The organism is Sulfitobacter sp. 1A12779 (assembly GCF_043557315.1).
Taxonomy (GTDB): domain Bacteria; phylum Pseudomonadota; class Alphaproteobacteria; order Rhodobacterales; family Rhodobacteraceae; genus Sulfitobacter; species Sulfitobacter faviae.
Map to the genome: position 1 here is coordinate 1 of NZ_JBIFFU010000011.1, position 54,199 is coordinate 54,199.

50 protein-coding genes and 1 tRNA gene (1 of these 51 cut by a window edge) are annotated in these 54,199 nt (G+C 64.1%); 26 read left to right on the forward strand and 25 right to left on the reverse strand.

Annotation, left to right across the window (positions count from 1 at the left end):
• Nucleotides 1-263: 263 nt before the first annotated feature.
• The 4 genes from ACGYLQ_RS13500 (at nt 264) to ACGYLQ_RS13515 (ending at nt 4,094) form a co-directional block, all read left to right on the forward strand.
• Nucleotides 264-1,082, forward strand: a complete 819-nt coding sequence (locus tag ACGYLQ_RS13500) for an SDR family oxidoreductase (RefSeq protein WP_394443384.1) — start codon at nt 264-266, stop codon at nt 1,080-1,082.
• A gap of 27 nt (nt 1,083-1,109) precedes the next feature.
• Nucleotides 1,110-2,102 carry an NAD(P)H-dependent flavin oxidoreductase gene (locus tag ACGYLQ_RS13505; RefSeq protein ID WP_394443385.1) on the forward strand — a complete coding sequence of 331 codons (993 nt, stop codon included), beginning with the start codon at nt 1,110-1,112 and terminating at the stop codon, nt 2,100-2,102.
• Complete coding sequence (locus ACGYLQ_RS13510; RefSeq protein WP_394443386.1) at nt 2,099-3,133, forward strand: phosphotransferase family protein; 1,035 nt, start codon at nt 2,099-2,101, stop codon at nt 3,131-3,133. Before ACGYLQ_RS13505 ends, ACGYLQ_RS13510 begins: the two co-directional genes overlap by 4 nt.
• Nucleotides 3,134-3,218: 85 nt before the next feature.
• Nucleotides 3,219-4,094 carry an acyl-CoA thioesterase II gene (locus ACGYLQ_RS13515; RefSeq protein ID WP_067265201.1) on the forward strand — a complete coding sequence of 292 codons (876 nt, stop codon included), beginning with the start codon at nt 3,219-3,221 and terminating at the stop codon, nt 4,092-4,094.
• A gap of 6 nt (nt 4,095-4,100) precedes the next feature.
• Here the strand turns inward: ACGYLQ_RS13515 and ACGYLQ_RS13520 are convergent, their stop codons facing one another.
• Both ACGYLQ_RS13520 and ACGYLQ_RS13525 read right to left on the reverse strand, forming a co-directional pair.
• A complete protein-coding gene (locus ACGYLQ_RS13520; protein ID WP_394443388.1) occupies nt 4,101-4,877 on the reverse strand; it encodes an SDR family oxidoreductase in 777 nt (258 codons plus the stop codon).
• A gap of 1 nt (nt 4,878) precedes the next feature.
• Nucleotides 4,879-6,153, reverse strand: a complete 1,275-nt coding sequence (locus ACGYLQ_RS13525) for an acyl-CoA dehydrogenase family protein (protein WP_394400453.1) — start codon at nt 6,151-6,153, stop codon at nt 4,879-4,881.
• A gap of 173 nt (nt 6,154-6,326) precedes the next feature.
• Here ACGYLQ_RS13525 and ACGYLQ_RS13530 point away from each other — a divergent pair, with 173 nt between their 5' ends.
• Entirely contained in the window at nt 6,327-6,740 is a 414-nt protein-coding gene (locus tag ACGYLQ_RS13530; RefSeq protein ID WP_394443390.1) for a CoA-binding protein, read from the forward strand.
• Here the strand turns inward: ACGYLQ_RS13530 and ACGYLQ_RS13535 are convergent, their stop codons facing one another.
• The 3 genes from ACGYLQ_RS13535 to hisA are packed head-to-tail and all read right to left on the reverse strand — an operon-like array spanning nt 6,741 to nt 8,530.
• Nucleotides 6,741-7,049, reverse strand: a complete 309-nt coding sequence (locus ACGYLQ_RS13535) for a phosphoribosyl-ATP diphosphatase (RefSeq protein ID WP_394443392.1) — start codon at nt 7,047-7,049, stop codon at nt 6,741-6,743.
• Nucleotides 7,046-7,807 (reverse strand): imidazole glycerol phosphate synthase subunit HisF, encoded by a 762-nt coding sequence (hisF, locus tag ACGYLQ_RS13540; protein ID WP_067265192.1) that lies wholly within the window; start codon nt 7,805-7,807, stop codon nt 7,046-7,048. The genes ACGYLQ_RS13535 and hisF overlap by 4 nt, the downstream gene beginning before the upstream one ends.
• Before the next feature lie 3 nt (nt 7,808-7,810).
• Nucleotides 7,811-8,530: a 1-(5-phosphoribosyl)-5-[(5-phosphoribosylamino)methylideneamino]imidazole-4-carboxamide isomerase gene (hisA, locus tag ACGYLQ_RS13545; protein ID WP_394443394.1), complete on the reverse strand. Its 720-nt coding sequence runs from the start codon at nt 8,528-8,530 to the stop codon at nt 7,811-7,813.
• A 129-nt stretch (nt 8,531-8,659) separates the two neighbouring features.
• Here hisA and ACGYLQ_RS13550 point away from each other — a divergent pair, with 129 nt between their 5' ends.
• The gene (locus ACGYLQ_RS13550) at nt 8,660-9,049 is read left to right on the forward strand and encodes a DUF2147 domain-containing protein (protein ID WP_394443396.1); all 390 of its coding nucleotides are present in this window, start codon (nt 8,660-8,662) and stop codon (nt 9,047-9,049) included.
• Between the two features lie 180 nt (nt 9,050-9,229).
• Here ACGYLQ_RS13550 and hisH read toward each other — a convergent pair whose 3' ends face one another.
• Together hisH and hisB are read right to left on the reverse strand one after the other, a co-directional pair.
• Entirely contained in the window at nt 9,230-9,868 is a 639-nt protein-coding gene (hisH, locus tag ACGYLQ_RS13555) for an imidazole glycerol phosphate synthase subunit HisH (RefSeq protein ID WP_394443398.1), read from the reverse strand.
• A 4-nt stretch (nt 9,869-9,872) separates the two neighbouring features.
• Nucleotides 9,873-10,460: an imidazoleglycerol-phosphate dehydratase HisB gene (gene hisB, locus ACGYLQ_RS13560; protein ID WP_209219366.1), complete on the reverse strand. Its 588-nt coding sequence runs from the start codon at nt 10,458-10,460 to the stop codon at nt 9,873-9,875.
• Nucleotides 10,461-10,619: 159 nt separating this feature from the next.
• On the opposite strand from hisB, the gene ACGYLQ_RS13565 reads away from it, so the two are divergent.
• Nucleotides 10,620-10,859: an Lrp/AsnC family transcriptional regulator gene (locus ACGYLQ_RS13565; RefSeq protein WP_007120503.1), complete on the forward strand. Its 240-nt coding sequence runs from the start codon at nt 10,620-10,622 to the stop codon at nt 10,857-10,859.
• Between the two features lies 1 nt (nt 10,860).
• Nucleotides 10,861-11,229 carry a hypothetical protein gene (locus ACGYLQ_RS13570; protein ID WP_394419192.1) on the forward strand — a complete coding sequence of 123 codons (369 nt, stop codon included), beginning with the start codon at nt 10,861-10,863 and terminating at the stop codon, nt 11,227-11,229.
• A gap of 52 nt (nt 11,230-11,281) precedes the next feature.
• On the opposite strand, the gene ACGYLQ_RS13575 is transcribed toward ACGYLQ_RS13570, so the two are convergent.
• On the reverse strand, nt 11,282-12,259 hold the full coding sequence (locus ACGYLQ_RS13575) for a PleD family two-component system response regulator (RefSeq protein ID WP_394443401.1): 978 nt from the start codon (nt 12,257-12,259) through the stop codon (nt 11,282-11,284).
• A gap of 440 nt (nt 12,260-12,699) precedes the next feature.
• Here ACGYLQ_RS13575 and ACGYLQ_RS13580 point away from each other — a divergent pair, with 440 nt between their 5' ends.
• Nucleotides 12,700-13,797, forward strand: a complete 1,098-nt coding sequence (locus tag ACGYLQ_RS13580) for a cupin domain-containing protein (protein WP_394443403.1) — start codon at nt 12,700-12,702, stop codon at nt 13,795-13,797.
• Here the strand turns inward: ACGYLQ_RS13580 and ACGYLQ_RS13585 are convergent.
• Nucleotides 13,789-17,190, reverse strand: coding sequence for an indolepyruvate ferredoxin oxidoreductase family protein (locus ACGYLQ_RS13585; protein WP_394443404.1), 3,402 nt, complete (start codon nt 17,188-17,190; stop codon nt 13,789-13,791). The genes ACGYLQ_RS13580 and ACGYLQ_RS13585 overlap by 9 nt on opposite strands.
• A gap of 124 nt (nt 17,191-17,314) precedes the next feature.
• Between ACGYLQ_RS13585 and ACGYLQ_RS13590 the strand changes: the two genes are divergently transcribed.
• Together ACGYLQ_RS13590 and ACGYLQ_RS13595 are read left to right on the forward strand one after the other, a co-directional pair.
• A complete protein-coding gene (locus ACGYLQ_RS13590; protein WP_394419196.1) occupies nt 17,315-17,776 on the forward strand; it encodes an Lrp/AsnC family transcriptional regulator in 462 nt (153 codons plus the stop codon).
• Nucleotides 17,777-17,866: 90 nt separating this feature from the next.
• On the forward strand, nt 17,867-18,979 hold the full coding sequence (locus ACGYLQ_RS13595; RefSeq protein WP_394443514.1) for an S-(hydroxymethyl)glutathione dehydrogenase/class III alcohol dehydrogenase: 1,113 nt from the start codon (nt 17,867-17,869) through the stop codon (nt 18,977-18,979).
• 32 nt (nt 18,980-19,011) lie between these two features.
• On the opposite strand, the gene ACGYLQ_RS13600 is transcribed toward ACGYLQ_RS13595, so the two are convergent.
• Entirely contained in the window at nt 19,012-20,469 is a 1,458-nt protein-coding gene (locus tag ACGYLQ_RS13600) for a cobyric acid synthase (protein WP_394443405.1), read from the reverse strand.
• 128 nt (nt 20,470-20,597) lie between these two features.
• Nucleotides 20,598-20,918 (reverse strand): DUF6280 family protein, encoded by a 321-nt coding sequence (locus tag ACGYLQ_RS13605; RefSeq protein ID WP_007120494.1) that lies wholly within the window; start codon nt 20,916-20,918, stop codon nt 20,598-20,600.
• Between the two features lie 221 nt (nt 20,919-21,139).
• Between ACGYLQ_RS13605 and efp the strand changes: the two genes are divergently transcribed.
• Nucleotides 21,140-21,703, forward strand: coding sequence for an elongation factor P (gene efp, locus ACGYLQ_RS13610; protein WP_067265157.1), 564 nt, complete (start codon nt 21,140-21,142; stop codon nt 21,701-21,703).
• An 86-nt stretch (nt 21,704-21,789) separates the two neighbouring features.
• On the opposite strand, the gene ACGYLQ_RS13615 is transcribed toward efp, so the two are convergent.
• A complete protein-coding gene (locus ACGYLQ_RS13615) occupies nt 21,790-22,536 on the reverse strand; it encodes a YgfZ/GcvT domain-containing protein (RefSeq protein ID WP_394443406.1) in 747 nt (248 codons plus the stop codon).
• A gap of 64 nt (nt 22,537-22,600) precedes the next feature.
• Here ACGYLQ_RS13615 and ACGYLQ_RS13620 point away from each other — a divergent pair, with 64 nt between their 5' ends.
• A complete protein-coding gene (locus ACGYLQ_RS13620) occupies nt 22,601-23,284 on the forward strand; it encodes a TIGR04283 family arsenosugar biosynthesis glycosyltransferase (RefSeq protein ID WP_394443407.1) in 684 nt (227 codons plus the stop codon).
• Nucleotides 23,285-23,316: 32 nt separating this feature from the next.
• On the opposite strand, the gene ACGYLQ_RS13625 is transcribed toward ACGYLQ_RS13620, so the two are convergent.
• The gene (locus tag ACGYLQ_RS13625; protein WP_394443408.1) at nt 23,317-25,173 is read right to left on the reverse strand and encodes an ABC transporter ATP-binding protein; all 1,857 of its coding nucleotides are present in this window, start codon (nt 25,171-25,173) and stop codon (nt 23,317-23,319) included.
• Between the two features lie 233 nt (nt 25,174-25,406).
• Here ACGYLQ_RS13625 and ACGYLQ_RS13630 point away from each other — a divergent pair, with 233 nt between their 5' ends.
• Nucleotides 25,407-26,615, forward strand: coding sequence for a pyridoxal-phosphate-dependent aminotransferase family protein (locus tag ACGYLQ_RS13630; RefSeq protein WP_394413002.1), 1,209 nt, complete (start codon nt 25,407-25,409; stop codon nt 26,613-26,615).
• Here ACGYLQ_RS13630 and ACGYLQ_RS13635 read toward each other — a convergent pair.
• Complete coding sequence (locus tag ACGYLQ_RS13635) at nt 26,612-27,715, reverse strand: pyridoxal phosphate-dependent aminotransferase (protein WP_394443409.1); 1,104 nt, start codon at nt 27,713-27,715, stop codon at nt 26,612-26,614. The genes ACGYLQ_RS13630 and ACGYLQ_RS13635 overlap by 4 nt on opposite strands.
• Nucleotides 27,716-27,834: 119 nt before the next feature.
• On the opposite strand from ACGYLQ_RS13635, the gene ACGYLQ_RS13640 reads away from it, so the two are divergent.
• Nucleotides 27,835-28,626 carry a crotonase/enoyl-CoA hydratase family protein gene (locus ACGYLQ_RS13640; RefSeq protein WP_394443411.1) on the forward strand — a complete coding sequence of 264 codons (792 nt, stop codon included), beginning with the start codon at nt 27,835-27,837 and terminating at the stop codon, nt 28,624-28,626.
• A gap of 403 nt (nt 28,627-29,029) precedes the next feature.
• Here the strand turns inward: ACGYLQ_RS13640 and ACGYLQ_RS13645 are convergent, their stop codons facing one another.
• The gene (locus ACGYLQ_RS13645; RefSeq protein WP_394443413.1) at nt 29,030-31,963 is read right to left on the reverse strand and encodes a valine--tRNA ligase; all 2,934 of its coding nucleotides are present in this window, start codon (nt 31,961-31,963) and stop codon (nt 29,030-29,032) included.
• A gap of 90 nt (nt 31,964-32,053) precedes the next feature.
• Entirely contained in the window at nt 32,054-32,494 is a 441-nt protein-coding gene (locus ACGYLQ_RS13650) for an Lrp/AsnC family transcriptional regulator (RefSeq protein ID WP_394443415.1), read from the reverse strand.
• 100 nt (nt 32,495-32,594) lie between these two features.
• Here ACGYLQ_RS13650 and ACGYLQ_RS13655 point away from each other — a divergent pair, with 100 nt between their 5' ends.
• From ACGYLQ_RS13655 to ACGYLQ_RS13665, 3 genes are all read left to right on the forward strand, one after another.
• Nucleotides 32,595-33,755 (forward strand): type III PLP-dependent enzyme, encoded by a 1,161-nt coding sequence (locus ACGYLQ_RS13655; RefSeq protein WP_394443416.1) that lies wholly within the window; start codon nt 32,595-32,597, stop codon nt 33,753-33,755.
• A 70-nt stretch (nt 33,756-33,825) separates the two neighbouring features.
• Nucleotides 33,826-36,123 (forward strand): xanthine dehydrogenase family protein molybdopterin-binding subunit, encoded by a 2,298-nt coding sequence (locus tag ACGYLQ_RS13660; RefSeq protein WP_394443418.1) that lies wholly within the window; start codon nt 33,826-33,828, stop codon nt 36,121-36,123.
• Nucleotides 36,101-37,192 carry a DUF2235 domain-containing protein gene (locus tag ACGYLQ_RS13665; protein ID WP_394443420.1) on the forward strand — a complete coding sequence of 364 codons (1,092 nt, stop codon included), beginning with the start codon at nt 36,101-36,103 and terminating at the stop codon, nt 37,190-37,192. Before ACGYLQ_RS13660 ends, ACGYLQ_RS13665 begins: the two co-directional genes overlap by 23 nt.
• On the opposite strand, the gene ACGYLQ_RS13670 is transcribed toward ACGYLQ_RS13665, so the two are convergent.
• From ACGYLQ_RS13670 to putA, 4 genes are all read right to left on the reverse strand, one after another.
• The gene (locus tag ACGYLQ_RS13670) at nt 37,189-37,575 is read right to left on the reverse strand and encodes a GFA family protein (RefSeq protein WP_394443422.1); all 387 of its coding nucleotides are present in this window, start codon (nt 37,573-37,575) and stop codon (nt 37,189-37,191) included. The two genes, ACGYLQ_RS13665 and ACGYLQ_RS13670, sit on opposite strands and share 4 nt — an antisense overlap.
• A complete protein-coding gene (locus ACGYLQ_RS13675) occupies nt 37,572-38,315 on the reverse strand; it encodes a rhomboid family intramembrane serine protease (protein WP_394443424.1) in 744 nt (247 codons plus the stop codon). Before ACGYLQ_RS13675 ends, ACGYLQ_RS13670 begins: the two co-directional genes overlap by 4 nt.
• Nucleotides 38,316-38,400: 85 nt before the next feature.
• Nucleotides 38,401-39,552, reverse strand: a complete 1,152-nt coding sequence (locus ACGYLQ_RS13680; protein WP_394443426.1) for an amidohydrolase — start codon at nt 39,550-39,552, stop codon at nt 38,401-38,403.
• 27 nt (nt 39,553-39,579) lie between these two features.
• Nucleotides 39,580-42,996: a bifunctional proline dehydrogenase/L-glutamate gamma-semialdehyde dehydrogenase PutA gene (gene putA / locus ACGYLQ_RS13685; RefSeq protein WP_394443428.1), complete on the reverse strand. Its 3,417-nt coding sequence runs from the start codon at nt 42,994-42,996 to the stop codon at nt 39,580-39,582.
• 107 nt (nt 42,997-43,103) lie between these two features.
• Here putA and ACGYLQ_RS13690 point away from each other — a divergent pair, with 107 nt between their 5' ends.
• Nucleotides 43,104-43,580 carry an Lrp/AsnC family transcriptional regulator gene (locus ACGYLQ_RS13690; protein WP_067267484.1) on the forward strand — a complete coding sequence of 159 codons (477 nt, stop codon included), beginning with the start codon at nt 43,104-43,106 and terminating at the stop codon, nt 43,578-43,580.
• A gap of 77 nt (nt 43,581-43,657) precedes the next feature.
• A tRNA-Leu gene (locus tag ACGYLQ_RS13695) sits at nt 43,658-43,744 on the forward strand.
• A gap of 14 nt (nt 43,745-43,758) precedes the next feature.
• Here the strand turns inward: ACGYLQ_RS13695 and ACGYLQ_RS13700 are convergent.
• Nucleotides 43,759-45,300, reverse strand: a complete 1,542-nt coding sequence (locus ACGYLQ_RS13700) for an MHYT domain-containing protein (RefSeq protein ID WP_394443430.1) — start codon at nt 45,298-45,300, stop codon at nt 43,759-43,761.
• 311 nt (nt 45,301-45,611) lie between these two features.
• Between ACGYLQ_RS13700 and ACGYLQ_RS13705 the strand changes: the two genes are divergently transcribed.
• On the forward strand, nt 45,612-46,202 hold the full coding sequence (locus ACGYLQ_RS13705) for a PAS domain-containing protein (RefSeq protein WP_394443432.1): 591 nt from the start codon (nt 45,612-45,614) through the stop codon (nt 46,200-46,202).
• 66 nt (nt 46,203-46,268) lie between these two features.
• Here the strand turns inward: ACGYLQ_RS13705 and metG are convergent, their stop codons facing one another.
• On the reverse strand, nt 46,269-47,981 hold the full coding sequence (gene metG / locus ACGYLQ_RS13710) for a methionine--tRNA ligase (protein ID WP_394443434.1): 1,713 nt from the start codon (nt 47,979-47,981) through the stop codon (nt 46,269-46,271).
• A 70-nt stretch (nt 47,982-48,051) separates the two neighbouring features.
• Nucleotides 48,052-49,275 (reverse strand): MFS transporter, encoded by a 1,224-nt coding sequence (locus ACGYLQ_RS13715; protein WP_394443435.1) that lies wholly within the window; start codon nt 49,273-49,275, stop codon nt 48,052-48,054.
• 155 nt (nt 49,276-49,430) lie between these two features.
• Here ACGYLQ_RS13715 and ACGYLQ_RS13720 point away from each other — a divergent pair, with 155 nt between their 5' ends.
• The 3 genes from ACGYLQ_RS13720 to ACGYLQ_RS13730 are packed head-to-tail and all read left to right on the forward strand — an operon-like array spanning nt 49,431 to nt 51,980.
• Nucleotides 49,431-50,474 carry an aldo/keto reductase gene (locus ACGYLQ_RS13720; RefSeq protein ID WP_394443437.1) on the forward strand — a complete coding sequence of 348 codons (1,044 nt, stop codon included), beginning with the start codon at nt 49,431-49,433 and terminating at the stop codon, nt 50,472-50,474.
• On the forward strand, nt 50,474-51,019 hold the full coding sequence (locus tag ACGYLQ_RS13725) for a lipocalin family protein (protein ID WP_394443439.1): 546 nt from the start codon (nt 50,474-50,476) through the stop codon (nt 51,017-51,019). Before ACGYLQ_RS13720 ends, ACGYLQ_RS13725 begins: the two co-directional genes overlap by 1 nt.
• A gap of 40 nt (nt 51,020-51,059) precedes the next feature.
• Nucleotides 51,060-51,980 (forward strand): EamA family transporter, encoded by a 921-nt coding sequence (locus tag ACGYLQ_RS13730; RefSeq protein WP_394443441.1) that lies wholly within the window; start codon nt 51,060-51,062, stop codon nt 51,978-51,980.
• Here the strand turns inward: ACGYLQ_RS13730 and ACGYLQ_RS13735 are convergent.
• Together ACGYLQ_RS13735 and ACGYLQ_RS13740 are read right to left on the reverse strand one after the other, a co-directional pair.
• The gene (locus ACGYLQ_RS13735; RefSeq protein WP_209219340.1) at nt 51,977-52,672 is read right to left on the reverse strand and encodes an NUDIX hydrolase; all 696 of its coding nucleotides are present in this window, start codon (nt 52,670-52,672) and stop codon (nt 51,977-51,979) included. The two genes, ACGYLQ_RS13730 and ACGYLQ_RS13735, sit on opposite strands and share 4 nt — an antisense overlap.
• Before the next feature lie 42 nt (nt 52,673-52,714).
• Complete coding sequence (locus ACGYLQ_RS13740; RefSeq protein WP_067264746.1) at nt 52,715-53,131, reverse strand: DUF983 domain-containing protein; 417 nt, start codon at nt 53,129-53,131, stop codon at nt 52,715-52,717.
• A gap of 216 nt (nt 53,132-53,347) precedes the next feature.
• Here ACGYLQ_RS13740 and ACGYLQ_RS13745 point away from each other — a divergent pair, with 216 nt between their 5' ends.
• Nucleotides 53,348-53,959 carry a calcium sensor EFh gene (locus tag ACGYLQ_RS13745; RefSeq protein ID WP_394443442.1) on the forward strand — a complete coding sequence of 204 codons (612 nt, stop codon included), beginning with the start codon at nt 53,348-53,350 and terminating at the stop codon, nt 53,957-53,959.
• 46 nt (nt 53,960-54,005) lie between these two features.
• On the forward strand, nt 54,006-54,199 hold the start of the coding sequence (locus ACGYLQ_RS13750; protein WP_394443444.1) for an RNA polymerase sigma factor. 403 nt of this gene lie beyond the right edge of the window; only the first 194 of its 597 coding nucleotides appear in the window; the start codon lies at nt 54,006-54,008; its stop codon lies off the right edge, out of view.

The window sequence follows — 54,199 nt, forward strand, 5'->3', positions numbered from 1 at the left end:
CGATGGTACTGCGTCTTAAGACGTGGGAGAGTAGGTCATCGCCAAACCTAATAAGTTCCTAGACTACAGTATCTCTCGACGATGATCAGTATAACAAAACCGCCGCAGCTCAAAGCTGCGGCGGTTTTGCGTTTTGGGGGGTAATCTCCCGGCCTGCAAGAACCATATGACGCCCGGTTACCGGGGCCTGTGTTGGGCATCCGCTTGACGCTGCCCAAAGCCCTGTCACAGTAGCGGCGACAGTCGACGTTGGGAGGCGGGGCATGGATATCGATACGCTCTTTGGCTTGGAAGGAAAGACCGCTTTGATCACCGGCGGGGCCACGGGCATCGGGCGGATGGCGGCGGAGGCTTTGGTGCGGGCCGGGGCGCGGGTCTTCTTGGCCAGCCGGAACGGAGAGGCCTGCGCGGCGGTGGCCGATGAGCTGAATGCGCTTGGTGCACGGGGCAGCGCCGAAGGGTTCGCGGGCGATGTGGGGACTGAGGCTGGTGTGGATGCGCTCGTGGCTGAGGTTCAGGCGCGCAGCGATCAGCTGCATATCTTGATGAACAACGCGGGCGTGACTTGGGGTGCGCCCTTGGGGCAGTTCCCTTACCGGGCTTGGGACAAGGTCATGGGCGTCAACGTCGCCGGGCTCTTCGATCTTACGCAAAAGCTGTTGCCGCTTCTCAGCGCCGGGGCCACGGCGGATGATCCCGCGCGGGTCGTCAATGTCGGGTCGGTCATGGGGGAGCGCGAGATGGGCGACGGCGCCTATAGCTATGCCGCGTCCAAGGCTGCGGTCATTCATTTGAGTAAAATCCTCGCCAAGGAATTGGCCGAGGAGGGCATCACCGTGAACGCACTGGCGCCGGGGCCCTTCGTTTCGGGCATGACGGCATTTGCCACGGGCGATGAGAAGACGCGGGCCGCGGTGGGGCAGGATGTCCCGCTTGGCCGTGTTGGACGGGATGAAGATATCGCGGGCTGCATGCTGTTTCTCTGCGGACGCGGCGGCGCCTATGTCACCGGGGCCGTGATCCCGGTCAGCGGCGGCATCAATGTGATGTCGGGACCGAATATTTTTGAAAAGGCACTGTGATGCCGAACGATAGACCGGAGACCCCATATGCGTGACGACAGCCATCTACCCCAAGCCCTGCGCGGCCTGCGCCTGCCGCTGGTCGCCTCGCCGATGTTCATTCTATCGGGGCCGGAGCTGGTCATCGCGCAGTGCAAGGCGGGGATCGTCGGGTCTTTCCCGGCGCTGAACGCGCGGGAGGCTGAGGGCGAGCCGCCCTTGCTGGATGCTTGGCTGACCCAGATTACCGAAGCCTTGGACAAGCACAATCAGGAGAACCCCGACCGGCCCGCGGCCCCTTTCGCGGTGAACCAGATCGTGCATCGGTCGAATGCCCGGTTGGAGCGTGATCTTGAGATTTGCGTCAAACACAAAGTGCCGATTTGGATCACCTCGCTTGGCGCGCGGGTCGAGGTGAACGAGGCCGCACATTCCTGTGGCGGCGTGACGCTGCATGACGTCATCAACAATCGTTTCGCGCGCAAGGCGATCGAGAAGGGCGCGGATGGGTTGATCGCCGTGGCGGCGGGGGCCGGGGGGCATGCGGGGCCGCAGTCGCCCTTCGCGCTGATCCGCGAAATCCGCGAATGGTTCGACGGGCCGCTTCTGCTCTCCGGCGCCTTGGCCACGGGCGAGGGGCTGTTGGCAGCCCGCGCCATGGGGGCCGATCTGGGCTATATGGGCTCGGCCTTCATCGCCACGCGAGAGGCGAACGCCGTGCCGGGCTACAAGGATATGATCGTCTCGGGCGGGGCGGATGACATCGTGACATCGTCGCTCTTCACCGGGGTGTCGGGCAACTATCTGCGCCCATCGATTGAGGCGGCGGGGCTGGACCCGGACAACCTGCCAACGGCGGATGCTTCTTCGATGAACTTCGGCTCGGGCTCGTCCAAACCCAAGGCTTGGAAGGAAATTTGGGGCGCGGGGCAGGGGATCGGCGCTGTCAAAGAGGTCGGCGGCGCGGCCGACTTGGTGGACCGTATTGAGGCGGAGTATCGCGCCGCTGGCACAAGGTTGGCAGCGGAGTTCGCACAGTGAGCACGGATACCCAAACCCTGAATGAAGACGCCGTTTGCCGCTGGTTGGAGGCGAACCTGCCGGGCTTTGCCGGGCCGCTGGAGGTCACGAAGTTTCAGGCCGGGCAGTCCAACCCGACATTCCTGCTTTCGACCCCGGCGCATGACTATGTGCTGCGCCGCAAACCGCCGGGTGTGCTGTTGAAATCGGCCCATGCGGTGGATCGGGAGTTTCGGGTGCAGAAGGCTTTGGCGGGCAGTCAGGTGCCCGTCGCGCGGATGCATTTGCTTTGCGAAGATGAGGGCGTCATCGGCTCGGTGTTCTATGTCATGGACCATGTGCCGGGGCGCAACTTCAACGACCCCACGCTGCCAGAACTTACCCCGGCAGAGCGTGACGCGGTTATGGATGAGATGAATGGCGTGCTGGCCGCGCTGCATGAGGTTGATATCGACGCGGCGGGGCTCTCCGACTACGGCCCGCCGGGCAATTATTTCGAGCGGCAGGTGGCGCGCTGGTCGAAACAATACCGCGCGTCGGAGACCGAGCCGCAGCCGGATATGGATACGCTCATGCAGCGCCTCAGTGCCGAGCTGCCCGAGGACGACGGGCAGCGGACGTTGGTCCATGGCGATTACCGGATCGACAATATGATCTTCGACACCCATGGCACCGCCTGCCGTGCGGTTTTGGATTGGGAGCTGTCGACCATTGGCCATCCCTTTGCCGATCTGGCCGCCGTCATCATGCAGTGGCAGATGCCTGTGGGGGCCGAGGGGCGCGGCTTGGCCGGGGTGGACCGCAAGGCGCTTGGCCTGCCCACCGATGCCGAATTCATCGCCGCCTATTGCCGCAGGCGCGGGCTTAGGGGCATCGACAACTTCGGCTATTACCTCGCCTTTTGCTTTTTCCGCATGGCGGCGATCATCCAAGGCGTGTTGAAACGCGCCTTGGAGGGTAATGCCTCAAACCCCGAATACGGGTTGAAATTAGGGCAATACGTCCCGGTTTTTGCGCGCCACGGGCTGGAGGCGCTGGATCGCGACCGCTGAGCGGGCGGCGGGGCGTTTGGTGCTTGAGCTTTGCGGTGAAAACCTGTTGCTAGGGCCGAAACACCCCGGCCCGAAAGGATGACTCATGACCAATGCTGCGCGGCAATTGCTTGATCTGTTGGATATCGAACAGCTTGAGGTCGATCTGTTTCGGGGCACGGGGGCTGGCGGTGAGACGTCAATGCGGATTTTCGGCGGTCACGTCATCGCGCAGGCGCTGATGGCGGCTTACCGCACCGTGCCAGACCGGGCGTGTCATTCGCTCCATGCCTATTTTATCCGGCCCGGGGATCCGAAAATTCCGGTAATCTATCAGGTCGACCGCGCCCGCGACGGGGGCAGTTTCACGACCCGGCGTGTGGTGGCGATCCAGCATGGCAAGCAGATCCTGAACCTCTCCGCCTCTTTTCAGGTCGAGGAAGAGGGGTTCGATTGGCAGCATGAGATGCCGCAGGTTTCTGCCCCGGAAAATTGGCCCGACCGGCCCGAATTGCGCGAGGCTTTTGCCGAGAAGCTGCCCGAGAAATACCGTGGGGACTTCCTGCGCGAGCGCCCCATTGAGATCAGAGAGGTCGAGCCGCGTGATTTCATGACGCCGGAAAAAGTGAGCGACCGCAACTATCTGTGGTTTCGCATGGGGGCCGCCGAAGGGCAGAATCCGGTGATGCAGCACGCGCTGCTGGCCTATGCCTCGGACATGAACCTGCTCGGCTCCTCTCTGCGGCCTCATGGGCTGACGTGGTTTCAGGGCAAGGTGATGACGGCCAGCCTCGACCACGCCATGTGGTTTCACGCGCCGATCCGCTTTGACGAATGGCACCTCTATGCGCTGGACGCGCCATTTACCGGCGGGGCGCGGGGGTTCAATCGTGGGATGATCTATAATCAGAACGGGCAGCTGGTGGCGAGCGTGGCGCAGGAGGGGCTGCTGCGCCCGATCCGGCCCAAGGGGGAGAGCTAAGGGCCGCTAGCTGTCTTTCGCCGCCCCAAAGCGCCGGTTCAGCTTGCGCATTCCGCCGATCCAACGGTCATAATCCTGCGCCTTGCCTCGCATATAGTCGCGCACCTGCGGATGCGGCAGCACCAGAAAGACCTCATCGCGGATCGCCTGCACGCAGGCTTCGGCCACCGGCTCAGGCTCCAACATGCCGTCAATCGCGGCGACATGGTCCTCCAACCCGCGCATCATCTCGGTCCGGACCGCTTGCGGGCAGAGCACAGAGACCTTGATCCCGTCGTCGCCATAGCTCATCGCCAACCATTCGGCGAGGCCGACGGCGGCGTGTTTCGTGACCCCATAGGGCGCCGCGCCGACCTGATTAAGCAGCCCCGCCGCCGAGGCGGTGTTGAGCAGATAGCCACCCCCGCGCGCCCGCATCAGCGGCACCAGATGCCGCGCTGCGCGCACATGGCTCATCACGTTGATCTCCCAAATGCGCTGCCAATCGGCATCCGGCACTTCGACGCCGCCCTCGACCGAGATACCGGCGTTAGAGCAGAAAAGATCAATCGGCCCGATGTCACGCTCGACGCTGTCGATCAGCGCGGCGATCTCCGCCTCGCGCGCGACATCGACGCGGAAGGCCGTGCCACCGACCTCAGCCGCCGTCGCCTCGGCCCCCGCGCTGTCGATGTCCACGCAGACGATATGCGCAGGCGCTTCCTTGGCAAAGCGCAGCGCCAAGGCCCGCCCGATGCCGCTGGCGGCCCCGGTGATGACGATGACGCGGCCCGCGAGCTCCATATCAGCTGTCGCTGCCAGAGCCGCGCGCGTTCGACGCCTGAAACGCCTTCACCTCGGCCCGGGCGATCACCTGATGGTGCACCTCATCCGGCCCATCGGCAAAGCGCAGCGCGCGCTGCCACGTGTACATGCCCGAAAGCGGGCTCCACTGGCTCATCCCCGTCGCCCCATGCACCTGCATGGAGGCATCGATGATCTCGCAGGCCTTTTCCGGCACCAGCGCCTTGATCATGCTGACCCAGATGCGCGCCTCTTTATTGCCCAAGACATCCATCGCCTTGGCCGCTTTCAACACCATCAGCCGCATGGCTTCGATGTCGATCCGCGCGCGGCTGATCGTTTCCATGTTTTTGCCGAGGTCGATGATCTTCTTGCCAAAAGCCTCGCGCCCGAGCCCGCGTTCGATCATCAGGTCCAGCGCCTTTTCCGCCGCACCAATAGAGCGCATACAGTGATGAATCCGCCCCGGCCCAAGCCGCACCTGACTGATCTCGAACCCGCGCCCTTCACCCCAGAGCACGTTTTCACGCGGCACGCGCACATCGGTGAAGCGGATATGCATATGCCCATGCGGCGCGTCATCATGGCCAAAGACATGCATCGGGCCGAGGATTTCCACCCCCGGCGTGTCCATCGGCACGAGAATTTGGCTCTGCTGGCGGAAAGTCTCGGCCTCGGGCGAGGTTTTCACCATAACGATCATGATCTTGCAGCGCGGATCGCCCGCGCCCGAGATGTAGAACTTCTCGCCGTTAATCACCCAATCGTCGCCATCCAGCACCGCGCTCGTCGAGATGTTGCGCGCATCCGAAGAGGCGACATCAGGCTCCGTCATGGCAAAGGCCGAGCGGATTTCACCCGCGAGCAGCGGCTTCAGCCAGCGCTCTTTCTGCTCGGGCGTGCCGACGCGTTCCAACACCTCCATATTGCCGGTATCCGGAGCGGAGCAGTTCAGGCTTTCCGGCGCCAGCGGGCTTTTGCCCAATTCGGCGGCGATATAGGCGTAATCGAGGTTCGCCAGCCCTTCACCGGTTTCGGCATTGGGCAGGAAGAAGTTCCACAATCCCGCCTCCCGCGCTTTTTGCTTGGCCCCGTCGAGCAATTCCAACTGACCGGGCGCATAGGACCAGCGGTCGGCGCGGCCTTCGCCAAGGCGAAAGAACTCCTCAGTGATCGGATCGACATTCTCGCGGATGTGCTTGATGACCGCCGCCAGCAGCGGCTTGGCCTTCTCCGACATTTCGAGATTGTTCATATCCAAGGTCTGATCGATCATCCTATGCTCCCGGTGATGATGGTTCGCGGTTCTGCCCGGTTCCTCCACAGGCGGCCCTTTGGGGCGAGCCTATGCAATCGCCGCGGCCTTGCCAATCGCGGGCAGGGGGTGGCGGGCTTTACGCCGCGTCATTAAGCCGTTGAAACCCGCGCGCAGGCGCTTAAGTTCAGCCCATGACAGATGCATTGATCAAAGACGTCCTCACCCGCACCCGCCGCATTGCGGTGGTCGGTGTTTCCCCCAATCCGGCGCGGCCCAGCCACTATGTCGCTGAATACCTTGCACAAAAAGGGTATGACGTGGTGCCGGTCAACCCGATGCACGCGGGCAAGGAAGTCTTTGGCAAGACCATCGTCGCCACTCTGGCCGAGATCGACCCGCCGGTGCAAATGGTCGATATTTTCCGCCGGTCCGAGGATGTGCCCCCCGTCGTGGACGAAGCGCTGGAGGTTTTCCCCGAGCTTGAGACCATCTGGATGCAAATGGGCATCACCAATGCCGAAGCGGCGGCCAAGGCCGAGGCACGCGGCGTGGATGTGATCCAAGACCGCTGCCCCAAGGTGGAAATCCCGCGCCTGCTAGGCTGATTATTTCCGTGCGGCCTTTTCGGCGATGCCGGAGGTCGATTGCCGCCGCGCCAACTCATCCAGCACATCGCTCAGCGGCACATCCCGCGCCGCCAGCATCACCAACAGGTGGTAGAGCACATCGGCGGCTTCCGAGGTCAGACCTCTGCGGTCATCTTTTACCGCCTCGATGATTGCCTCGACCGCTTCTTCGCCGAACTTTTCGGCGCATTTCTCTGGCCCTTTGGCCAGCAGTTGCGCGGTCCAACTGCTTGAAGGATCAGCGCTTTTGCGGCTCAGAATGGTGGCGTATAGGTCATCAAGCGTCATGAAAGCCTCATTGGGATGCCAGCGGCGGCCATATGTTGTTTGGCCTCCTGCACGGTATATTCTCCAAAGTGAAAGATGGAGGCGGCCAGCACCGCCGAGGCGCCACCTTCGATCACCCCATCGACAAGGTGATCCAAATTGCCGACCCCGCCGGAGGCGATCACCGGCACCGACACGGCATCGGAAATGGCGCGGGTCAGCGGCAGGTTGAACCCCTGTTTGGTGCCATCACGGTCCATCGAGGTCAGCAGGATTTCACCTGCGCCCTTGGCGGCCACGGTGCGGGCGAATTCGACCGCATCGATGCCAGTGGGCTTGCGCCCGCCATGGGTGAAAATCTCCCATTTGCCGGGGCTTACGGTCTTGGCGTCAATCGCGCAGACGATGCACTGGCTACCAAAGTGATCCGCCGCTTCGGCGATCACATCCGGGTTCGCCACAGCGGCGGAGTTAAAGCTGACCTTATCGGCCCCCGCCAACAGCAAGGCCCGCACATCCGCCACGGTCCGCACGCCGCCACCCACGGTAAGCGGGATATAGCAATGCTCGGCGGTGCGGGTGACCAGATCGAACATCGTGCCGCGATTTTCATGGGTGGCGTGGATGTCGAGAAAGCAAAGCTCATCCGCCCCCGCCGCATCATAGGCAATCGCGGCATCCACCGGGTCGCCCGCATCACGCAGGCCGACGAAGTTCACACCCTTCACCACACGGCCATCGGCCACGTCGAGACAGGGGATGATGCGGGTCTTTAGCATGGCTCAGCCCTTCAACATCTTCATGGCGTCGGTCAGATTGATCGCGCCATCATAAAGCGCGCGCCCCGAGATCGCGCCCTCGATAACGCCCGTATCACGCAGCGCGGCGAGGTCCTCAAGCGAGGAGACCCCACCCGAAGCAATCACCGGGATCGAGACGGCCCGCGCCAGATCGGCTGTCGCTTCCACATTCGGCCCGCCCATCGCGCCATCGCGCATGATGTCAGTGTAGATGATCGCAGCCACACCCGCGTCCTCAAATGATTTCGCGAGGTCGGTGGCCATCACATCGGTCTCGGTCGCCCAACCTTTGGTCGCGACCTTTCCATTCCGCGCGTCGATCCCCACGGCAACTTGCCCGGGAAAGGCGCGCGCCGCCTCGCGGACCAGTTCGGGGTTCTCAACCGCAACGGTGCCCAGAATGACCCGCGCGAGGCCCTTATCCAACCAGCCCTCGATCGTCGCCATATCGCGAATGCCACCGCCCAATTGCGCAGGCACCTTGCAGGCTTTCAAAATCGCCTCCACCGGGGCGGCGTTCACCGGGGTCCCGGCAAAAGCGCCATTAAGGTCAACAAGATGCAGCCAATCACAGCCCGCTTCAACAAAGCTGAGCGCCTGTGCGGCAGGATCGTCGTTGAAAACGGTGGCGCGGTCCATGTCGCCATGCACAAGGCGCACGGCCTGACCGTCTTTGAGATCAATAGCGGGGTAGAGGATCATGGCCGGGCCCTTGTTAGAGAAGTCGCTTTCCTTTTGCACGTCGCCAGGGATTTTGCAACGCGACCCGAGGTCAGTCTTGCCCGATTGAAAGTTGTGGCTAACACTAAAGGCAGATCGGGAGGAGAGATCATGAAACAGCTTTTTGCAGCGGCCCTTCTGGGCCTTGGCCTGACCGGCGCCGCCTATGCCGCGGATCCGGCGGTCGGTACATGGAAAACCCAAGTGGATGACGGCGCCTATGCCCATGTCAAAATGGCCCCCTGCGGCGGGGCAATCTGCGGCACCATCGCGCGCACCTTCAACGGCAGCGGCGAATATAAATCCCCCAATATCGGCAAAACGCTCGTCATCGACATGAAGCCTCAGGGCGGCGGCAAATACGCCGGTAAGGTTTGGCGCCCGTCAAACGGCAAAATCTACATTGGGAAGATGAATGTCTCAGGCAACTCGCTGAAACTCTCGGGCTGCGTCGCGGGCGGGCTGATCTGCTCGAAACAGACCTGGGCGCGCATCAAGTAAGGGCCGTGCATCTCTGCGAAGGTTTGAAGGCGCGGGGCTAGTCCTTCGCGCCTTCTTTGCGTTTTGTGCGAGGAAAGCGCGGCGCAGAGGTATTTGTAAAAGGATGAAGTTGAAGAGGGTCTTTCTTCATCTTCATCCTTTCTTAAATACCTTCCGACCTTTCAACAGGCGCGGCGCGGGTTAAGGCGCCCAAGTCAGGAAGTTCGAGATCAGCCGCAGGCCGGTGGTTTGGCTTTTCTCCGGGTGAAACTGCATGCCCAGCATCGTGTCGCGGCCGATGATCGCCGTGACTTCGCCGCCGTAGTCGACATGGGCCAGACGTTCGGCGGGGTCGGCGACGGCCATGTGATAGCTGTGCACGAAATAGGTGTGATCGCCGGTTTGCAGCCCGTCGAAGACCGGGTGGTCGTGGTCGATCACTAGGTCGTTCCAGCCCATATGGGGGACTTTGAGCTTCGGGTCTTTCGGGGTGATCTGGGTCACCTCGCCACCGATCCAGCCCAGACCGGGGGTGTCTTCATATTCGCGGCCCATGCTGGCCATCAGTTGCATGCCGACGCAGATGCCGAGGAAGGGGCGGCCCTTTTCCTCGACCGCCTCGACCATCGCGTCATAGAGGCCGCCGGCCCCTTTCAGGGCGGCCATACAGGCCGGGAAAGCGCCATCGCCGGGCAGGACCAGACGGTCGGCGCGGGCGACGACCTCGGCCTCCGAGGTCACCGTGACTTCGCCTGCGTCATGCTCGCGGGCCATACGCTCGAAGGCTTTATGCGCGGAGTGTAGGTTGCCGGATTCGTAGTCGATGATTGCTGTCAGCATTGGTTTACAAGGCACCCTTGGTGGAGGGGATGGCGTCTGCTTTGCGCGGGTCGGTCTCGACCGCTTCGCGCAGGGCGCGGGCGACGGATTTGAAAGTGGCTTCGGCGATGTGGTGGCTGTTGAACCCGTGGAGCGCGTCGACATGTAGGGTGATGCCGCCGTGGGTGCTCAGCGCCTGGAAGAACTCACGGACCAGTTCGGTGTCGAACTTGCCGATGCTGCTGGTGGGGAAATCCACGTTCCAGATCAGAAAGGGCCGCGCGGAGAGGTCGAGCGCGCAGCGGATTTGTGCGTCGTCCATCGCCAGCAGGCAAGATCCGTAGCGGCGGATGCCGCGTTTGTCGCCGAGCGCTTGGGTCAGTGCTTGGCCCAGCGTGATGCCCACATCTTCGACGGTGTGGTGATCGTCGATGTGCAGATCGCCCTTGGCGCGCACCTTGATGTCGATCAGCGAGTGGCGCGAGAGTTGGTCGAGCATATGATCAAAAAAGCCGACGCCGGTTTCATTGTCATAGCTGCCGGTGCCGTCGAGGTTGATCTCGACCGTGATGTCGGTTTCGGCAGTGGTGCGGGTCAGGGTGCTGCGACGCATGGGGCATCTCCGAAGGCAATTGCTGCGCCCTTATAACAGGGCCTGCCGCCGCGCCAAGCCCAAGCGGTGAAACGCCTTTGGGCAGGGGCAGCGCGATCGGGGATTGCGGGGGCAGGGCCCATATGTCAGCTTGAACCAAATCCCAGAAAGAGGCGCGACATGACCACCTGCGTATTCATCCAGATCCGCTGCCGACCGGGCACGACCTATCGTGTGGCCGAAGAGATCGCCCTGCGCGAAATCCATTCCGAACTTTATTCCACCTCAGGCGAATATGACCTGTTGATGAAGCTTTATATTCCCAAGGGCGAAGATGTGGGCGTCTACATCAATGACAATCTGTTGGACATCGAAGGCATCGAGCGGTCTTTGACCACGATGACCTTCAAGGTCTTTTGAGGTGGCGCGCCAGCTCATCCTGACAGCAGCCGTCTGTTCTGCTTTGTCGATCGCCGCGCTCGTGGCCTTTCCCGGCACGGCCACGGCGGGTACGCGGGTCTATGAGGGGCGCGAAGCCGCGGCCCTGCGCTGTGCCAATACGCTGGCGCTGACGGCGGTGGCACTTTCCGCGGCGGAGTTGATTGGCGAGGGGGAGAAGAATGTGATGCTGGGCGTGACCGTGCGCATTCTCGACCGCCATGTTGAGGGGACCTGGGCGCAGAAACGCGCCGCGATGGAGGTGATGCGCGACCGGCGCAGCGTGCCTGACACGCTTGAGGATTACCGCCGCATCGCCGAACGCTGTTTGGTGCAATTCCCCATCAACTGAATGCGAAAACCCGCCCATGAGGCGGGTTTTTCTTGAGGCGATTGCCTTGCCGTCAATGGGCGGCGGAGACGGAGGGTTTCTCGGTCGGGGGGGTGTCGAGCTTGACCTTCTGCCGCATCGCCACACGGCGGATGGCGCGGTCGAATGTCTTTCTGACCCGCTGAGTGCGGCTGGCATTGGGCTGGATCGGGCCACCGACGGAGAGCATCACCGCCATCGGGCTGTTGTCGTCATGGCGCAGGTCCATGCCGTCCAGCTCCCCTTGGATGAGCACCTCGATCTCGGGCCAAGCGGGCAGGCTGTCACCTGTTACGATGCACAGGAGCGTGCCGGATCCGTTATGGGTCATCAGCAGTTGGGGGCAATCGACCACGCGCGAAATGGCCTCGGCCGCAGCTGCGATGGCGCGGGCGAATTCGGCAGTGTTGCAGGTCGCGTAAAGCTCATCGATATGTTCGATCTTGGCCGCGAAAACCTGGCAGATATCAAGGTGTTGGCGTGAAAGCTGCGACAGGTAATTGCCCAAGGAGAAGGGCAGCACCAATTGATCGACCCCATGGATATGCACAGGATCGGCCAGCGCGAAGTCGTGGACACCGGGCTTGCCCGCGTCTTTCAAATGCTGCGGATCAAGGCGCGGGGCGCGTTGGGTGTTCTCCAACATGCGCTCGGCGATATGCACGCGGGTTGCGATGTCCTTCACGTCGAAAGGTTTGGTCACATAGTCGTTGGCCCCGGCGGCAAAGGCGCTTTCGATCGCGGTCGCGTCGGCGCGTGAGGTCACCATCAGGATCGGCGTGTCCTGATAGGCTTCCAGCGTGCGAATGCGGCGGCATAGGGTGATGCCGTCCATCTCGGGCATTTCGATGTCCAAGAGCAGGCAGTCGAAATGTTCTTTGGTGGTTTCGAGCAGTTCCAGAGCAGCAGCGCCGGAGGCGGCCAATGTCAAATGGGGGTACTCGGCTTCGCGGAAAACAACGGGCAGCAATTCGCGGATAAATGGGTCATCGTCGACAGCAAGAATTTTCATTTTTGGCACCTCTTTCGTGGGGCAGACGGGCAGTCCGGGTGTCTTTATAATCTGTTCATATCTAGTCGTATAAACCCGGCGAAATTGTGACGCTTCTGCACCAATACCTTGTGCCGTTGCATAAATTATTAACCATATTTTGAAGCCTCGCGAAACCATTGAATTGGCGAAGAGAGATGGCCGTGGCCCCTTGCTTTCCCGCATTGCGGGAGGCGATTGGGCAAGAATTGTGCAGGCTTTCAGGCGCTATTGGGCGCGTGAGGGTGCGAAATCGGGGCGAGAGTTTGCGGTTCTTGTGATCGCGCGAATTTCGCGCTGCGACTCGCTGGCCAAAAATGAGCGGTCTGGGGAACTTTAAAGGCTGCGGTGCGTAACGCCCAGTTGACGCTTTGCCCGTCGCGCGCTCAACTGCGGCGCGATACGTGAAGAGGATGAGTTAAATGCGTTTGCCCGATGATGTTTTGGCGGAATTCTTGTTGCCCACGCGGGAGCTTAGGGACGATCTGCCTTTCTTCACCAAAGTGCTTGGCATGCGGCTTGAGACGATCTTTCCCGCGGATGATCCTTCGGTGGCCAGTTTTTCGGGCCATGGGGTGCGCGTGAGGCTTGAGCGGGGGGCGGATGTGCCGCCGGGGCATCTGCGCCTGCTGACCGATGCGCCCGACAGTATCGCAGAGGGCCAGCGAGAACTTACGGCGCCAAACGGCACCAAGATCGAGATCCTGCCGCGTAGCCCCCGCGTGGACCAGCCCAAGACCCAGCATGAGTTTGCCGTGCGGCGGCTGGCGGATGAGGCCCCATGGGTGATTGGCCGCGCGGGGATGCATTACCGCGATCTCATCCCGTCACGCCTCGGCGGCTCGATCATCGCCAGCCATATTCGCATCCCCGACGGCGGCCCGGTGCCGGATATGGTGCATTACCATACCGTCGGCTTCCAGCTGATCTATTGCTACCGGGGCTGGGTTGATGTGCTTTACGAGGATCAGGGCGATGTGATCCGGCTCCATGCCGGGGATTGCGTGACCCAGCCGCCGGGCATCCGCCATCGAGTGGTCGAGGCCTCGCCCTCGATCGAGGTGATCGAGATCGGCGTGCCTGCGGAACATGTCACCACCATCGACCACGAGATGACCCTCCCCAATGGCAAAGGCGACCCGGCGCGCGAATGGGAGGGCCAGACCTTCGTGCATCACGTGAAGGAGGGGGCCGCGTGGCAGCCCTTCCGCATCCCCGGCTTCGTCGCGCGCGACACCGGGATCACCAAAGGCACCAAGGGCGTGGCCGGCATTCAGGTGGCGCGTTTCGACGGCGGCATGCCGCCGCCCGCGAAGCACGACGCCGACATTCACTTCAACTTCGTCATGGAAGGCAGCATGACCCTGAACGCCGAAGGGCAGGAGCCGCGCAAGTTGGAGGCAGGCGATGCCTTCGTCATCCCGCCGGGCATGGTGGCGCAATATAGCGATTGCTCGCCCGACCTCGAATTGCTCGAAGCCGGGCTGCGCGGTGATTTCTCGACGACGCTCTTAGCCTAGGCGCGCGGCCACCTCGGCCTGCACTTTCTCGGCTGCGGCCTCTTTCACGGGGCCGTAGCCGCGGATTTCCATCGGTGCGGAAAGCACCGCCAGCGCCGCATCATGGGGCAGGGCGGAGGCCTTTGCCATGATCTCTTCGTACCAGCCGATCAGACCGACCTCGAGCTTGCGGTCGGCACCGTAGCTGAACGGGTCGGCCCATGTGCCGCGCAGCGGTTTCATCGCCGCCAGAAGGTCGAAGGCGCGGCCCATCCACGGGCCGAACTGGCGCTTGTTGGGGCGTCCGCGACCATCTGTGCCGGTGGGCCAAGCGGGCGGGGCGAGGTGGTAATGCACCTTGTAGTCGCCCTCGAAAGTATCGGCGATCCGCTTCTCGAAACCGCTTTGACGGTGCAGGCGCGCGACCTCGTATTCGTCCTTGTAAGCCATCAGCTTGAACAGCGATTTCGCCGCCGCGCGCATCAGGTCGTCGGCGCCTTCGGGCAGCTTGCCCGCCAGCGCATCGAGCTTGGCCTTGTAGCGCTGGGCGTAGGCGGCGTTCTGGTAGCCGCTAAGGAACTCCATCCGCCGCGCGATCAGGCCTTCGACACTGTCGTCGGGCGCGGGCGCGGGGGCGAAATGCGCCTCGATCGCCTGCGGGTTGCCCGCCATGACCCGGCCAAAGCCAAAGGCGGCGCGGTTCTTGTCCGGGACAACACCGTTCAATTCGATCGCCTGCTCAAGTGCTGTGAGCGAGACCGGCACCAGCCCCTTCTGCCAAGCGAAACCGAGCATCATCACATTGGCAAAGACCGCGTCGCCCATCAGTTTCTCGGCCATTGCGTTGGCGTCGAAGGCGGCAAGGTTCTCGGCCCCCACGGCCTGCGCGATCACCGCCTCGCGGTCGTCGATGCGCAACTCGGCGTCGCGGTTCAGCACCAAATCGCCGGTGGGCATCTCGGCGCGGTTCAGCACGATCTGCGTCCCGCGCCGGTAGTGGGCGGATGCCTTCGGCGCGGAACTCACAACCATGTCGCAGCCGATCACCGCATCGGCGCCGCCCTGATCGATGCGCACCTGATGCACCTCCTCGGGGCGTTGCGCCAGACGGACATAGCCCAGCACGGTGCCGAACTTCTGCGCGAAACCCGTGAAGTCGAGCACGCTAGAGCCCAGCCCTTCGAGATGCGCGGCCATGGTGATGAGCGCGCCCACAGTCACCACGCCGGTGCCGCCGACGCCGGTCACCAGCAGGTTGAAAGGCTGGTCGAGCTTGGGCAGTTCCGGCATCGGTAATTGCGCCGACAGACCCGCAACGTCCAGCCCCGCGCCCGAGCGTTTGCGGCGGTTGCCGCCTTCGACCGTGACGAAGGAGGGGCAGAAGCCGTTAAGGCAGGAGTAATCTTTGTTGCAGGTGGACTGGTTGATCTGCCGCTTGGTGCCGAACTCGGTCTTCTTCGGCTCGACGCTAAGGCAGTTCGACTCAAGGCTGCAATCGCCGCAGCCCTCGCAGACCAGATCGTTGATCATCACGAATTTCTTCGGGTCGTCCATCAGCCCGCGCTTGCGCTTGCGGCGCTTCTCGGTGGCGCAGGTCTGCTCGTAGATCAGCACGGTGACGCCGGGGATCTCGCGCAGCTCGCGCTGCACACGGTCCAGATCGCCGCGATGGTCGAAGGTGGTGCCCTCGGGGAAGTCGCCCTTGGGCAGCAGCTCGGGCCGGTCCGAGACCAGCGCGATGCGTTCCACCCCTTCCGCGCGGCAGGCCTGCGCGATGGCGGCGACGGAGACGGGGCCGTCCACCGGCTGGCCGCCGGTCATCGCCACCGCGTCGTTGTAGAGGATCTTGTAGGTGATGTTGGTCTTCGCCGCGACCGCCTGTCGGATCGCCAGCGAACCGGAGTGATACCAGGTGCCCTCGCCAAGGTTTTGGAAGACGTGCTTGCCCCCGTTGAACATCGAAGTCGCGATCCACGGCACGCCCTCGCCGCCCATCTGGGCGAAACCGGCCGTCTCGCGGTCCATCCACGAGGCCATGACATGGCAGCCGATGCCGGAGTTCGCCTTAGACCCCTCTGGCAGCTTGGTGGAGGAGTTATGCGGGCAGCCCGAACAGAAATAGGGGGTGCGGGTGGCGCCCTCGACGTTCAGCAGCACGGGGGGCTGGTCGGTCAGCGCGCGGGCTTTTTCGGGCAGCTTCTCTTCGGGGAAGAAGGCATCGAGGCGCGCGGCGATGATCGGCACCAGCTTCAGCGGCGACAGCTCACCGGTCCAGGGCACCAGTTCTTCGAGGTTCTCGGCATGTTTGCCGACCATCCGCGCGGGCTTGGAGCCGGGCCAGTCGTAGAAAGCTTCCTTGAACTGGCTTTCGATGATGCCGCGTTTCTCTTCGATCACAAGCACTTCGCGCTTGCCCTTCACGAAGTCGAGCGCATCGTCCAGCGCCAGCGGCCAGACCATGCCGATCTTGTAGATGTCGATGCCGAGACGACGGCAGGCGGCCTCGTCGAGGTCTAGAAGGCGGAGCGCCTCCATCGTGTCGAGATGGCCCTTGCCGGTGGTGACGATGCCGAAGGAGGCGTCCTGCGTCTCGTAAATATGCCGATCGAACGGGTTGGCGCGCATGAAGGCCTGCACGGCGTCGAGCTTGTGGTGCAGCCGCGTCTCGATCTCCGGGGAGGGCAGGTCACCCAGCCGCACATGCAGCCCGCTCGGGGGGGCGGTGTAGTCGGGCTGCTTGAAGACCCGGTCAGGCGTGAGTTCGACCGAAGCGCCGCTCTCCACGGTTTCGGAAATCGCCTTAAAGCCGACCCATGTGCCCGAGAAACGCGACAGCGCAATGCCGTATTCGCCAAACGCCTGATATTCCGCCACCGAAGCCGGGTTCAGCGTTGGCATGAACCACGACATGAAGCCCACGTCGGACTGGTGCGGCATCGACGACGACACACAGCCGTGGTCGTCGCCCGCCACCACCAGCACACCGCCCTTGGGCGCGGAGCCATAGGCGTTGCCATGTTTCAGCGCGTCGCCCGAGCGGTCCACCCCCGGGCCCTTGCCGTACCACATGGAGAAGACGCCCTCGACTTCCGCCTGCGGGTCGAGATGCGCCTGCTGCGCGCCCAAGACCGCGGTGGCGCCGAGGTCTTCGTTCACCGCGGGAAGGAATTTCACGCCCGCCTCGGCTACGCGGTCCTTGATGCGCCAGTATTCCAGATCGAGCCCGCCCAGAGGCGAGCCACGGTAGCCCGAGACGAACCCGGCGGTGTTCAACCCAGCCGCGCGATCACGCCGGGCCTGATCCAGCATGATGCGCACCAGCGCCTGCGTCCCAGTCAGAAAGACGCGGCCTTCGGTCTGATCATAGCGGTCATCAAGTTTATAAGTGGTAAATTCGCGCGGTTGTTCTGTCATGGGGGTCTCCTCACTGGGAAGTGTACCGCAGGATGCGCGAATTTTTGCACCCATTCTGCTGGCTTTGTGGCGGATGCACGGATAAATTATCCGCAGGTACTCCACTGAGTGAAGGATTTATCCGATGACTGAAATGGACGCGACGGACCGGCAGCTTGTATTCCTGCTTCAGCAGGATTCGCGCCTGCCCAACGCACAACTGGCCGAAAAGCTGAACATTTCCGCTTCCGCCTGCTGGCGGCGGGTCAAGGCGTTGGAGCAGGCGGGGGTGATCAAACGCTACGCCGCCGTGGTCGACCCCAAGGCGATGGGGCTGGGGTTCGAGGCGATGGTGCATGTGCATCTGACCCGGCATGACGCCTCGGCCCTCGCCAGTTTCATCCGCGCGATCCAAAGCCGGACGGAGGTGACGGAATGTTTCGCCACCACGGGCCAAGCGGATTATCACCTGCGCGTGCTGTGCCGCGATATCGACGCCTATAACGCCTTTTTGGAGAGCTTTTTGTTCCTGCATCCGGCGGTGAATTCGGCCACGACGAATGTGATCCTGCGGCAGATAAAATCCGACGCGCCGATTACCGGTTGAGGCGATCAGGGCGGCGTTTTCTGCGTTGGACATTTGCCGCTTGCGTGCTTCATAAAGCAGCAGAGATCACACCCGAAGGAGAGACCCATGATGAGAACCCGTGCCGCCGTTGCCGTGGAAGCCGGCAAACCGCTTGAAATCATGGAGGTGAACCTCGAAGGCCCGAAACGGGGCGAGGTCTTGGTCGAGATCAAGGCGACCGGCCTGTGTCACACCGATGAGTTCACCCGCTCGGGCGACGACCCCGAAGGCATCTTCCCCGCCATCCTCGGCCATGAGGGGGCGGGCGTCGTGCTGGAAGTGGGCGAGGGTGTCACCACGCTGGAGCCGGGCGATCACGTCATCCCGCTCTACACGCCAGAATGCCGGGAGTGCGAGTATTGCCTGAGCGGCAAAACCAACCTGTGTCAGGCGATCCGCGTGACCCAAGGCCAAGGTAAGCTGCCCGATGGCACGACCCGCTTCTCGATGCTGGATGGCACGCCGATCCACCACTACATGGGCTGTTCGACCTTCGCCAATCACACCGTGGTGCCTGAAATCGCGTTGGCGAAAGTGCGCAAGGACGCGCCTTTTGACAAGATTTGCTACATCGGCTGCGGCGTCACCACAGGCATCGGCGCGGTGATCAACACCGCCAAGGTTGAGCTTGGCGCGCGCTGCGTGGTCTTTGGGCTGGGCGGCATCGGGCTGAACGTCATTCAGGGCCTGCGCATGGCCGGGGCGGATCAGATCGTGGGCGTTGACCTGAACGACGACAAGGAAGAGGCCGCGCGTTACTTTGGCATGACCGATTTCGTGAACCCCTCGAAAGTTGACGGCGATCTGGTGGGGCATCTGGTCGAACTGACCAAGGGCGGCGCCGATTACTCTTTTGACGCCACGGGCAACACCAAAGTCATGCGCGACGCGCTGGAATGCGCGCATAAGGGCTGGGGCGAGAGCATCATCATCGGCGTGGCACCCGCGGGGGCCGAGATTTCGACGCGGCCTTTCCAACTGGTCACCGGTCGGGTCTGGCGCGGCACCGCCTTTGGCGGGGCCAAGGGGCGGACGGATGTGCCCAAGATCGTGGATTGGTACATGAACGGCAAGATTGAGATCGACCCGATGATCACCCACAAACTGACTTTGGATCAGATCAACGAAGGCTTTGAATTGATGCACAAAGGTGAATCGATCCGCGCGGTCGTCGAGTTTTAAATACGAGGCTGGAGGGCTGCGCGCTCTCCAGCCTAGACCTCTGCCGCGAGGGAGAGGAACAGGTCGACATCCATATAGGTCTCGACATGATCGGCCAGCGCGTCGAGCGCATCATCCACGCCGGTTTCAAAATCCAGCGATGAGGTGACGCCGAAGCCACCAAGATAGGCACGGCGGAAGGCATCCGAGCTGAAAATCCCATGCATATAGCAGCCCTGCACCCGGCCCGAAGGGGAGGCCGCGCCCTCGGGCGTGCCGTCGAAAGTCAGCCACGCGCGGGCGCAATCGGGGCCGGTGGTCTCTCCGATATGGATCTCATAGCCGGTGAGGGCGCTGCCGCTGGCGGGGTGCTGGCCGGACTTTTCCGACAGATGTTTTAGCGGGGCCATCGTGGTTTCCACGTCCAGATGCCCCAGCCCCGCCACCCGCGCCGCCGGGCCTTCGATCCCCTCGGGGTCGGTGATGGTCTTGCCCAGCATCTGATAGCCTCCGCAAAGGCCCAGCACATGGCCGCCGCGCCGGATATGGGCGGCAAGGTCGATGTCCCATCCTTCGGCCCGGAAGGCTTCGAGGTCGGAGATCGTGGATTTACTGCCGACCATCAGCACCAGATCGGCCACGGTGGGCAAAGGGCTGCCCGGCATGATCATCCGCAGGTCGACGCCCGGCTCAGCCGCCAGCGGGTCGAGGTCATCGAAATTGGCGATCCGGGGCAGGCGCGGCACGGCGATAACGCAACCCGACCCGCCAGAGCGGGCACGGGCGGGCAGGTCCATCACGTCTTCGGCGGGCAGGCGGTGGGCCGCGTCGAACCACGGGATCACCCCAAGGCTCGGCCAGCCGGTACGCGCGGCGATGTCATCGCGCCCTGCGTCAAAGAGGCTGCGGTCTCCGCGGAATTTGTTCACCGCAAAGCCGCGGATCAGCGCGTTATCCTCGGGGGAGAGCACGGCCTGTGTGCCGACGATCTGCGCGATCACCCCGCCGCGGTCGATGTCGCCCATCAGCACCACCGACACGCCGGCGGCGCGGGCAAAGCCCATATTGGCGATGTCGCCCGCTCGCAGGTTAGTCTCAGCCGGAGAGCCCGCGCCCTCGATCACGATCAGGTCGCAGCTTTCGGCCAAACGGTGAAAAGATTGCAGCACCGCGGGCATCAGGCTGGCTTTGTTGCGGCCAAATTCCCGCGCCTCTTGCTGGCCTGCGATCCTGCCTTGCACCACCACCTGCGCGCCCGTGGCGCTCTGGGGTTTCAGCAGCACCGGGTTCATATCCGTATGCGGGGCCACGCCCGCCGCGCGGGCCTGCAACGCCTGCGCGCGGCCAATCTCGCCCCCGTCTTCAGTGACGGCGGCGTTGTTGGACATGTTCTGCGGTTTGAAAGGGCGCACACGCAGGCCACGCCGGGTGCAGGCGCGGATCAATCCGGCGACGATCATCGACTTGCCGACATTGCTGCCGGTGCCTTGGATCATAATGGCTTTGGTCATGTCAGCGTGCCCTTGGTTTCGCGCAAATTGGCGCAAATCAGGGGCAGGGGGAAGCCCATCGCCAAGGGGCAGACACAAAAAAACGCAGCCCGAAGGCTGCGTCAATTGCGCCGCTTGGCGAATATGTCTTAGGCGGCTTCGGCCTGAAGCGCGGCATTGCGGCGCTCGGATTCTTCACGCGACAGGGCGACGGAGGTCCGCACGCCTTTGCCGACGAATTCCATCAAACCTTCGACGACCCGCTCGTTGGGGTCGATACCGGCACAGCTCAGAACCTCGCGGCCATCGCGCGAGCGGGCCCAGCGGGCGATCTGTTCAGGGCCGTTGCCATATTTCTTGTCGTCGGCAATTGCGTCATCCAAAGCAGCTAGCACCACAGCAGCAAAGAGCTTGCGTGCGCGGTTGCCTTGCTCGTTGTTGAAAGCGGTGCCATCAACGAAATCTTTCATCTCGTCGTCCTTTCGATTATTCTTGCTCTTGTCATTCGGGCGTGGAGGCCCTTATGACGGATATCTTTTGATTCGGATACCTCTATTTAGCATATCTCCCATGCAGCTTGCGCATATCTAGTTGGTGTGGCAGCAGAGAATAACGCCTGCTTGCAGGGGACCATCCCTCCCGATATAGACCCGAACATCATATCATCAACCTTATGTCGTGGTTTTGTCACATGCCCAAGATTAACGGAAACGAGATCCGCCCCGGAAACGTCCTTGAACATAACGGTGGCCTCTGGGCGGCTGTGAAGGTCGATCACGTGAAGCCCGGCAAGGGCGGCGCCTTTGCCCAAGTCGAGATGCGCAACCTGCGCAACGGCTCTAAATTGAACGAACGCTTCCGTTCCGCCGATAAGGTCGAGCGCGTGCGTTTGGAGCAAAAAGACCAGCAATTTCTGTATGAAGATGACGGTATGCTGGTGGTGATGGACACCGAAACCTATGAGCAGGTGCAGCTGCCTGCCGAGCTTTTGGGCGAGCGTCGCCCCTTCTTGCAGGACGGCATGATGATCGTGGTCGAATATCACGAGGAAGAGGCGCTGAACGCCTCCCTGCCGCAGAAGGTGACCTGCAAAGTGGCCGAGACTGAGCCGGTGGTGAAGGGCCAGACAGCGGCGAATTCCTTCAAGCCTGCCGTGCTCGACAACGGTGTGAAGATCACCGTGCCGCCCTTCGTGGGCCAAGACGAAGACATCGTCGTGAACACGGAAACCATGGAATATGTCGAACGCGCCTGACGCGACGTCATCTTTGGTAAAGGAGATCAGCCCCGGTTTTGCCGGGGCTTTTTGTTTCGTGGGGGCCTTTCAGCGGCGCGCGGTGCTCAGGTCGCGGGGCCGGGCCAAGTGACCTCTGCGCCTTCGGCCTGCATCGGGCCTTTGGCACGATCGAACCGCAGATGCGCCAAAGCCTGACCGCCCGATTGGGTGTAGAGCGTGCCCGCGGGTTTGCCCTCTGCCGTGATTGCCGTGCCGGGGGCGGCGCTGCCGCTGACCTCGACCCGGGTCAGCCCTTTGCGCAACTCGGTCTTGTGTTTCATCCGGGCGGTCACCTCTTGGCCGACATAGCAGCCTTTGCGGAAATCCAGCCCGTTGATCCGATCAAACCCCGCCTCAAGGATAAAGGTATCGGGGGTGAGTTCGATCCCCGTCTCGGGGATCAGATGCGCCACGCGCAGAGCGTCCCAATCGGTCGCGTCCTCGGTTTGCGGCATGTCGCGATAGGCCCGCCAGCCCATCTCAGGATGCCGCGGATCGGCTAGGGCGTCGTCGGGCGCAGGCCCGGTGCCGCGGTGCAGGTGCAGATCGCTGGGGGTGATCGTTACCTTGGCGCGCAATTTGTACATCGACAGCCGCTGGTTCAGCATATCGCCAAGGCTTTCATCCACGTCCAGCAGAACGTCTTCGCCATCGGCGATCAGAAAGAAATCGGCCATATATTTGCCCTGCGGCGTCAGCAGGGCGGCATAGACCGGGGCTTGGTCCAGTTTGCCGACATCATTGGTCACGATTCCTTGCAAAAAGTCGCGGGTGTCGGGGCCGGAGAGGCGCAGAATGCGGCGCGGGGTCATGCGGGTGTCCTTTGATTGCTGGCCATGACATATAACCTGTCAAAGCCATCCAAAAGGGGCAACCATGCGCGCGCCGATCTCTGTCGTCATTCCCAGCCTCAACGCGGCCACGGCGCTGCCCGCTTGCCTCGCCGCTTTGGTCGAAGGCTTGCAGGCCGGGCTGATCCGCGAGGTGATCTTGAGCGATGGCGGCTCCACGGATGGCACGCGCGCGCTGGCCGAAGGCTGGGGGGCTGAGGTCGTCTCGGGCGCGCCTTCGCGGGGCGGGCAGTTGCGGCGTGGGTGTGATGCGGCGCAGGGCGCGTGGCTCTTGGTGCTGCACGCCGACACGGTGCTGGCCCCGGGCTGGAGCGATGCGGTGCAGGACCACAGGGCGCACAGGGCCGAAGGGGCGGGGTGGTTCCGCCTGCGCTTCGATCAGCGCGGTTTGGCGCCGCGTTTGGTGGCAAGCTGGGCGAACCTGCGCAGCGCTCTTGGCCTGCCCTATGGGGATCAGGGGCTGCTTTTGCCCCGCGCGCTTTATGACGCGGTGGGCGGCTATCCCAATCAGCCGCTGATGGAGGATGTGGCGCTCGCCCGCGCCCTGCGCGGTCGCTTGACCCGGCTCAATGGCGTCGCCGTGACCAGTGCCGAGAAATACCGCCGTCAGGGCTGGCTGCGGCGGGGCGGGCGCAATCTCTGGACGCTGGCGCGCTATGCGATGGGGTCCAGCCCCGAAGCGCTCGCCGAAAGCTACCGGCGTTCGTGAAAGGGGCGCGGGTTTGCCCACGCCCCGCGCATTCAGTTAAAGAACGCCGCCCCGATCCGTTGGAGCAGATTGGGCTGGCGCGCCCTTTCGCGGCGTTTCTTCGCGGAGAGGGCGCTGAGACCGCGGGCATCCGATACGGTCTTTCCGTCGCGATATTGCAGGCGGTAGAGATCGGCATAGATGCCGCCGCGTTCCATCAGCTCGTCATGGGTGCCCTCGTCGGTGACGCGGCCCCGGTCCATCACCACGATCTTATCCGCGCGGCGGATGGTCGACAGCCGGTGCGCGATGACGATGGTGGTGCGCCCCTTGGCGAGGCGATCAAGCGCATCCTGCACCACCTGCTCGGATTGGGCATCAAGGGCGCTGGTGGCCTCATCCAGCAGCAGGATCGGCGTGTCGCGTAGCAGGGCGCGGGCGATCACCACGCGCTGGCGCTGCCCGCCCGACAGGGCCGAGCCGCGCGGGCCGACGCGGGTTTCCAGCCCCTGTTCCAACTGCGGCAGGAAGTCCGCCACATGGGCGGCTTTCAGCACCCGGTCGAGCTCTTCATCGGTGACATTCTCGCGGCCCAGCACGATGTTTTCGCGCAGTGTTTCATCGAACAAAAGCGCTTCCTGCGTCACGACAGAGAAGAGGCCGCGCAGGTCCGGTATGGTCATCGCGCTGGTGTCGACCCCGCCGATCCGCACGCTGCCGCTTTGTGGGTCCACCAGCCGGGTGAGCAGGTTGAAGATGGTCGATTTCCCCGCCCCCGAGGCCCCGACCAGCGCGGTCGTCTGGCCCGCTTTCGCGGTCAGGTCCAAGCCGTTCAACACCTTCGTGTCGCCGTAGGAGAGCGAGACATCTGTCAGGGTCACGTCCGGCGGGCCATCGGGCGCGGCCTGCGCTTTGTCCGGGCTGCGCAAATGCAGGGGCGCGTCGAGCAACTCTTTGATCCGTTCCAGCGCGGCGGCGGCCATCTGCCATAGGCCGCTGATCGCACCAAGGCGGCGCAGGGGGGAGAACATGAACCCCAGCGAGGTGAAGAAAGTCATGAACTCGCCAATGGTCTTGTTGCCCGCGATGATCTCGGACCCGCCGTAGACGATCACGGCCATGAAGCCGATGCCCGACATGATGTCGATCATCGCCGGGATCGCGGAGTTGCCAAAGGCGGCACGGACTTCGGTGCGAATAAAGGTGCGCGTCAATTCGCGGTATTGCCGGGCTTGGTAGTCCTCTAGCGCGTTGAGCTTGATTTGTACGATGCCGTGGAAAACCTCGTCCAGCCGGGTCGAGAGGCTGGCCCCGATGTCGCGCGCCTCGCGGGAGCGGGCGCGGACGAAACGCTGGGCGATGGCGGCGGGCAGCACCATCAGCGGCACGCCGACCATCGCCAGAAGCGCCCAGATCGGGTCAATCGCGATGGCCACGCCCATGAGGATCACCAGCCCCACCAGATCGCGCCCCGCGCCGGTTATGAACGCCCGCCAAACATTACCTACCGCATTCACATCCGATTGCACGCGTTGCACCAGAAAGCCGGGCGGGTGGTTTTGGTGAAAGGCGCCGTCTTGCTGCATCATCCGGTCAAGCAGGTCGATGCGCAGATCCGCTGCCGTGCGCTGTGCTACGCGGGTCAGCAGCACCTTTTGCACCACCGTGGCGAGCGCCCGCAGCGCAAAGATCGCCACCAGCACCAGCCCGACCCAGACCAGCGCCCCGCGGTCGCCGCCGACGAAGACGCGGTCGAACATCGGCTCCATCAGTTTCGCCAGCACGCCCAAGGTGGAGCCTTCGATGATCATGAAGATCACCGCGATGGCCATCAGACCGGTGTGTTTCTTTAGATAGTCCCGCCAAAGCCAGCGCATCAACTGCGCGGAGGTGTAACTGTCATCATTCATACCGGTGCCTGATCCTTTTGGGCAGTCGGATCCCGTGTACGAAAGCCGCGCAGGCAGGGCAAGCCATCGCGCAGGTCGGGCAAGGCGGGCAGGGGGTAGCCTGCGCGCGTGGAAGGGCGGCGCGGGGGCGCGCCTTACCTAAGGTCCGATCGCGTGTTGACCCCGGCCTGCCGGGCAGTAAGCTGCGCCCGACCGTCCCCCGGTCACGCATTTTCAAAACGGCAGCCAATATCATGACAAAGCAGAATAAACTCGCCCCCGGTCGTTCGTACCTCGCCATTCCCGGCCCCTCGGTCATGCCCGACGCGGTGCTGAGCGCGATGCACCGCGCGGCCCCCAATATCTATGAAGGCGAGTTGGTTGAGATGATGCCTGCGCTGGCCGCTGACCTGAAGCGCGTGGCGCGTACAGATCGTCATGTGGCGATGTATATCAGCAACGGCCACGGCGCTTGGGAAGCCGCGCTGAGCAATGTCATAGCCCCCGGCGACCGGGTGCTGGTGCTGGCCACGGGGCGTTTCGGCCATGGCTGGGCCGAAATGGCAACGGGGCTGGGGGCGGAGGTGGATATCCTCGACTTTGGCCGCAACGCGCCCGTCGATCTCGCGCAAGTGGCCGAGCGTTTGAAGGCCGACAGCGGTCATCAGATCAAGGCGGTGATGGCGGTTCATGTGGACACCTCAAGCTCGGTCCGCAACGATGTGCCGGGCCTGCGCCGCCTGTTGGATGAGGCGGGCCATCCCGCGCTCTTGATGGCCGATTGCATCGCGTCATTGGGCTGTGAGCGCTTTGAGATGGACGCCTGGGGTGTCGATGTCATGGTCACCGCTTCGCAAAAGGGGCTGATGGTGCCGCCGGGCATGGCCTTCGTCTTTTTCAACGACCGGGCCGAGGAAGCCCGCGCGCGTCTGCCCCGCGTGAGCCGCTATTGGGACTGGTCGCCGCGCGCCCATGCGCAGGAGTTTTATCAATACCACGGCGGCACGGCACCGACGCATCACCTTTATGGCCTGCGCGCCGCCCTCGACATCATCCATGAGGAAGGGATCGAACAGGTCTGGCAGCGCCATGAAACGCTGGCCCGCGCGGTTTGGGCCGCCTGTGAGGCGTGGTCGGCTGAGGGCAGCCTGCGGTTCAACATCGAAGACCGCGCCCTGCGCAGCCATGCCGTCACCGCGCTGCGGCTGCAAGCGCCCCATGCGACCGAGTTGCGCGATTGGGTGCAGGGCAATCTCGGTCTCACACTGGGCGTGGGGCTGGGCATGGCCCTGCCGGGGGAGCCTGCGTGGCACGGGTTCTTCCGCCTTGGCCATATGGGCCATGTGAACGGCCATATGATCATGGGGCTGCTCGGCGGGATCGAAGCCGGGCTTTCCGCGCTGAAAATCGACCACGGCCCGGGCGCCTTGCAAGCGGCGGCGGAGGTGATCGGCGGGGCTTAGGCCCCGCGCGCGTCGGCTAAAGCCTCGGGCAAGGCGGCGGCGAAGTGATCCAGCTCCTCCGCCGTGCTGCAACTGATGCGGATGCAGCGGTTTTGCGGGGCGGCAAAGGGCATGCGCACGAAGATCCCCCGCGCCACCAGCGCGTCGAGTACCGCCTTTGCGAAGGCACCATCGCGGCCACAGTCGACGGCGACGAAATTGGCGGCAGAGGGGAGGGTGCTGAGCCCGTTTTCTTCGGCGATTTGGGCGATCCGGCGGCGCGCCTCGGCGATCTTGGTCTGAACCTCTTTCAGGTAGCTCTGATCTTGCACCGCCGCCAAAGCCCCCGCCTGCGCCGCGCGGTTCAGGCCGAAGTGGTTGCGGACCTTGTGAAAGGCGGTGATCAACTCGGGCGCGGCGATGGCATAGCCGATCCGCGCGCCGGCAAGGCCGTAGGCTTTGGAGAAGGTCCGCATCCGGATCACCCGCGGGTCATCAGCGGAAAGCGCGGGTGCGGTGCCTTCGGGGGCGCATTCGATATAGGCTTCATCCAGCAACAGCAGGCTGCCTTGGGGCAGGTCGTCGAGCGCGCGTGCCAGTGCCGCGCCTTCGTGCCAGGTGCCCATCGGGTTGTCGGGGTTCGCGAGGTAGACGAGCTTGGCGTCCACCTCCGCCGCCTTGGCAAAAAGCGCCGCCGGGTCTTCGTGATCGTCGCGGTAGGGCACCTTGTGCAGCACGCCGCCAAAGCCCGTGACGTGGTAGTTGAAGGTTGGGTAGGCGCCTTCGGAGGTCACCACCGCATCGCCTTCGCCCACCAGCAGACGGACGAGATAGCCCAGCAGCCCGTCGATCCCTTCGCCGACGATGATGTTCGCAGGGGAGATGCCGTGCAGTTCGGCCAGCGCCGCGCGCAACTCCACGCTTTCAGAATCGCCGTATTTCCACATCTCGGTCTCTGCCATGGCCGCGATGGCGCGGGGCGAGGGGCCAAAGACGTTTTCATTGGCGCCAAGCCGCGCTTTGAAGGGGCGGCCAAGGACGCGCTCCTGCGCTTCGGGGCCCACGAAGGGGACATTGGCGGGCAGGCGTTGGGCGAGGGGGGTGAGGCGTGCATATGTCATGCGCCAAGGTGTAGGGGCGGGCCCGTGAGAGGGCAAGTGCCGCAGCACCTGCCGCCACGTTTTGCTGGTGCCGCGCGATGATCTGCGCTGAACTGCGCCAAACATTCAGGAGAACAGCCATGCCCCGCGTCACCACCCGGATCGAAGACCATATCGCCTATGTGACCCTCACCCGCGCCGACAAGATGAACGCGGTGGATGATGAGATGATCGAAGCGATCATCGCGGCAGGGCAGGAGGTTGCGGCTTCGGACGCCCGGGTGGTGCTGCTCTCGGGCGAGGGCAAAGGCTTTTGCGCGGGCATTGATATTGGCGGGCGCTCGGGGATGCTGGGGCAGGATGTCGAGGCGTTGATCATGCCCCGCAGCCATGGCGAAGGCACGACGAACAAATGGCAAGAGGTGTCGATGGTTTGGCACCGTTTGGAAATCCCGGTCATCGCGGCGCTGCATGGGGTGGTTTTCGGCGCCGGGATGCAGCTGGCGCTTGGGGCGGATATTCGGATTGCCGCGCCGGATACGAAGCTTGCGGTGATGGAGATGAAATGGGGCATCGTGCCGGATATGGGCGGTATGGTGCTGCTGCCGCGGCTGGTGCGGTCGGACGTGTTACGGCGGCTGACCTATACCGCCGCGCCGGTGGACGCCGCGCAGGCGGAGCGTTGGGGGCTGGTGACCGAGGTGGCCGAAGACCCGCAGGCAGCGGCGCTGGAACTGGCGCAGGTGATTGCGGGCAAGGGGCCGAATGCGATCCGCACGGCGAAGCGGTTGATCGGATATGCAGAGACGGGCGCGTCGGATGCGGAGGTGCTCTTGGCCGAGTCGCGTGAGCAGGCAGCCCTGCTGGGCAAACCCGAGCAGATGGAGGTGATCGCGGCGGAGTTCGGCAAACGGCCCACGGTGTTCAAGTAGGACGGCAAGCGCGGCATTTGCGTTGCGCCTGACAGCCCGGAAGCAAGGCCGCAGGCCGCCGGGCAGCGCCAGACCGCCCGGACGGGCTGGCGTTTTCGCAATCGGAGTGCCGTCCTGTGAGCTTGGCGTAAGTGCTACGGGGATAAACTGCCCAACTGGCGCGTCAGATGCGCCAACCCGCGGTCTGGCACCCCCCGGCTTGCACGCCGATTGCCTGTCTCGCAACAGCCCGGAATCAAGGCCGCAAGGCCGCCGGGCAGCGCCAGACCGCCCGAACGGGCTGGCGCTTCGGCAATCGAAGTACATTCCTGCGAACTTGGCATAAACGTGGCAGAGATAAACTGCCCAACTGCCCCCTATGCAGCGCCATCCCGCGGTCTGGCGCTGCCCGGCTTTGTTGGTCTCAGCCCAGCTCGGCCAACCGGTCCAGTGCCGCCTGCAACTGGTCCGCCTCTTCCTGACGCGCCGCGAGGTTCGCCTGCGCTTCGGCCACGACCTCTTCCGGCGCGGAGGCGGCGAACTTGGGGTTATTTAAACGCCCCTTCAGCCCACCGATCTCCTTACCCAGCTTGTCGAGCGATTTCTGCAGACGCGCCTTCTCAGCATCGATGTCGATGAGACCGGCCAAGGGCAGGCCGAAGCTCGCCCCCGGGGCGGCGATCGAGACGGTGCCTTTCGGGAAGCTGTCGCTCCGCTCAAGGCTCTCGACCCGCGCCAGACGCTTGATCATCACCTCGTTGCGGTCCCATGCACCTTGTGCCGCCTCGTCCATCTCGGTCACCAGCATCGGCACCTTCAGCCCGGCGGGCACATGCATCTGCTGACGGGCGGAGCGGATGCTTTCGATGAGGCCGATCACCCAGTTAAGCTCCCGGTCGGCGTCGGCATCGAGCAGATCGGCGGTGGTGTAGGCGGGCCAATCGGTGAGGGCCAGCAGCTCATCGCGCTTGGCGGTGGTCTGCCACAGCTCCTCGGTGATGAAGGGCATGATCGGGTGCAGCAGAATCAGGCATTGCTCCAGCACCCAGGCCATGGTGGCGCGGGTCTCTTCGGCCTCGGGGGCGTCGTCCTGCAACAGCGGCTTGGAAAGCTCCACGTACCAGTCGCAGACCTTGCCCCAGACGAAGGCATAAAGCGCATTGGCCGCGTCGTTGAAGCGGAAGTTGCCGAGTGCGGCGTCAACCTCCTCGCGCACGCGGGCGGTCTCGCCCACGATCCACTTGTTCAGCGTGGCGGTGGGCTGCGGCATCCCGGCGGGCATCGCGTCGAAGACGCCGTTCATCTCGGCGAAGCGATGCGCGTTCCACAGCTTGGTGCCGAAGTTGCGGTAGCCCGCGATGCGCTGCGTCGAGAGCTTCAGGTCGCGCCCCATGGCGGCCATCGAGGTCAGGGTAAAGCGTACGGCATCGGCGCCGTAGTCGTCGATCAGCTCCAGCGGGTCGAGCACATTGCCCAAGCTCTTCGACATCTTCTTGCCCTTCTCATCACGCACCAGCGCGTGGACATAGACGGTGTCGAAGGGTTTTTGGTCGACCACGGCATATTGCATCATCATCATCCGGGCGACCCAGAAGAAGATGATGTCAAAGCCGGTGACCAGCACGGAGGTGGGGAAGTATTTTTTCAGCTCAGCGGTTTGCTCGGGCCAGCCCAGCGTGCCGATCGGCCAGAGGCCGGAGGAGAACCACGTGTCGAGCACATCGGGGTCGCGGCGCAAAGTTTTGCCGGGCGCCATGGCCTGCGCCTCTGCCTCGGTGGGCGCGCAATATTCGTTGCCCTCGTCATCGAACCACACCGGAATCTGGTGGCCCCACCAAAGCTGGCGCGAGATGCACCACGGCTCGATGTTCTCCAGCCAGTGGAAGTACACCTTGCGGTCTTGTTCGGGCAGGATCGTCACTTCGCCCGAGCGCACGGCGTCGATGGCGGGCTGCACGATCTTGTCGGTGGCGACGAACCACTGGTCGGTCAGCATCGGCTCGATCACCACCTTGGAGCGGTCGCCGAAGGGCTGCATGATCTTCTTGGCTTCGACAAGCGGCACGAGGTTCTCTTCCTCGGTGCGCATTTCGCCGCCCTCGCCGGGCTCGACGGGGGCCTTCTTGGCGGCGCGGCCAAGGCGGGGATCGGTCGCCTCGGTCATCACGGCGAGCCCCTCGGCGGTCACGTCCTCGACCACGCGCTTGCGGGCCTCGAAACGATCCAAGCCGCGGTAGGCGTCCGGCACGAGGTTGATCTCGGTTGCGTCCTCAGGCGCGGCTTCGGAACCATCGGCGATGGCTTGCGCGCGCGCGGCGGCCTGATCGTAGGGCAGGCCATCGGCGCGCATCCGGCCTTGGGTGTCCATCAGCGCGTAGAGCGGGATGTTGTTGCGCTTGGCCACGCCGTAGTCGTTGAAGTCATGCGCGCCGGTGATCTTTACCGCACCGGAGCCGAAGTTCTTGTCCGGATATTCGTCGGTGATGATCGGGATGAGGCGGCGCTGTTCTTTCGGGCCGACCGGGATTTCGCAAAGTTTCCCGACGATTGAGGCGTAACGCTCATCCGATGGATGAACTGCAACAGCACCGTCGCCCAGCATGGTTTCGGGCCGTGTGGTGGCGATGGAGATATAGTCGCGGGTCTCTTCGAAGAGCGTGTTCCCGTCCTCGTCTTTCTCGACGTAGGTATAGGTCTCGCCCCCGGCCAGCGGATACTTGAAATGCCACATGTGGCCGTCGACCTCGGTGCTCTCGACCTCAAGGTCAGAGATCGCGGTCTCGAAATGCGGGTCCCAGTTGACCAGCCGCTTGCCGCGGTAGATCAGCCCCTTGTTGTACATATCCACGAAGACCTTGATGACGGCGTCGTGGAAATTACCCTCTTCCCCCTCGGGCGCACCGGGGGCGCCGGACATGGTGAAGGCGTTGCGCGACCAGTCGCAGGAGGCGCCCAGACGGCGCAGCTGGTCGATGATCGTGCCGCCGGATTTCTGCTTTTGCTCCCAGACCTTGGCGGTAAACGCTTCGCGGCCCAGCTCGCGACGGCCGGGCTGGCCGGTGGCGGCCAACTCGCGTTCCACCACCATCTGTGTGGCGATGCCTGCGTGGTCCTGACCCGGCTGCCAGAGGGTGTCGAACCCCTGCATCCGGTGCCAGCGCACGAGGATGTCCTGCAGCGTGTTGTTGAAGGCATGGCCCATGTGCAGCGAGCCGGTGACATTCGGCGGCGGGATCATCACCGAGAAATGCTCATCCCGCTGCGCATTCGCGCCCGCTTTGAACGCGCCCTTGGTCTCCCAATCGGCGTAGATGCGGCTTTCCGCCTCGGCGGCGTTGAAGGTCTTTTCGAGTGCCATGGTCATGATCCCTTTTGTTGCGCCCCGTTTAGCGCTCTGGCGCGGTAAGGGAAAGACCCCTGACAGGGGCTTGAGGCGCGGGGGCAGGGCTCAGCCGCTGCGGTCGATCTTGGTGCTGAGGTGGATCAGGCTCTCACTGCCCTTAACGCCGCGGGTCTCGCCGATGCGGTCTAGGGTCTCGTCCAACTCCTGCGTGGTCTGCGCCGCGATTTGTACCAGCAAGTCGAAGCGTCCCGAGGTGGTATGCACCACCTGCACCGCAGGCAGGCTGCGCAGCCGCGCTAAGACGGCGGGGCCCGCGCGCAGCTCGATATTGACGAGCGCCGTGGCATGCAGCGGCGCGCGGACCGCTTCGCCCAAACGCAGCGTATAGCCGAGGATGGCGCCGCCGCGTTCCAACCGTTCCAGCCGGGCCTGAATGGTGGTGCGGGCAAGACCCAGACCGCGCGCCAGATCGGCGACCGGCTGGCGGGCGTTGGATTGCAGCGCCGCGATCAAAGCGCGGTCGGTATCGTCAAGTTGTGCTGTCATTTCGTCACTTCGACCAAAGTTCGCATCACTTTAGGCGGTATGACACGATGAATCGACCAAAATCCGCGCTTCACTGGGGAAAAGCAGTGAAGAGGCCCCCATGCAGCATATCGCCCCCCTTTCCGACAGTCCCGCAGCTTATTTGGCGAAACACAGCCCCGATAAGCCGGTGTTGTTTCTGGCCCCTTCGGTGCTGCAAGCCACTGCGCGGCGGTTTCAGGCGGATTTCGACGGGCTGGTAACCTATGCGGTCAAGGCGAACGACCGGGCGGAGGTGCTGTCGAACCTTGTCGCGGCGGGGATCACCACCTTCGATGTCGCCTCCCCGGCAGAGATGGCGGCGGTGCGGGCGGTCTGCCCGCAGGCGGTGCTGCATTACAACAACCCCGTGCGCTCGACCTCAGAGGTGGAGGCCGGGATCGCGGCGCGGGTCTATAGCTGGTCGGTCGACGACATGTCGGAACTGGCCAAGCTGCGCGACGTGCCGCGCGACAATGAGGTGGCGGTGCGTTTCGCCTTGCCGGTGAAGGGCGCGGCCTATGACTTCGGCTCGAAATTCGGCGCGGCCCCTGAAGAGGCGGCGGCGCTATTGCGCGCGGTGGTCGAGATGGGGTTCACGCCGTCGATGTGTTTCCACCCCGGCACGCAGTGCAACGATCCGCAGGCTTGGGTGCAATATGTCCATGCGGCGGCGGATATTCTGCGCATGGCCGGTGTCTCGATCGACCGGTTGAACATCGGCGGGGGCTTCGCCGTGGACCGCGGATTTGATGCGCCAGACCACCGAGCCGTCTTTGCCGCCGTCAAAGCGGCGCTGGCCGAGAGCTTTGGCGCGGATGCGCCTGCGCTGCTCTGCGAGCCGGGCCGGGCGATGGTGGCCGATGCCGCTGTGTTGGCCACCCGCATCAAGGGGATGCGCAACGACGGGCGCACCGTCTTTCTGAACGATGGTATCTATGGTGGGCTGCCCGATCTGCGCGACATGGGGCTTTCGGGGCTTGTCGATGTGGTCGGCCCCGATGGCACGCGGCGTGAGGGGGCGACCAAGCCGCGCGTGGTTTTCGGCCCGACCTGCGATTCGCTGGACCGTCTGCCCGATGGGCTGCCGCTGCCCGAGGATGCGCAGACCGGGGATTACCTCCTGTTCGGCGGCATGGGTGCCTATTCCATCGCCATGTCGACCGCCTTTAACGGCTATGGGTTGGCAGGTGTGACACTGGTCTCAAGCCTTGAAGGCGCGCTTATCCGCAAGGCGGCCTGAGCCTCTGGACACTGGCGGCGCGCCCGCTACTGTTGCGCTGAAAGAGGCAGGGCAGCAGGGGCGGTGTCAGATGGAAAAGTTCGGGAAAAGCCAACCGGTCAAACGGGTGGAAGACCACCGCTTCCTGACCGGTGCGGGCCGCTATGTCGATGATATCGCCCCCGCCGGGGCGCTGCATGGCGTCTTTTTCCGCGCGCCTGTGGCTCATGGGGTGATCACTGAGTTGGACGTAGATGAGGCCCGCGCGGCGGATGGCGTGCATCTGGTGCTGACCTGCGCCGATCTGGAAGCGGCGGGAATGAATATCGCTCTGCCGCATACGGTCGTCGACAACCGCGATGGCAGCAAAGGCGCGGCGCCGCTGCGCCCGATGCTGGCCAAGGACCGCGTGCGCTATGTGGGCGAGCCGGTGGCGCTGGTGGTGGCCGAGAGTTTGCAACAGGCCCGCGATGCGGCGGAGATGATCCTTTTCGAGGCTGACGATCTGCCCGCCAAGATGGATGTCGCCCCGGGCGGTGAGGCCCTGCACGCAGAGGCCCCCGACAACCGCGCCTTTGACTGGCATATGGGCGATGAGGTCAGGGTTGAGGCGGCTTTTGCCAAGGCCGCCCATCGCGTCAAGCTGGAGGTCGGGGACAACCGCATCATCGTCAACTCCATGGAGCCGCGTGGCTGCTATGCCGAATGGACCGAGGGCCGCTTGCATGTGGCGCTGGGCGGGCAGGGCGTCTGGGCGCATAAGGGGTTTCTGACCAAAGCCTTCGGCCTGCCCGAAGACGCGGTGCGCGTCACCAATCCCGATGTGGGCGGTGGGTTCGGCATGAAGGCGATGACCTACCCGGAGTATTTTTGCGTGGCCCAAGCCGCGCGGGCCTTGGGCCGCCCGGTGCGCTGGATGTCAGAGCGGACCGAAGCCATGCTCACCGACAACGGGGGGCGCGATCTGGTGTCTTGGGCCGAGTTTGCCTTTGACGAAAACCACAAGATCACCGCCTACCGTGTCGACACGCGCTGCAACCTTGGGGCTTATAACAGCCAGTTCGGCCAGCCGATCCAGTCGCAGCTCTTCTCCAAGGTCTTGATGGGCGTCTATGACGTGCAAGACACCTATCTGCATGTCGAAGGGTTCTACACCAACACCGTGCAAGTCGACGCCTATCGCGGGGCCGGACGGCCCGAAGCGATCTATGTGCTGGAGCGGCTGATGGACCGTGCGGCGCGTGAGTTGGGCGTCGATCCGTGGGAGTTACGGCGGATCAACTTCATCAAGCCTGAGCAATTCCCCTATACCACTGCCACGGGCGAGCTTTACGACGTGGGCGATTTCGCGCGGCTGCTGGCCCGTGTGGGGCAAGAGGCTGACCGCGACGGTTTTGCCGCGCGCCGGGCGGCGGATGCCAAGCGCGGCCTGCTGCGCGGGCAGGGGCTGTGTTACTATATCGAAAGCATTCTGGGCGATCCCTCCGAAGGGGCCAAAGTGGTTTTCGAGGGCGATGGCCGGGTGACGATCTATGTCGGCACCCAAAGCAACGGACAGGGGCATGAGACGGTCTATGCGCAGTTCCTCTCGGACCAGTCTGGCATCCCCGCCGAACGGATCGACGTGGTGCAGGGCGATAGCGATCTGATCAAGAAAGGTGGCGGCACCGGCGGCTCACGCTCGGTCACCACGCAGAACACGGCGACCTTGGCCACCGTGGCGAAGATCACCGAAGTCTTCACCGCCTTTCTGGCCGAAGAGTTGGGCGTCGCTGCTGCGGATATCACCTTTGACGACGAACGCTTTCGCGCGGAAGGGTCGAACATCAGCCCGACCATGCTGGAGGTGGCCGAGATGGCCCGCGCCAAGGGGCGGGACGATCTGCTCAGCCACCACGAACGCGCCAGCCTGCCGGGGCGCAGCTATCCCAACGGGGCGCATGTGGCCGAGGTGGTGATCGACCCCGAAACCGGGGTGGTGACGCTGGACCGCTACACCGTGGTCGACGATTTCGGCAATCTGATCAACCCGATGCTGGCCGAGGGGCAGGTCCACGGCGGCGTGGCGCAGGGCATCGGACAGGCGGTGCAGGAGCGGGTGGTCTATGACGAGGACGGCCAGCTTTTGACCGCCACCTTCATGGACTACGCCATGCCCCGCGCGGCGGACCTGCCGATGATCTCTTTCACCTCCGAACCGGTGCCCTCCACGGCCAATGTCATGGGCATGAAGGGCTGCGGGGAGGCGGGCACCGTCGGCGCCTTGGCGGCGGTGTCGAATGCGGTGCAGGATGCCCTGTGGGAACGCGGCGTGCGGCAGGCGGATATGCCGTTCACCCCGCACCGGGTCTGGGAGATGCTGCAAGGTGCCGCAATCGCAGCCGAGTAAAACCCTGTTCCAACGGCTCTTCGGGCGGTTCTGGCGGCGGCCTGAAAGCGATTTTGGCCCGCGCCGGGGGGCGGTGACCCATGTCATCATCCTCGATGGGACCATGTCCTCGCTCGAACTGGGGCGCGAGACCAATGCGGGCATTGCCTATGGCCTTTGCCGCGAGATGGGCAGCGCCCTGTCGATCTATTACGAGCCGGGGCTGCAATGGCGCGATTGGCGCAGCGCTTTGGATGTGATCTTGGGCCGCGGGATCAACCGGCAAATCCGCCGTGCCTATGGATATCTCGCCTCGCGCTACCGGCCCGGAGATCGGATTTTCTTGCTGGGCTATTCGCGCGGCGGCTATGCGGTACGCTCCCTCGCCGGGGTGATCGACCGGGTGGGGCTTCTGCGCGCCGAAGTGGCGACAGAGCGTAACATCCGCGATGTTTACCGCCATTATGAGGCGCATCATCTGAGCAAGGCGGGCGAACTCTTTGCCCGGGCCAACTGCCACCCCGAGGTCGAGATCGAGGCGATTGGCGTTTGGGACACGGTCAAATCGCTGGGCCTCAACGCGCCGCTGTTCTGGCGGTTTTCGCAGCCGCTGCATATGTTCCACAACCACGACCTGAGCCGCAACGTAAAGAACGGCTTTCAGGCGCTGGCCCTGAACGAGACCCGCGTCGCCTATGCCCCAGTGCTATGGACCACGCCCGAGGGCTATGACGGGCGGCTTGAGCAGGTCTGGTTCCCCGGCACCCATGGCGACGTGGGCGGCCAGTTGGGCGGGCATGAGGCCGCGCGCCCCTTGGCCAATATCCCGCTGGTCTGGCTGCTGTCGCGGATGGAGGAAAGCGGCCTGCCACTGCCCGCAGGCTGGGCCACGCGTTTCGATCAAGACCCCGCTGCGCCCTCCATCGGGCGCTGGCGCGGCTATGGCAAGATGCTGGTGACCCGCCGCCGCCGGGTGGTGGGCGCGGACCCGTCAGAGCGGCTGCACGAAAGCGTGGAGCAGCGCCGCGAACAAGCCGCGCCGCAACCGGGGCTGCTGGCCCGGATGCAGGGGGTGATTTCCAGCCTCTAACCGGGGTCGCGGTCCGAAGGGTGGTTGATGCCATCGCTATAGGGCAGCGGCTCCATCTCCCAAGGCAAGACCCCTTCGATCGCACCAAGGTTCACGCCGCATTCATCGGGGTTCGAGCGGCGGCGGTGGTGGGTGTAGATGCCGCAGGTCATGCAGAAATAGTGCTGTGCGGTATGCGTGCCCCAAGTGTAGAGCGTGAGGTTCTCGGCCCCTTTCAACACGGTCACCGTCTCGGCCAGCGCCGTTACCGTGGCGGCGGCGCGGCGGCGGCAAAAGGAGCAGGTGCAGCGCGCGGCCGAGGCCAGACCGCGCGGAAACAGCGCTTCGATCACCACGGCCCCGCAGTGGCAAGAGGCACGGCGGGTTTCGGAGGTTTCGGTCATTTGCGTCTCACTTTCGGAATGCGACTTTCGCTCAGGTCATAGTCTGCGGCGGCATGGGGCGGATGGCCGTGGGTCTGCCGCCAAAAGGCAAAGCCGCCCCGCCGCAGCCAGAGCGGCAAGGTCAGCAGTAGCCCCGCGATGAACCCGCCCGCATGGGCCCAATAGGCCACACCGCCAGTGCCCGGTGTGGCCCCGATCCCGCCGATGAACTGCATGCCGAACCACAGGCCCAGCATGATCCACGCCGGGATCGCGAAGATGCGGAAAAACACGATGAAGATCACCAAAATGTCGACCTTGGCACGGGGGAAGAGCAGCAGGTAGCCCCCCATCACCCCCGCAATCGCGCCCGAGGCCCCGACCATGGGCACCCATGACAGCGGCTCTGTCACGACTTGGCCCAGCCCCGCGGCGATGCCGCAGGCAAGGTAGAACAGCAGATAGCGCCCATGGCCCATCTCATCCTCGACATTGTCGCCGAATATCCACAAAAACAGCATGTTACCCGCCAGATGCATCCAGCCGCCATGCAGGAATTGCGAGGTGATGAGGCCGAAATACCCCTCCCCATGGCTCAGCCGCGCGGGCAGCAATGCGTAGCTGTAGTAAAACTCGGCCAAGGCGCGCTCATCCGCCATCAGCGACAGGGAAGACAGGAACACCCCGATGTTGAGCGCCATCAGCGCATAGGTGACGAAGGGCGTTCGGCCCGAGGGGTTGTGATCGCGGATCGGGAACATGCGGGCCAGCCTTTGCCAAGTCGTCCGCAGCGTCAAGCGGCACGGGGGATCGTTATGACCTTAGCTGCGCCCGCGGGGGCTTCTGTCAAGCGGAACCGAGCAAATCCCGTGCGATCCGCTCAAAAATACCGGCGCCGACGGGGATCAGATCATCGGGGAAATCGTAATCGGGGTTGTGCAGGGCGGCATAGCCCTCGCCGGGGCCGAGGCAGAGCATCGCGGCCTTGGCGTCACGCCCGAACAGCCCGAAATCCTCGGAGGCGCGCATCGGCAGGTTTTTCTGCCCGTGCGACACGCCGAGCGCGTCCATCGCCGCGGCGGCGATCGCGTAGGCGTCGGGGTGGTTGATGGAGGCGGCGAAATGGTCGGATTCCGCGAAAGCTGCCGTCAGCCCATGGGCCTCTGTCACGCGGGCGACTTCGGCGCGCAAGGCCGCTTCGATCTCGGCCAGCGCCGCGTCGCGGGTGCTGCGCAGGGTGGCGTAGAGCGCCGCTTCGCCCGGGGCGATGCCAAAGGTCGGCTCACCCATGCGCAGATGGGTGAGGGTGACGAGGCGGAAGTCATCATCAAGCGGCCCGCCGGGGCCGAGCGCTTGCAGCGCCGGGATCAACTCGGCCAGCGCAGGCGCGGGGGAGGTGCCGTCTTCGGGGCTGGCGGCATGGGCGGTCTTGCCGTGTAGGGTGACGGAGATGCCTTTCGAGGCGCAGTTGATCAGCGCGGGCGCGGTGTCGACATGGCCAAAGGGGCGGCCCGGCTCGACATGGATGGCAAAGGCGTAATCGGCGGCGATCTCGGCATAGGTGGGATCGTTCACCACCGCCCGCGCGCCGCTGCCATCCTCCTCGGCGGGTTGGAACATTAGCACCACGCGGCCCTTTGCGACGGGGCAGCGCGCGATCATTCGACCGAGCGCCAAGAGCATGGTCATATGGCCGTCGTGGCCGCAGACATGGGACTTGCCCGGCACCTTAGAGACCCAAGGAATGTCATGTTCCTCGGGGATCGGCAGGGCGTCGAGTTCCGCGCGGAAGAGCACCGTGGGGCTGGGGCTGCCGCTGTCGAAAACCGCCGCCACCCCATGCCCGCCAAGGCCGGTGAGGATGCGCGTAGGGGCGAGCTTTTCCAGTTCCGCCGCGATCGTCCGGGCGGTTTCCACTTCCTCGCCCGAGATCTCGGGGTATTGGTGGAGCGCCCTGCGAAACTGCGTCAACTCTTCGATATCGCGGTTCGTCAGCATGGCGCTCCCCCTAATTGCGCGGCCCGTTCAGGCCATCATCCCCAAGAGCTGTGCATTGCCGCCCGAGGCGGTGGTGTCAACACAGACATGGCGCTCAGCGCGGACGCGCGCGGTGTCGGGCTTGCCGCGCAGAAGCGGGATGATCGCCCCTTCGCGGGCTGCCAGCGCCTTGTCGATTTGCCGCGCCGTCTCCTCATCGCCCCACCAGAGGACGCCACCATAGGCCGGGCCGGTGGTAAGCGCTTCGGGGTCGATGGGGCCTGTGGCCTCAACCGCGACACCGCCGAGGGCGCGCACCGCCTTGGCCTGTGCGGTGGCCGCCTCGGCCCCCGGGCCCATGCAGAGAAGCGCAGGCCGGGGCAGGGTCGACAGGCGGTTGCTCTCGCCGGTGGGCCCGGGCATCGACTGGGTCTCCAGCACGGTCGGCTGATGCGCGGGCAGGGCGGGCAGGCGCTGCTGCGCGCTGTCCCATGTGCCGGAAGCCTCCTGATGGTCGGGCGCGGCGAAACGCGGCAGGTAGTTCGGCCCGCCCGCCTTCGGCCCGGTGCCCGAGAGCCCCTCGCCGCCGAAGGGCTGGCTGCCGACGATGGCGCCGATCTGGTTGCGGTTCACGTAGATGTTGCCCGCCTCGATCCGCTCCGAGACATGCTGCACCCGGTCGTCGATCCGAGTGTGCAGGCCGAAGGTGAGGCCGTAGCCGGTTGCATTGATCGCGTCGATGACGGCGTCGAGTTCATGGCTTTTGAAGGTCGCCACATGCAGCACGGGGCCGAAGATTTCCCGCTTCATGTCGCTGATGCCATCCACCCGCAGGATCGCGGGGCCGACGAAGGTGCCGCCTTCGGGCGCTTTCAATTCGGCGATCAGCCGGCCCTCCGCGCGAGCGGCCTCGACATGATCGACGATGGTCTGTCGCGCGGCATCGTCGATGACGGGGCCGACGTCGGTCGACAGATGCCACGGATCGCCCATGCGCAGCGCCTGCATCGCGCCCTTCAGCATGGTGATCAGGTCCTCGGCGATGTCCTCCTGCACGTAGAGGCAGCGCACGGCGGAGCAGCGCTGGCCCGCGGATTGGAAGGCACTTTCGACGATGGCCTGCACGGCCTGCTCGGGCAGGGCGGTGCTGTCGACGATCATGGCGTTGAGACCCCCGGTCTCGGCGATGAGCGGGGTGCCGGGGGCGCAGTGTTCGGCCATATTGGCTCGGATGCGTAGGGCGGTGGCGGTGGAGCCAGTGAAGGCCACGCCGTTGACGCGGGCGTCGCCGGTGAGTGCCGCGCCCACCTCGCCGCCGCCGGGCAGCAGTTGCAGCACCGCGCGCGGCACGCCGGCCTCGTGCAGCACCTTGACGGCAAGCTGTGCGGTCAGCGGGGTTTGTTCCGCCGGTTTGGCCAGTACGGCATTGCCAGCGGCCAGTGCTGCCGTGACCTGCCCGCAGAAGATCGCCAGCGGGAAGTTCCACGGCGAGATGCAGGTGAAGATGCCTGCGGGCGGCTCGTTGGTGGCTTGACCTGCGTAGTAGCGCAGGAAATCCACCGCCTCACGCAATTCGGCCACGCAGTCGGGCAGGCCCTTGCCAGCCTCGCGGGCGAGAATGGCGAAGATCTCGCCGTAGCGGTCCTCAAGCATGTCGGCGGCGCGGAGAAGTGTGGCGCGTCGGGTGTTGAGAGGCGCGTCCCAAGGCGCGGCAGTGTCGAGCGCCGTGGCCACATCGGCCTTGGAGGCAGGGCGCACGGTCCCGGGGGAGGCACCCCCGGTAGGGTTGGCGACGGTTTCAGCCGCCTCCGGCGCAGCTTCGCCCGCCAGTAGCGGTGCGGCTTCCCATGTGGCGTCCGCAAAGGGCGCACGGGCTTCTTCGATCGCGGCGAGCGTTGGGGTATGTGCCAGATCGAAGCCCCGGGCATTGGCGCGCTGCGGCTGGAACACCTCCGGGCCTTTCGGGATCGAGGGCACGCTGTCGTGCAACTGGTCGAAGGGATCGGCGGCCACGACCTCGGGCGGGACATCCTCATCCACGATCTGGTTCACGAAGCTGGAGTTCGCCCCGTTCTCCAAGAGACGCCGGACGAGATAGGCCAGCAGATCGCGGTGCGCACCGACGGGGGCGTAGATGCGGCAGCGGGTGCCGTGTTTCTGCATCACGATGTCATGCAGGGTCTCGCCCATGCCGTGCAGGCGTTGGAACTCGTAAGCCTCGGGGTCGTCGGCCATATGCAGCACGGCGGCGACGGTATGGGCGTTATGGGTGGCGAACTGCGGGTAGATGCGGTCGGTCATGTTCAGCAGTTTGCGGGCGTTGGCGATGTAGCTGACATCGGTCGCCGCCTTGCGGGTGAAGACTGGGAAGCCGTCGATGCCTTCGACCTGCGCCTGCTTGATCTCGGTGTCCCAATAGGCGCCTTTCACCAGCCGCACCATGATGCGGCGGTCGTGGCGCTGTGCCATGTCGTAGAGCGTGTCGATCACCACGCCGGCGCGGGGACCGTAGGCCTGCACGACCACGCCGAAACCGTCCCAACCGGCCAAGGCAGGCTCGCCCATCACCGTGTCGATGACCTCGAGAGAGAGTGCCAAACGGTCGGCCTCCTCTGCATCGATGTTGAGGCCCATACCAGCCGATTTTGCCAATAGCGCCAGCGCCCGCAGGCGCGGCACCAGATCGCGCATCACGGCCTCTTCCTGCGCCAGCTCGTAACGCGGGTGCAGGGCCGAGAGTTTGACCGAAATGCCGGGGTTCTTGCGGATGTCGTCATGGGTGCAGGCATCGGCGATGGCCGAGATCGCGCGGGAATAGCTGAGGTGATAGCGCTTGGCATCGGCCTCGGTACGTGCGGCTTCGCCCAGCATGTCGTAGCTGTAGGTGAAGCCCTTCTTCTCCATGCCGCGGGCGCGTTTCATCGCGGCCTGAATGTCTTCGCCCAGAACGAACTGGCGGCCCATTTCGCGCATGGCGCGGCTGACGGCGGTGCGGATCACCGGCTCCCCCAGACGCTTGATCGCCGCCCGCAGGTGGCGCACCGGGCCGGGCTGGTCGTCGTCGAGCACGCGGCCCGTCAGCATCAGCGCCCATGTCGACGCGTTGACGAGGCTTGAGGTCGAATGCCCCATGTGGCGGCCCCAGTCCGAGGGGGCGATCTTATCCTCGATAAGCGCGTCGATGGTCTCGGCATCCGGCACGCGCAAAAGCGCCTCGGCCAGACACATGAGCGCCACGCCTTCCTCAGTGCTAAGCCCGTATTCGGCAAGGAAGACTTCCATCATGCCGGGGGCCGAGGTGCCGCGGATGTCACGCACCAGACCCGCCGCATCGGCGGTGATCTTGGCGCGGTCCTCGGGCGAAAGATCGGCCTGCGCCTTGAGCTCGGTCAGCAGCGCGTCAGGCTCGGCATAGGTGCGCGCGTCGATGGTTTGGCGAAGGGCGGGGGCGTGATCGAGGGCCATGGCAAGCTCCAGTTGATGTTTGGACCAGAATACCGCATGTTGAGAAGGCTAATCGACTTAATATGTATTGTATCATGGTCGTTATGACCGAACTAGCGGGGAATCGCATGTCAAATGAGCTTTTCAATCTGGACCGGTTCGACAGCGCGATTCTATCGGTGTTGGCCGAGGACGGGCGTATCAGCATCACCGATCTTGCCCGCCGCATCGGTCTGTCGAAATCCCCCACCCAAGCGCGTCTGCGCCGGTTGGAGGAAAGTGGCGTGATCCTTGGCTATCGCGCCCTGTTGGACCCGATCCGGCTGGGGCTGGATCACGTCGCCTTTGTCGAGGTGCGCCTGAACGACACGCGCGAGGCGGCCCTGCGGGCCTTCAACCTCGCCGTGGCCAAGGTGCCCGAAATCGAACAGGCCCATATGATCGCGAGCCATTTCGACTATCTGATCAAGGTGCGCACGCGGAACATGTCGGAATATCGCCGCTTTCTGGGGGAGGTGATTTCGACCCTGCCGCATGTGGCCAGCACCTCGACCTATGTGGCGATGGAGGCGGTGAAGGAAACCATGCTGGCCGATACGGCCTAAACCGTATGCCCTGAACCTTACGGCGGGGGCATTCGCCCATTTACACCGCCTGCGTGATGCTTATTGTGCGCCCCGATGCGGGCGTGATGGAATGGTAGACATACCAGACTTAAAATCTGTTGGGGCGTAGCCCCGTGTGGGTTCGAGTCCCACCGCCCGCACCACTGTTTTCAAAGACTTAACTTGCCTGCGCCAGCGTCGCAGGCTCTGCCAATTGCGTGGCGCCGGGGATGAAGACGGTAAAGGTCGTCCCCTGACCGAGCGTGCTTTTGACCGTGATGTCGCCACCATGGGCAAGGGCCAGTTTCTTGCAGATCGCAAGCCCCAGCCCGGTGCCGCCCTCGGCGCGGTCATCGGCATCTTCGATCTGGGTGAAAGCCTCGAAAATGCGGTCCAGATCCTGCGCGGCGATGCCGACGCCATTATCCTCGACCTCGAAAACAAACCCGCCCGCGTGCAGGCGCGCGCGCAGATAGATGTCCCGCGCCTTGGAGAATTTCAGCGCGTTGCCGACGATATGGCCCAACAGTTGCAGGCTGCGGCGGCGGTCGGCGGTGACGGTAAGCGGCGGGGTGTCGATATGCAGCGTCGCGGTCTTGTCATGCGCGGCGCCGTGGTGCTCTTCGACCACTTCCTCCAAAAGCGCTCGGGTGTCGAAGGCGGTCTTGTCGAGTGCGAGGTCGTTCAATTCCATATTCGTATAGTCGAGGATGTCGTTGATAATGGTCAACAATTGCCCGCCGGCGAATTTGATGCGCTGGCCGTAGAGCTCCGCCTGATCGCCCATCTTGGTGAAATGCTCGGACTCCGGTTTTTCATCCGGGCCCAGCTTGGCGAGGTTGTGGCGTTTGAGTTCCGACAGGAAGCTGGCGTAGCCGATCACGATGGTCAGCGGGGTGCGCAATTCGTGGCTCAGCACGCTCATGAATTCCGATTTCGCCCGGCTGGCGCTTTCGGCGGCATCGCGGGCCTGACGGAGTTCTTCGATGCTTTCGTTGCGGGTGCGGTTTTCGACGACGTAGCTGAAAAGAGCGGCCAGCGCGATGATGGCCGCGGTCCCGGCCACGATCAGCGCGATTAATCTGTACTCGACGGGGTTGGCATAGAGCGGCTGCGCGGCGACCTGGGTTACCTGAAAGGCAGCCATGCCGGTGAAATGGAGCAGGATGATCGCCAGCGCCAAAAGCGCGGTCATCCACAGCACGCTGCCCTTGCCCCCACGGCCCGCTGCGCCAAGCGCGAGGGTCGCAAGGACAACCGCGATGATGACGGAGGCGGTCAGATAGCCCATGTCCCAATGGATCGCACCCTGCACGCGATAGGCCACCATGCCGGTATAATGCATGGCGGAAATCGCCAGCCCAAAGATTGTCCCGCCCAGAATCGTGGCCCAGCGGGATTTCAGCAGCCCGGCGATGACGACGCCCAGAATCGAGCCGACGATGGCGATGATCAGCGACAGGAAGGTGAGCGAGAAATGGAACGTCGCCGGCGCGTCGAGCTGATAGGCAAGGATCGCGATGAAATGGGTGCACCAGATCGTCACACCCGCTGTCATCGCGGTCAGATAGCACCAAATCAATGCTTGGCGGCGCGGCTGTTCAAGCACATGCCGATAGAGCCGTGCCACCACCCAGCTGCCGAAGATGCAAAGAAGTGCTGCAAGCAGCACGAGCCCGAGGTCGTGATCGTGATGAATTGTATGGGCGACCCGGAACATCTTTATCCTATCTGATATTAACACTTGGTTAATTGCTGTCGGAATAGGGCGAAAATAAGTCTCTCGCAAGTTCACACTGTGCCGACATTTTTTAACTCCGTGGTAAGACCTTGCCGCTAATCCTCCCCCAAGGTCGGCAGTGGGGCGGGATGAGGCAGAGGCGACAGATGGCAGGTTCAGGGAAAGGAGGGAGATCGTTTAACCTCTTACGGCGCATGGTTTTTTCCCTGCGGGGCTATGTTGCTCGGATGCTGGGATCCGCTGTGCGGTGCGGCGCGTCGGGGCCCAACGGGCCGCGTGAGAGGGTGGGCATGTCAGACGAAGATACCACTGCTGCAGAGAACAGCCTTACCTCAGGGCAACCCCCGCTCATCTCCATCGTTTTCGCGGCAGAGCGGCGCATGTTTAGGCAGAACCTTGATGGTCGGCCCAATGCAGGGCTTCGCGGGGCGCTTATGCCCTCTCCCGGCCTCGCGGGCGGGAAGGGGGCCGCGGGTGAGGCCATCCTATCCCCGGTCAAGGCCGATATGGCCGAAATCGACGTGGTCTTCTCTCCCGATGGGCGCGTTTGCCATGCCAATGAGGCGGCCTGCGGTGTCACCTATGGGCTGGGGGATTGTCTGATCGGGCAACATATCAGCGATCTGTTCGGGCCGCGGCTTTGCGATGGGGCTGAAATCGGCACGCTTTGGGCGCAGGCGCTTGCGGGGCAGACGCCGCAGGGCGGCTTTCAGATGCACCCGGGGGAGGAGACGGCCCGCATTGTCCACGGTTGGCTCACGGCGGAACGGGATCCCAAAGGGCGGGGGCATGGCGTCCGGTTTCGGGGTGTCGAAGCGGCGGCGAATGGCGTGGGGCCAGTGCGCGCGGTCTCAGGCGGAAAGCGCGCGCGGCGCGGTTAGCGCAATGCCCGTGCCGCAAAGTGAAACAGCGGCGCATAACCCGCGCCGCTGTTCCTAAATTTCTGATCAGTCGCGCTTACCGGCGAAACGTTCGGCCCAGCTTTCGCGGTCCTCATCGCTGATCTTGGCAAAAAGCACCTCGGGCACTTCAAAGCTGTGGCCGGGGGCAAGCTTGCCCAAGGCCGTGGGCACATCGTCGGGCCAAGGCATGTCTTCGACCTTCATCGCTGCCAGCATCGAGGCCGAGGCCGTGGGGATGAAGGGTGCGGAAAGCACGGCGTAGAGCGGGATCAGGTTCAGCGCCAGCCGCACCTGCGCCGCCGCGCGGTCGGGGTCGGTCTTGAAGGTGGTCCAAGGCGCTTGGGCTTGGAGATATTCGTTGCCCGCCGCCCAAATGCCGCGCAGTTCGGCGGCGGATTTGCGGACCTCCATCGCCTCCATCAACGTCTCGTAACGGGCGACGCGGGCGGTGATGTCTTCGATCAGCGCCTGCTCCGCCTCGCCGTATTCGCCGACCTCGGGCACCGCTTCGCCGAATTTGGAGCGGCAGAACTTAGTGATCCGGCTGACGAAATTGCCCAGCACGTCGGCCAAGTCCTTGTTCACCGAGGCTTGGAAGTTCTCCCAAGTGAATTCGGCATCCGAGGTCTCGGGCGCGTGGCTCAAGAGCCACCAGCGCCAGTAATCCGCCGGCAGGATTTCCAACGCCTGATCCATGAAGACGCCGCGCCCGCGCGAGGTGGAGAACTGACCGCCGTCATAATTGAGGTAATTGAAGGACTTGATGTAATCCACCAGCTTCCACGGCTCGCCCGAGCCCTTAATCGTGACGGGGAAGCTGAGCGTGTGGAAGGGGACATTGTCCTTGCCCATGAACTGGGTGTAGCGCACATCTTCAGCGCCTTTGTCGGTCCGCCACCAGCTTTCCCAATCGGTGCCCTTGCCCGCATCGACCCATTCCTGCGCGCAGGCGATGTATTCGATGGGCGCGTCGAACCAGACGTAGAAGACCTTGCCCTCCATGCCCGGCCAATCCTGATCGCCGCGTTTCACCGGCACGCCCCAGCTGAGGTCGCGGGTGATGCCGCGGTCTTGCAGCCCGTCGCCGTCATGCAGCCATTTCTTGGCGATGGAGGTGGTCAGCACGGGCCAGTCGGTCTTGCTGTCGATCCAAGCGTCGAGCTCGTCCTTGAGCTGGCTTTGCTTGAGGAACAGGTGCTTCGTCTCGCGCATCTCCAGATCGGTGGCGCCCGAGATGGTCGAGCGCGGGTTGATCAGATCCTCGGGGTCGAGTTGCTTGGTGCAATTGTCGCATTGATCGCCGCGCGCATCCTCGAAGCCGCAATTGGGGCAGGTGCCCTCGACATAGCGGTCGGGAAGGAAGCGCCCGTCGGTCGGCGAATAAATCTGCCGTTGGGAGACCTCTTCGATCAGCCCGCGGTCGGCCAGCGCGCCCGCGAAATGCTGCGTGAGCTTGCGATTCTGCGGGCTGGACGAGCGACCAAAGTGATCGAAGGAGAGGCCAAAGCCTTCGGCGATGCGGGCCTGTGTTTCATACATCTCGGCGCAATATTCATCGACCGGTTTGCCCGCTTTCGCGGCGGCAAGCTCGGCGGGGGTGCCGTGTTCATCCGTGGCGCAGAGGAACAGAACATCCTGCCCCCGGCCACGTTGATAGCGCGCGTAGAGGTCCGCAGGCAGCTGACTGCCCACGAGGTTACCCAGATGTTTGATCCCGTTGATATAGGGGATGGCGGAGGTGATGAGGTGGCGTGTCATATAAATATTCCCGTGCTTGGCGCAGCCTTATCGCAAGGGCTGCGCCAGTTCCAGCAAAAGACGGGACCGGTCAATCGCGGTCCCGCGCGCGGCCCAAGAGCCGCCCGATGAGAAAGCTGGTCCGTGGCGCGTAGACGTAGGGCGTCCGCTCGGCCAAGGTGGGGCGCGCGCGCATCCGGGCAAGGCCAAAGACCACCAGCCCCCCATGCGCCGCCGCGATCATCGCAAAAAGCGCCGCCGCGCCGAAATTGTCGATCAGGACCGAGGCGAGATAGGGCGCGCCGATGGCACCCAGAGCGAAAAAGAACATCAGGGCGGCGGAAAGCTCCACCCGTTCGTCGGAACTGGCAAAGTCATGGGCATGGGCGGCAGAGACCGAATAGATTGGAAAGGTCGTGGCGCCGAAAAGCCCGGCCGAGAGCATGGTCCCCGCCGTGCCATAGCCCGCGCCCATCACGGTGACCGCACAGCCGCCCATCGCGGCGACCGAGAGCCAGATCAGCACCCAGCGGCGGTCGAACTTATCGGCCAGCATCCCCATGGGGTATTGCGCAAGCGCACCGCCCAGCACGAAGGCGGCAAGGAACCACGCGATCTGCGGCGCGCTGAGGCCGACTTCTTGGCCGTAGATCGGCCCGACCATGCGGAAAGACGCGCTGGAGACGGCGGCCACGATGACCCCCGCCGCCGCCAGTGGCGAGCGGTCAAAGGCGAGGCGTGGGCGCAGCCGCGGCTGGCTGGGCGTTTCGGGCGGGCGGACCTTGGTCAGCGTCAGCGGCAAGAGGGCAGCACAGCAGCCGATGGCCAGCAGGTTGTAAGAGACGTAAGACGCCGGGGCGAGCACGCCCACGATCAACTGCGCGGCAAGCGAGCCGCTCATGTCCACCACCCGGTAAACGCCCATGGTGCGCCCGCGGGTCTCATTGGTGACCTTGGCCTGCATCCATGCTTCGATCACCGTATAGCAGCCCGCCACGCACATGCCTGACGCGACACGCATCAGCCCCCATGCGTAGGGGTCCACCACCATCATATGCGCCATCAGGCCGATTGATCCGGCGGCGGTGAAGGCGGCAAAGGCGCGGCTGTGGCCGACGCTGCCCATCAACCGAGGCGCCCACCAGCAGCCGATGAAGAACCCCAGAAAATGGGCCGAGCCAAGCATACCGATTTCCTGTCGGCTGAACCCAAGCTGCGCGCCCGACAACACGTCGATCGGCCCCACACCTCCGGTGGAGAGTTGCAGAAGGATGACCGAGAAGAACAGGGCGGCGAAGGATATGAGCAGGCGCATGGGCGCAGATTGCGTCCATTGCTGCCCAAACGGAAGGCCGAAAACTACCGGGGCTGCGCTTTTGTCGGGGTGCTAGGATCGGCGCGGGGCAATTGCCCTTGCGAAGGCCGGGCAGGCGGCTAGGTTGCGGGAAAATCACAAGCGAGGACCAAAAGATGAAGATGAAAAAGCTCGGCTCCAGCGATATCGAGGTCTCGCATTTCTGTTTGGGCTCCATGACATGGGGCACCCAGAACACCGCCGAGGAGGGCCATGCGCAGATCGACCGCGCGCTGGAGGCCGGGATCAACTTCATCGACACTGCCGAGATGTACCCCGTGAACCCGATCAGCGTCGAGACGATTGGCCGGACGGAAGAGATCATCGGCCAGTGGTTCGCCCGCGACAAGCGCCGGGATGAGGTGGTTCTGGCCAGCAAGCACTCCGGCGAGGGGATGCAGCACGCCCGCGACGGCGCGCCGATTTCCTCCGACACGATCCCCGGCGCCATCGAAGGTTCGCTGAAGCGCTTGCAGACGGATTACATCGACCTTTACCAATTCCACTGGCCGAACCGCGGCAGCTATATGTTCCGCAAGAATTGGCACTACGACCCGTCGAGTCAGAACCGGGCCGAGACCATTGCGCATATGGAGGACACGCTCGGCGCGCTGCAACGTGAGGTCGAACGCGGGACGATCCGCGCCTTTGGCCTCAGCAACGAAAGCGCTTGGGGGCTGACCCAATGGGCCGCCGTGGCCGAACGTGTGGGCGGGCCGCGCCCGATCTCGGTGCAGAACGAATATTCGCTGATGTGCCGACTGGCCGATACCGATGTGTCCGAGACCTGCGTCAATGAGCAGATTGACATGCTGGCCTTCTCTCCGCTGGCCGCGGGGTTGCTGACCGGGAAATATCAGGGCGGGAAGATCCCCGCCGGGTCGCGTCTGTCGCTGAACGACGACCTGGGCGGTCGGGTCACCCCCCGCGCCTTTGAGGCGGTCGCGGCCTATCTTGGCGTGGCCGAGAAACATGGGCTCGACCCGGTGCAGATGGCGCTGGCATGGTGTGCGACACGGCCCTTCATGGGCTCAGTGATCTTTGGCGCGACCAGCCTTGAGCAGCTCGACGTGGCGCTTGGCGGGGCAGAGCTGAGCCTCAGCGATGAGGTGATGGCCGACCTCGACGCGGCGCATAAAGCCCATCCGATGCCCTATTGATGGCCCGCTTCGGGATGCATTTGGCGCGGCGGGGGGCCATGTTGCTGCTCTTGGGCGCCCTCGCGGCGTGTAGCGGCGGCGAGGCGCCGCCCGCGCAGACCGGGTTTCGCGATGCGGAGGCCTTGATCGGGGCCACCAGCCGCTATGACGCGGTGCGTTTTGGCGGCGATTGGCAGGTCCGGGCGGCATTCCCCGGTGACGCCGACCTGCAAGCCGTGACCTTTGCGCCGCAAGGGCCGACCCTGATCGAACAGCGCCAGACCTGCGACAGCGCCGGATGCCGCAACACCCGCACCCTTTGGGCGCTGAGCGCGCAGGGGCCGGGGCGTTACACGATGCGCGCCGCCGTCGGCGGGGCCGAGCGGCCTTTCTGGGTGCTCTGGGTCGACGAAGGGTTTCGCACGGCGGTCATCGGCAGCCCCGAGGGCGGATATGGCTGGATCCTCGACCGTCAGGTGACAGGCGGGGCGGACCGGATCGCCGCCGCGCAGGAGATCTTGGCCTTCAACGGCTATGACCTCGGGGCCCTAGAGATGAGGCCCTAAGGCACTGGCCCTGCCGCCCGCCTTCGGCCTATAGGCTGTTATGGACAGTGTTTTCGCCCCCGATCTGTGGATCCTTGTCACCCTTGCCGCCGCCGTCTTTCAGACCGGGCGCTTCATGCTGCAAAAGCATCTGGCGACCGATACGCTCTCGGCAGGCGGGGCGACCTTTTCGCGGTTTCTCTATTCCGCGCCCTTCGTGGCGCTGTTGCTGCCGCTCTATCTGGCGCTGAGCGGGCAGGGGGTGCCGCCGCTTGAGGCGGGCTTCTGGCTGTATGGGGCGATGGGCGGCACGGCGCAGATCATGGCGACGGTCTGCGTGGTGCTGTTGTTCAAGCAGCGCAATTTCGCGGTGGGCATCACTTTTAAGAAGACCGAGGTGATCCAGACCGTTCTGATGGGCTGGATCGTGCTGGGCGAGGGCGTCTCGGCCGCGGGCTTTGCGGCCATCGCCCTTGGCGTGCTGGGGCTGCTGTTGCTGTCCGGCGGGGCCGAGGCGCGGGGGCTGCGCCTCAGCGATCTGCGCAACCGTGCGGCGGGGCTGGGGATCGCCTCGGGTTTTCTATTTGCGATCTCGGCGGTCTGCTATCGCGGCGCCTCGCTCGCCGTGGCCTCGGGCGATCCGCTGTTGCGTGCGGGCGTGACGCTGGCGGCGGTGGTGTTGATGCAGACGCTGATCATGGCTTTTGGGCTGCGGCTGCGCGAACCGGGGCAGTTGCGCCGGGTCTGGGCCGCGCGGCGGGTGGCGGTTTGGATCGGGCTGACCTCGATGGGCGGGTCGCTCTGTTGGTTCATCGCCTTCACCTTGCAAAACGCGGCCTATGTGAAAGCCTTGGGGCAGGTGGAACTGATGCTGAGCATCGCGGCCACGACCCTGTTCTTTCGCGAGCGGATTTCGCGCCGGGAGTGGGCGGGCATGGCGGTGCTGGCGGTCTCGATCCTGATGCTGGTTTTGGTGACCTAGCCCGTCATCGGGCGGCCATGCAGACGCAGGAACAGGCTTTCTTCGTCGTTGTTCTTGAAAAACGGGACCGAGGCAGGCGGGCTGGTGTCACGCGCCCGGGCGGCGACCTCGGCCAATACGACTTCGGTGATGAAGGGCATGTCGAAGGACCGCGCCCGGCTCAGCGGCACCCATTGCAGATGTGACAGCTCATCACAGGCTGCGTCGAAATCATCGGGGTCGCTGGCGATGTCGTCGGCATCCACCAGAAAGAAACGCGCGTCGAAACGGCGCGGGCGGCCCGGCGGGGTCAGAGCGCGAAACACGAATTGCAGGGCGGAGGCATCGGGCAAATGGCCCGTGGCGGCAAAGCTCTGCCAGTCGGGCGGCACATCCCCCTGCCATGCGCCCTTGCGGCCCAGCACCAAACCGGTCTCTTCCCAAAGCTCACGAATGGCGGCAACGGCGATGGCATGGGCGAGCGACGGCTCGGCATCATCGCAGAGCCTGCCGTGGCAGAGCGCGTTCACCGGGGCGGCAAGGGGCACATGGGCGTCACCCGCGTCCACCGCCCCGCCGGGAAAAACGAATTTATTGGGCATGAATGCCGCCTTGGCCCCGCGTTGCCCCATCAGGATATGCGGGGTCTCATGGCGGTCGCGTAGCACGATCACCGTGGCGGCGTTGCGGATTTTGGTCTTGTCGATGGTCATGCGGTAGCGCTCCGGCAGTCAGGGGCCGAAGGGCGGGCCGCCTTAGCTTGACCGGCCGAAGCCGCCCATCCTTTTGGCCCATTGAAAGCCGATCATGGCCCCCTTCAGTCTGGGCAGAAGGTAAAGCGACAGCGCCGTGCAGCCAACCGCAAAAATGGTGAACAGGGTCAGAGGTTCGGGCCGCCATACCACATAGGCGATGTGCAGCCCCGGTGCCAAAAGGTGACCGACCAGCAGAATGGTCAGATAGGCCGGGCCGTCATCGGCGCGGTGGTGGTGGAACTCCTGACGGCAAACCGCGCAGTCGTCGTTCACTTTCAGATAGCCATGCAGCAGCTCTCCGCCCCCACAGGAGGGGCATTTGCCACGCCAGCCGCGCAGCATGGCAGGCAGGCGGGGCCGCTCTTCGCTGGCGTCGGTCTCTGCGGTGTCGGGGGACAATTGCTGGGTCTGTGACATGGGGCGATCCTCTGGTTGAGGGATAGATGCAGTCTGGGGCGTGAAATGAAAAGACCGGAGGTTGCCGTTGCGGCGCCATGTCGCGCAGGGCGGGGCTTTGCCGATTTTTCGAAAAAAGTTTGAAAACCTGCGACGGAAGTTTCGGGCCCCGCCGTTTGACCCTGTGATCGCGGCGCAAAAGCGTGAGACGATCTTTAAAAAACGAGGAGTATCAAGATGACCATTCGTACCAATATGAAGATCGCAGCTCTCAGCGGATTGTTGGCCGTGGGTGCCGTGGCCGCCACCGCCCAGCAAAGCGGGCAGGACCGGTTCCAGCAGCTTGACGCAGATGGCAATGGTGCGATCACGCAGGCAGAGTTTCAGGCCCATGCCGAGGCGCGTTTTGCCAAGGTTGATGCCGATGGCGACGGTTTCGTGACCGGCGAAGAGCTGAAGGCCGCAGGCGATGCACGCCGCGCCGATCGCGCCGCCAAGATGGTTGAGCGTTTCGACACCGACGGCAACGGCAGCCTCGACGCTTCCGAATTGGAAGCCATGGGCGACAAACACGGTGGCAAGCGCGGCGGCAAAGAGGGCGGCAAGCACGGTCATAAGGGCGGTGATAAGGGGGGCCGCATGATCGAGCGTATGGACGCCAATGACGATGGCAAACTCTCAATGGAAGAGATGACGCAGCGCCACGATCCGGCCAAGATGTTCGAGCGTCTGGACAAAGACGGCAACGGCAGCATCAGCGCCGAAGAGTTTGAAGCGGCGAAAAAAATGCATGGCAAGCGGCACCACAAGGGCCACAAAATGCACCATGACAAGCCGCAGCAGGACTAAATGAAGCTTTGGGCGCGCTTGATCATGGCGCGCCCGGACCTTAGCCATGGACGGGATGCAGGATTTGCCCAACGCGCAGCAAGATGCGGATGCCGAGTTGTTGCAACGCTATGCCAATGGCGATGCGGCGGCGGCGCGGTTGCTGACCGCGCGGCTGGTGCCGCGCCTCCACGGCCATGCGCTGCGGGTGCTCGGTGACCGGGCCGAGGCCGAGGATGTGGCCCAAGAGGCGATGCTGCG

Bases quoted from the DNA above. Each gene is read 5' to 3' on its own strand.
- ACGYLQ_RS13500 (WP_394443384.1), top strand. From the start codon at position 264: ATGGATATCGATACGCTCTTTGGCTTGGAAGGAAAGACCGCTTTGATC.
- ACGYLQ_RS13505 (WP_394443385.1), top strand. From the start codon at position 1,110: ATGCGTGACGACAGCCATCTACCCCAAGCCCTGCGCGGCCTGCGCCTG.
- ACGYLQ_RS13515 (WP_067265201.1), top strand. From the start codon at position 3,219: ATGACCAATGCTGCGCGGCAATTGCTTGATCTGTTGGATATCGAACAG.
- ACGYLQ_RS13520 (WP_394443388.1), bottom strand. From the start codon at position 4,877: ATGGAGCTCGCGGGCCGCGTCATCGTCATCACCGGGGCCGCCAGCGGC.
- ACGYLQ_RS13525 (WP_394400453.1), bottom strand. From the start codon at position 6,153: ATGATCGATCAGACCTTGGATATGAACAATCTCGAAATGTCGGAGAAG.
- ACGYLQ_RS13530 (WP_394443390.1), top strand. From the start codon at position 6,327: ATGACAGATGCATTGATCAAAGACGTCCTCACCCGCACCCGCCGCATT.
- ACGYLQ_RS13535 (WP_394443392.1), bottom strand. From the start codon at position 7,049: ATGACGCTTGATGACCTATACGCCACCATTCTGAGCCGCAAAAGCGCT.
- hisF (WP_067265192.1), bottom strand. From the start codon at position 7,807: ATGCTAAAGACCCGCATCATCCCCTGTCTCGACGTGGCCGATGGCCGT.
- hisA (WP_394443394.1), bottom strand. From the start codon at position 8,530: ATGATCCTCTACCCCGCTATTGATCTCAAAGACGGTCAGGCCGTGCGC.
- ACGYLQ_RS13550 (WP_394443396.1), top strand. From the start codon at position 8,660: ATGAAACAGCTTTTTGCAGCGGCCCTTCTGGGCCTTGGCCTGACCGGC.
- hisH (WP_394443398.1), bottom strand. From the start codon at position 9,868: ATGCTGACAGCAATCATCGACTACGAATCCGGCAACCTACACTCCGCG.
- hisB (WP_209219366.1), bottom strand. From the start codon at position 10,460: ATGCGTCGCAGCACCCTGACCCGCACCACTGCCGAAACCGACATCACG.
- ACGYLQ_RS13565 (WP_007120503.1), top strand. From the start codon at position 10,620: ATGACCACCTGCGTATTCATCCAGATCCGCTGCCGACCGGGCACGACC.
- ACGYLQ_RS13575 (WP_394443401.1), bottom strand. From the start codon at position 12,259: ATGAAAATTCTTGCTGTCGACGATGACCCATTTATCCGCGAATTGCTG.
- ACGYLQ_RS13580 (WP_394443403.1), top strand. From the start codon at position 12,700: ATGCGTTTGCCCGATGATGTTTTGGCGGAATTCTTGTTGCCCACGCGG.
- ACGYLQ_RS13585 (WP_394443404.1), bottom strand. From the start codon at position 17,190: ATGACAGAACAACCGCGCGAATTTACCACTTATAAACTTGATGACCGC.
- ACGYLQ_RS13590 (WP_394419196.1), top strand. From the start codon at position 17,315: ATGACTGAAATGGACGCGACGGACCGGCAGCTTGTATTCCTGCTTCAG.
- ACGYLQ_RS13595 (WP_394443514.1), top strand. From the start codon at position 17,867: ATGAGAACCCGTGCCGCCGTTGCCGTGGAAGCCGGCAAACCGCTTGAA.
- ACGYLQ_RS13600 (WP_394443405.1), bottom strand. From the start codon at position 20,469: ATGACCAAAGCCATTATGATCCAAGGCACCGGCAGCAATGTCGGCAAG.
- ACGYLQ_RS13605 (WP_007120494.1), bottom strand. From the start codon at position 20,918: ATGAAAGATTTCGTTGATGGCACCGCTTTCAACAACGAGCAAGGCAAC.
- efp (WP_067265157.1), top strand. From the start codon at position 21,140: ATGCCCAAGATTAACGGAAACGAGATCCGCCCCGGAAACGTCCTTGAA.
- ACGYLQ_RS13615 (WP_394443406.1), bottom strand. From the start codon at position 22,536: ATGACCCCGCGCCGCATTCTGCGCCTCTCCGGCCCCGACACCCGCGAC.
- ACGYLQ_RS13620 (WP_394443407.1), top strand. From the start codon at position 22,601: ATGCGCGCGCCGATCTCTGTCGTCATTCCCAGCCTCAACGCGGCCACG.
- ACGYLQ_RS13625 (WP_394443408.1), bottom strand. From the start codon at position 25,173: ATGAATGATGACAGTTACACCTCCGCGCAGTTGATGCGCTGGCTTTGG.
- ACGYLQ_RS13630 (WP_394413002.1), top strand. From the start codon at position 25,407: ATGACAAAGCAGAATAAACTCGCCCCCGGTCGTTCGTACCTCGCCATT.
- ACGYLQ_RS13635 (WP_394443409.1), bottom strand. From the start codon at position 27,715: ATGACATATGCACGCCTCACCCCCCTCGCCCAACGCCTGCCCGCCAAT.
- ACGYLQ_RS13640 (WP_394443411.1), top strand. From the start codon at position 27,835: ATGCCCCGCGTCACCACCCGGATCGAAGACCATATCGCCTATGTGACC.
- ACGYLQ_RS13645 (WP_394443413.1), bottom strand. From the start codon at position 31,963: ATGGCACTCGAAAAGACCTTCAACGCCGCCGAGGCGGAAAGCCGCATC.
- ACGYLQ_RS13650 (WP_394443415.1), bottom strand. From the start codon at position 32,494: ATGACAGCACAACTTGACGATACCGACCGCGCTTTGATCGCGGCGCTG.
- ACGYLQ_RS13655 (WP_394443416.1), top strand. From the start codon at position 32,595: ATGCAGCATATCGCCCCCCTTTCCGACAGTCCCGCAGCTTATTTGGCG.
- ACGYLQ_RS13660 (WP_394443418.1), top strand. From the start codon at position 33,826: ATGGAAAAGTTCGGGAAAAGCCAACCGGTCAAACGGGTGGAAGACCAC.
- ACGYLQ_RS13670 (WP_394443422.1), bottom strand. From the start codon at position 37,575: ATGACCGAAACCTCCGAAACCCGCCGTGCCTCTTGCCACTGCGGGGCC.
- ACGYLQ_RS13675 (WP_394443424.1), bottom strand. From the start codon at position 38,315: ATGTTCCCGATCCGCGATCACAACCCCTCGGGCCGAACGCCCTTCGTC.
- ACGYLQ_RS13680 (WP_394443426.1), bottom strand. From the start codon at position 39,552: ATGCTGACGAACCGCGATATCGAAGAGTTGACGCAGTTTCGCAGGGCG.
- putA (WP_394443428.1), bottom strand. From the start codon at position 42,996: ATGGCCCTCGATCACGCCCCCGCCCTTCGCCAAACCATCGACGCGCGC.
- ACGYLQ_RS13690 (WP_067267484.1), top strand. From the start codon at position 43,104: ATGTCAAATGAGCTTTTCAATCTGGACCGGTTCGACAGCGCGATTCTA.
- ACGYLQ_RS13700 (WP_394443430.1), bottom strand. From the start codon at position 45,300: ATGTTCCGGGTCGCCCATACAATTCATCACGATCACGACCTCGGGCTC.
- ACGYLQ_RS13705 (WP_394443432.1), top strand. From the start codon at position 45,612: ATGTCAGACGAAGATACCACTGCTGCAGAGAACAGCCTTACCTCAGGG.
- metG (WP_394443434.1), bottom strand. From the start codon at position 47,981: ATGACACGCCACCTCATCACCTCCGCCATCCCCTATATCAACGGGATC.
- ACGYLQ_RS13715 (WP_394443435.1), bottom strand. From the start codon at position 49,275: ATGCGCCTGCTCATATCCTTCGCCGCCCTGTTCTTCTCGGTCATCCTT.
- ACGYLQ_RS13720 (WP_394443437.1), top strand. From the start codon at position 49,431: ATGAAGATGAAAAAGCTCGGCTCCAGCGATATCGAGGTCTCGCATTTC.
- ACGYLQ_RS13725 (WP_394443439.1), top strand. From the start codon at position 50,474: ATGGCCCGCTTCGGGATGCATTTGGCGCGGCGGGGGGCCATGTTGCTG.
- ACGYLQ_RS13730 (WP_394443441.1), top strand. From the start codon at position 51,060: ATGGACAGTGTTTTCGCCCCCGATCTGTGGATCCTTGTCACCCTTGCC.
- ACGYLQ_RS13735 (WP_209219340.1), bottom strand. From the start codon at position 52,672: ATGACCATCGACAAGACCAAAATCCGCAACGCCGCCACGGTGATCGTG.
- ACGYLQ_RS13740 (WP_067264746.1), bottom strand. From the start codon at position 53,131: ATGTCACAGACCCAGCAATTGTCCCCCGACACCGCAGAGACCGACGCC.
- ACGYLQ_RS13745 (WP_394443442.1), top strand. From the start codon at position 53,348: ATGACCATTCGTACCAATATGAAGATCGCAGCTCTCAGCGGATTGTTG.